Genomic DNA, 55,449 nt, shown 5'->3' with positions numbered 1-55,449 from the left:
GCTCAGCTGGATAGAGTACTCGGCTACGAACCGAGCGGTCACAGGTTCGAATCCTGTCGAGTGCACCATACAAACAAAAAGCCCGCCTAGTGCGGGCTTTTTGCCGTCTGGCGTTTGTGTCGGACTTTATCTTTTTCTCCTTCCTCATGTGTTTTCCGTTCAGGCGGTGGCGTCGCAGTTCTTATATGCAGCCAATACTCAGCTTTGGCTCGCAAGCGCTTGTTCTTTCCAGTTTTTTGACGTTAAAGACGGCCGGGCGGTGTATCATTGCGCCCGTCAGCCCCGCCGGGGCTTGTGGAATACCTCCATGGACTTACCCAGTAGTTACTCAGTACCCCGCTTTACCAATCATGAATTGACTGATTGATCCTTCCGGCGTGCCCCGCTGCTGGGAGTGGAGTTCGCCTATGACCGAAGTAGAAGTAAAGAAAACACAGGACAGCCTGCAGGATCGCCTGGCTCAAGTTATCGAGCTGCTGCAGCGCCAGCGCGTGGTCGAAGACCTTACCCATCGCCAGGAAGGTCCGAACCACGACCGCGTTGAAAACCTGGTCCACCGGCAAAACCTCGTCGAGTTGCAACGCAAACTCGATGACCTGCACTCCGCCGACGTTGCCTACATTCTCGAAGCGTTGCCGCTCGATGATCGACTGACCCTCTGGCAGTTGGTCAAGGCTGACCGCGACGGCGACATCCTGCTCGAAGTGTCCGATTCGGTTCGTGAAACCCTGATCGCCGACATGGACGATCACGAGCTCCTGGCTGCGGCCAAGGAGATGGATGCCGACGAGCTGGCGGACCTCGCGCCTGAGCTGCCCCGTGATGTTGTCCATGAGCTGATGGAGGCTCTTGATGGCCAGCAGCGTGAGCGCGTGCGCTCCGCGTTGTCCTATGACGAGGATCAGGTCGGCGCCCTGATGGACTTCGAGATGGTCACCATTCGCGAAGACGTCAGCCTGGAAGTGGTTCTGCGTTACCTGCGCCGCCTGAAAGAGCTGCCTAGCCACACAGACAAACTGTTCGTGGTCGATTACGAAGGCATTCTCAAGGGCGTGCTGCCGATCAAGCGGCTGCTGGTCAACGATCCGGAAAAAAGGGTTGCTGACCTGATGGCCAGCGATACCGTGAGTTTTCACCCGGATGAAGACGCCTACGACGCGGCTCAGGCCTTCGAGCGTTACGACTTGATCTCGGCGCCCGTGGTCGACAAGAACGGCAAGCTGATTGGCCGTCTGACCATTGACGAAATCGTCGACCTGATTCGTGAAGAGAGTGAAACCGAAGTCCTCAACATGGCGGGTCTGCGTGAAGAGGAAGATATTTTTGCGTCGGTCTGGCGTTCGCTGCATAACCGCTGGGCGTGGCTGGCCGTTAACCTGATTACGGCGTTCATCGCTTCCCGTGTGATCGGGCTATTTGAAGGCTCCATCGAAAAACTGGTGGCGTTGGCGGCGCTGATGCCGATTGTGGCGGGTATTGGCGGTAACTCCGGCAACCAGACCATCACCATGATCGTGCGCGCCATGGCGCTGGATCAGGTGAGTACTGCCAACTCTTCTCGGCTGCTGCGCAAGGAACTGGCTGTGGGCCTGATCAACGGCTTGGTGTGGGGCGGCGTGATTGGTGTGGTGGCTTACTTGCTGTATGGCAGCTGGTCGCTCGGGGTGGTGATGACCGCCGCCATGACGCTCAACCTGCTGTTGGCCGCGCTGATGGGGGTGCTAATCCCCATGACCCTGGCGCGCCTCGGTCGTGACCCGGCCATGGGCGCCAGCGTGATGATCACGGCCATGACTGACAGTGGTGGCTTCTTCATCTTCCTGGGCTTGGCGACGATTTTCCTGCTCTGACCTGTCTCCCCTGCGTTGGTGCCCCCGCTTGTCGCGGGGTGTCAATGCGTCCGCTACGCCGCCTCGAAAAGGCTCGACAGCTGCTACGTTCTAACGCTGTCGAAGCCTGTCTAAATCCCAGGCAAAAAAAAGCCAGCACATGGCTGGCTTCGGCTTTCAGTTGCAGATCAATTGGCTTCTGCGGCCGCCTCGACGTCGTGCGCGATAAGCGAGACGAGGGCATTTTGCTGGCGGTGGGAGAGCTGACGAAAACGCTGCAGCAGTTCGCGTTCGTGCAGCGACAGCTCAGGGCTGTCCAGGCGCATGCTTAGCTCGTCACCCAGCGCACCTTCCTGAATAAGGCTCTGTTCCAGGCGCGCGATGATTTCGGAGTTCATGCTGCGGTGATGATTGCGAGCCACCTCGGCAATGCGTTCCCGCATTCCGTCTGGCAGACGTACGACGAACTTGTCAGCCGTACGGCTGGAATAAATTGCCTGTTTCAATGGGCGCATATATTTAACCGGTTAGTTCAGGGGAGCGGTTTTTGGAATTGGCCGCAAGCGATGAGAGTTAAGACAAGACTCACGACCAAAGTTCAACCCGAATTGCAAAGAGGCCGCATCATGCCTCAGATTTGCCAGTTCCTTGGCGTCAATTCTGTGACAAATATTGAACTGCCTAAAGGCTTTATGCCAGCACTCATTTGTATTTTTGCGGACTGGTTGGAAATCTTTTCTGCGAGGACGACAGATACTCGATCATCCCGCAGGCCGGGCCGCAACGGGGTTTTGAGGTCGCACATGGTATAGCAAAGTGGCCTTTTGCCCTTGTGTTAAGACTAGTGGCAATTTGCCGATTTACTAGGGCGAGGCGACATAAGGTAGGGCGAAGGGGAGGGGGATCAGCGCAAAACCGGGTCGAATTTGATGCGGCGACCCATAACCAGGCTTAGCAGCAGAAGGCTTGCGCACACACCGCTGGCGATCAGTGAGGTGAGTTGAACGTCTTGGGAGTCGGCCACCAAACCATAGATTCCAGTCACGGTGGTCATGCACACAAACAGCCAGGCAAATTTTGTCATGAGCGGTTTCCTCAGAAAACCCAGTGTTCAGCGGCTGGGGCGGCCTGGGTAGCTTGGGCCAAGCGTACCGGCGGTTGTGCATTCGGCGTCATGACTGCCAGTTGCGGGCGTTGTTGCAGGTGATGTGGTACCGCTTGGCTGATCTGAGCCGGGTCGTTGCTGCCAGTCGACTGAAAGTGAAATGTCACCAGTGCCGTCAGGGCAACGGCGTTAAGGACTAACAGAAGGGCACTGTTCATGGTCATGTTCTCCGCTTAACGCCGTAGTTGAAAGGGGTGTTGCAGGAGAAGTATTGCAGGTCTCGTGCCAATCTATTAATTCAATATAATCAATGACTTGAGACTTGATTTAAGCGTCGATAGGTTGCAATTTGCAATGCCGGCATTTTGGGGGAGTGCATTTTGCACGATTAGGCGAAGTGCCCGTATTTATGGGGCGAAACGGCAACTATCCGGCCGCATCTCGTCCTACACTCAAAAAGCCCACGGACGACATGACAAAACCGACCTCGGCCGTTAACATGCACGCCGTCCGTCACAACGCCACTGGCCCGACGGCTGTCATAAGTCCCAGTAGCTCAATTGGATAGAGCATCCCCCTCCTAAGGGGAAGGTTGGCCGTTCGAACCGGCCCTGGGACACCAGATTCAAAGCCCCGCACAGCTTATTCTGTGCGGGGCTTTTTTGTGCCTGTGCGGTCTTTTCAAACATCAATCGAACCTTGCCGCCGATCAATGTTCACAGCAGGTGTTGCCGGGTATTTTTCGCCACGGTGTACCTCTCACGCCACCCCGCGTCGTCTGAGCTGTTCAAGCAAAATAATCCCCGGAATCAGCTCGTACCGCCTGTCCGGAACCGGCCACCCAGGACTATCATGCCGATAGCCCTGTCTCTCACTGCAAGGAGCCGCTCGGAACGCCGATGCGCCAGATCTGGAAATCTTTTCGAGCCCTTTATTTCGCCTCCTTGATGATGCTGATCGGCTCCGGCCTGCTCAGCACTTACCTGGCTTTACGCCTGGCGGCCGACCATGTCGACAGCCTGTGGGTCGGTGCGCTGATGGCGGCCAACTACTTCGGCCTGGTGCTGGGCGGCAAGATCGGGCACCGCCTGATTGCCCGTGTCGGGCACATCCGTGCCTATGCCACCTGCGCCGGGATCGTCGGCGCCGCGGTATTGGGGCACGGCCTGGTCGATTGGTTGCCGGCGTGGATCGTGCTGCGGATGATCGTCGGCCTGGGCATGATGTGCCAGTACATGGTCATCGAGAGCTGGCTCAATGAGCAGGCGGATGCCAAGCAGCGGGGCGTGGTGTTCAGTGGCTATATGATCGCGTCCTACCTTGGGCTGGTGCTGGGTCAACTGATCCTGGTCATGCATCCCCAGCTCGGCCTTGAACTGCTGATGTTGGTGGCGCTGTGCTTTGCCCTGTGCCTGGTGCCGGTGGCCATGACTCGGCGCATTCACCCGGCCCCCCTGCATCCGGCGCCGATGGAGCCGCGCTTCTTCATAAAGCGCGTGCCGCAGTCGCTGAGTACGGTGTTGGGCGCGGGGCTGATTGTTGGTTCGTTCTACGGCCTGGCGCCGCTTTATGCATCTCAGCAGGGGCTGACGACGGAGCAAGTCGGTCTGTTCATGGGTAGCTGCATTTTTGCCGGGCTGTTGGTGCAGTGGCCGTTGGGCTGGTTGTCGGATCGCTATGACCGTGCGCTGCTGATCCGTTGCTTTGCCCTGTGCCTGGCGGTGGCGGCATTACCGCTGGCGATCATGACCCAGGTGCCGCTGGAAGTGCTGTTCGTCGCGGGATTCCTGTGTTCCCTGGTGCAGTTCTGCCTGTACCCGCTGGCGGTGGCGTTTTCCAATGACCATGTGGAAGGCGATCGTCGGGTGTCGCTGACCGCCATGCTGCTGGTGACTTACGGCGTCGGCGCGAGTATCGGGCCGTTGCTGGCTGGTGTGATCATGAAGATGTTCGGCAGTCACATGCTGTATGCCTTCTTCAGCCTGTGCGCGTCGATCCTGGTATGGCGCATCCGGCCGAAGGCGGTGACCAACCTGCATCAGGTGGAAGACGCACCGCTGCATCACGTGGCGATGCCCGACAGCATGTCGAGTTCGCCGCTGGTGGCCGCGCTTGACCCGCGTGTCGATGAGCAAGTGGTACAGGAGCAGATGCAGACTGTCCCCGACCCCGAGCCGCAAGTTGATCCGCAGCCGCCGGTGGACGAGCCCGCCTTTGTTGGGCCCCCGGAACCCCTGGGGCCAGAGGAGCATCCTCACGACTTGAGCAGGGCGCGCCCCTGAAAGCAAAAACGGGCAGATCCCCAAAGGATCTGCCCGTTTTTTTTTGCCGCGATCTTCAAGGATTAAAAATCGTCGTCCTTGTCGAAGCGTCGCGCTTCACGTTGCAATTGGTATACAAAGCGCTCGACCTGACGCTGCACCAGGCCGCTCATGTTGTGGAAGCGCACACCGGCGAAGGTGGTGTTGATCTTGTCTTCGAAGTGCAGGTACCGCAGTTCGACCGAGGTCGTCATGCTGCCAAACGGCAGGGCGGCGACAAAGCGGTCGTAGACCTGGCCCAGTTGCAACCGCTCGGAGATGTCGCCTTCAAAGCGCAGTTTGCAGCCGGTGGCGGAGATATCCAGCAATTTGCCGTTGACCGGCGCCTTGAGTTTTTCGCCGCCGAGTTCGATGTTCACCAATTGCGCCAGCTTCAGCGCGGCGCGGAAGGCGTTGCGGCGCTGATGGTAGACCACCTCGTCCGGCAGGCTGCCGGTGTAGATACGGTGGCCATCTTTTTCGCTGATGGTCAGGGTGCCGCTGCTTTCCCAGGCGACGCGCACGCCGTCGTGGAAGCCTTCGATACGGAAGGGTTCACCGTTTTCGAGGTAGCGTTCGCCATCACGGGGGATCATTTCGTCCAGCGCCAGCGTGTTGCTGTCGCGGTTGACGTCCACCAGATAGCTCTGGAAGCGCTGGCTGCGCTCGTGGAAGGTGATGATCAGCGGGTCATGGCTGTCTTGCAGCATCCGCAAGGTGCCGGCGATTTCCAGAGGCGTGGTGAGGACCTTCGGTGGCTGCGGGGCATCTTCCGCATTAAGGGCGTTGAACACGGTTCTTCCATCTCCAGACAAAATACGACTACACGCAAGAACCGGCATTTTGCCAGCATGTGGCGCGCCTTGGATAGGGCGCACGGTAAACCGGCGTCAGGCTTGGCTGCGGGTGCTTGGCTTGACCAGGCGTGAGGTGGAACCTTGGGCGTTATACAGTGCCGGCGGCTCGCCGCCGTGGAGTATACGCAACTGGTTGGCGGTCGTGGCTTGCTGAAGCTGGATCGATTGACCGTTAAGCAGGTTGGCTTCCTGGCACTGGGCGAGCACTTGATTGAGTTCTTTGCTCTGGCTCAGTAACTGATCGCCGACCGAAGAGTGGCTGGCCAACTGCGCCAGGCCATCGTGGTCTGCCGGCAAGCCAAGGCTGATCAGGATCTGGCTGCGTTTTTTGCCATGCTGTTCCAGCAGGACAATCAACGACTGCTTGCGCGCCAGAATTTCTTCCAGCAGCGGCATATCCCGGCCGTAAAGGGCCAGTGATTCTTCTTTTAGCAGCTCCAGCAATTGTTGCGTCGGCGCTAGATCATCAATGATCAGTTGCAGCAAATGTTCGTCGTGATGCATGGCTGGCCTTGGGTTTTAAGCGTCCAAAAGCCCTGCGCAGGCCTTTGCCTAGCGCTCGGCTTCGAAATTAAGCAGCTTGCTGGCTACACGGTTGCTGTCGACTTTATAGCTGCCATCGGCGATTGCCTGTTTCAATTCGGCCACACGGGCTTTATTGACCACCGGTTGATCGCGCAGCGAGTCAGTGACCTTCTGCAACTGTTGAGCCTCATTGCTCAGGTGTACGGATTCCCCGCTCTGGCTGGCCTGTTCTGCCTTGGCGGGCAGTGGCGGGGCCTTGGCTTCTACGCTTTCCTTGGTGCCGGTGGTACGCGTAGTGCCTGACGTTGCCGGGGTGTTATTTAAACGACTGAAATCAATGACCATGATAAAAAACCTCTGGGTATTTGGACGCTTGCCATGTTTTCGGCCATACCCGGATAAACTTTAGACGCAAATGACAATAAATCTGCGTATGGGCTACCTCCTGCACAGTGTAGGAAAACCCGGCGTCCTGTACCAGTCATCTATAGAGCGACCTCGACTTGCCCTGGGGCTGTTACCCGCGCCTTGATCACGCGGTTGGAGTTGAGGTTCTTGACGCGAATCTGTTCACTCATGCCGCCGTTGGACAGCGCTTCACCGGGCATTTTCACGTTCAGCGTACCGCTGCTGGCGGAAATCACCACCTGGTCGCCCTTGCGAATTACCTCGGCCTGCTCCAGATGCACCAGCGTGATGACCTGGTCGGTGACCACTGGTCGGGTTAATTTTTGCCCGACGGCCTGGTCCACAGACGTCAAGTAGCCCTGGCTGATCAGGCTAATGTCGCGTTCGCGCAGTACAACGTCCTCAAAACCGATGATGCCGGTGCGTTTGAGCGGCCGGGCCACTACCACTACATCGCGGAACAGCTTGACCTGAGCCGGCACAAACACCGTCCAGGGCGAGGCGCCGTCGCAGCGCACCCGCACCGTTACGCGGCCGATGGGCTGGGCGGGGCTTTCCAGGGTGGCTGTCAATTCCTTGTCGCACATGGGCATGCGCAGCCGTGGGTCCAACTGGTTGACCTGGATTTCATAACGCCCCGGTGTCTGGGTGGTTGCCAGATAATCTTCTACAGTGAACTCAAGAAAGCCCTGAGTGACGCCGATAAGTAGATCAGGCAAGGTGACGTTATCTGCGCGGGCCGTGGTGTTCAGGCTCAACGCAAGCAGCGCCACCAAGGCGCAGAGCAATCTGCGGTACTGTGGGAATCGAAGGCGTCGGGAAACTGTCGTTTTAATATCCATGGCCAATAAATAGCAAAGCTCGTGCCGTTTAGTGTTGGGTGCGCGTCGCACCTTCAAGGTTTTAGCGTAGGAGTCTGGGCATGGCAGGAGTAATGGATTCAGTAAACCAGCGCACACAGCTGGTAGGGCAGAATCGCCTGGAGTTGTTGCTTTTTCGCCTGGATGGCAAGCAGCTGTATGGCATCAACGTGTTCAAGGTGCGGGAAGTGCTGCAATGTCCCAAGCTGACGATCATGCCCAAGTCCAGCCCCGTGGTGTGTGGCGTGGCCAACATCCGTGGCGCGACCATCCCGATTCTTGACCTGGCCCTGGCCACCGGTTCGGCTGGCCTGCAGGACCGCGAAAACCCGTTCGTGATCATCACCGAGTACAACACCAAGACCCAGGGTTTCCTGGTGCGCTCGGTGGAGCGCATCGTCAACATGAACTGGGAAGAGATTCATCCGCCGCCCAAGGGCACCGGCCGCGACCACTACCTCACGGCAGTGACGCGGGTCGATAACCAATTGGTGGAAATCATCGACGTGGAGAAGATCCTCGCCGAAGTGGCGCCGACCTCGGAATCGATTTCCGTGGGTGTGGTGGATGCCGAAACGGCGCACAAGGCGGTCTCGCTGCGTGTGCTGACGGTGGATGACTCCTCGGTGGCGCGCAAGCAGGTGACCCGTTGCCTGCAAACCGTCGGCGTGGAAGTGGTGGCGCTCAATGATGGCCGCCAGGCGCTGGATTACCTGCGCAAGCTGGTAGATGAAGGCAAGAAACCGGAAGAAGAATTCTTGATGATGATCTCCGACATCGAGATGCCGGAAATGGACGGCTACACCCTCACGGCTGAGATACGCAGCGATCCACGCATGCAAAAATTGCATATCATCCTGCATACTTCGTTGTCGGGCGTATTCAACCAGGCGATGGTCAAGAAGGTCGGTGCCGATGACTTCCTGGCCAAATTCCGTCCTGATGACCTGGCATCCCGGGTAGTCGCCCGGATCAAGGCAGCAGATCACAGCTAAGGGCTTTTTTCCCCTGGCGATCACACGATTTTAGAGGCGGTATCAGTGTCTACGGGTAATTTGGATTTTGAACAGTTCCGGGTCTTCCTGGAAAAAGCCTGTGGCATATTGCTCGGTGAAAACAAGCAATACCTGGTATCCAGCCGTCTTAATAAGCTGATGGAGCAGCAGGGCATCAAGTCCCTGGGCGAGTTGGTTCAACGGATCCAGGGGCAGCCGCGCAGTGGCCTCAAAGAGATGGTGGTCGATGCCATGACCACCAACGAAACCTTGTGGTTTCGTGATACCTACCCCTTTGAAGTGCTCAAGAGCAAAGTGCTGCCGGAGGCCATCAAGGCCAGCCCGGGCCAGCGCTTGCGCATCTGGTCGGCGGCCTGCTCTTCGGGGCAGGAACCGTATTCGATCTCGATGTCCATCGATGAGTTCGAGCGGACCAACATGGGCCAGTTGAAGGCCGGGGCGCAGATTGTTGCCACTGACCTGTCCGGCACCATGCTCACCAACTGCAAGACCGGCGAGTACGACAGCCTGGCCCTGGGCCGTGGTTTGTCCCAGGAGCGCCTGCAACGTTACTTCGACCCCAAAGGGGCAGGACGTTGGGCGATCAAGGCGCCGATCAAGAGCCGCGTGGAGTTCCGTTCGTTCAACCTGCTCGACAGCTACGCCAGCCTGGGCAAGTTCGACATGGTGTTCTGCCGCAACGTACTGATCTACTTCTCGGCAGAAGTGAAGAAAGACATCCTGTTGCGCATCCACGGCACCCTCAAGCGTGGCGGTTACTTGTTCCTCGGTGCTTCCGAGGCGCTGAACGGCCTGCCGGATCACTTCCAGATGGTGCAGTGCAGCCCGGGCATCATCTACCAGGCCAAATAATAATGTGGGAGGGGGGCAAACCCCCTCCCACATTTGTTTCTGCGGCAAAGTTGATGAAAGCGGCAACTCCCCATTGCCGCTTTACTGGCGCCACGCGGAAACCCGTTGCCGCTTTTCTGGCATTGCCGCCGGCAACCTCCTCGCAACCCCTTGATTCATGGGCTTTTCAGAAACTGGCATGCGCCTTGCTATAACCCAGTTAACGAACAGCAGGTCAGCCTAAAGGTTTCCGCCATGAGCATCAGCTTCGATAAAGCGCTCGGTATCCACGAACAAGCCCTGGGCTTCCGCGCCCAGCGTGCTGAAGTCCTGGCCAATAACATTGCCAACGCCGACACCCCGAACTACAAGGCTCGGGATCTGGACTTCTCCGCCGTGCTCGCCGCACAGCAGGACAAGACCAAGAACGGCACCTTCGCCTTGAACATGACCAACAACCGTCATATCGAAGCGCAAGGCCTGAGCAGTGGTGACGAGTCGTTGCTGTATCGCACGCCGATGCAGCCGTCGATCGATCAGAACACCGTCGACGCCCAGCTGGAGCAATCGGCGTATGCCGAGAACTCGGTGAACTTCCAGGCCAGCTTTACCCTGCTCAACAGCAAATTCAAAGGGCTGATGTCAGCCCTGCGTGGAGAGTAAGCCATGTCCCTGTCCAGTGTTTTCAATATTGCCGGTAGCGGCATGAGCGCCCAGACCACGCGGCTCAACACCGTCGCCAGTAACATCGCCAACGCCGAGACCGTGTCTTCGAGCATTGACCAGACGTACCGTGCCCGTCACCCGGTGTTTGCCACCATGTTTCAGGCCGGTCAGAACGGCGGCAGCGACTCGCTGTTTCAGGAGCAGGGCGCAGCCGGCAAAGGCGTGCAGGTGCTTGGCGTGGTCGAAGACCAGAGCAACCTCGAAGCCCGCTACGAGCCTAACCACCCGGCGGCGAACGAAAAAGGCTACGTGTACTACCCGAACGTCAACGTGGTCGAGGAAATGGCCGACATGATTTCCGCCAGCCGCTCGTTCCAGACCAACGCGGAAATGATGAACACCGCCAAAACCATGATGCAGAAGGTCCTGACCCTGGGTCAGTGATAAGGGGCGCCAAATAATGGCCATCGTTGATACGACTACTAATTCAGCAGTCCAGGACCTTTTCAATTCCAAGGTCAGCACTGCAACAAACAATGTCGCAAGCACGGCTTCTGCGGCCACCGGCAATCAGTCGTTGGGCAAGGACGCATTCTTGCAGCTGCTGGTCACCCAACTGAAAAACCAGGACCCGCTGTCGCCTCAGGACAACGGTGCATTCGTGGCCCAGTTGGCTCAGTTCAGCAGCCTGGAAGGCATCAACACCCTGAACGACTCGGTGAATGCAATCTCCAGCAACTTCAGCTCTTCGCAGGCGCTGCAAGCTTCATCGCTGGTAGGGCGTTCGATCATCACCCAGACCGACAAGGCCCTGGTGGATACGAGCAAGAGCATGAACGGTTCGGTGGCGGTGACTGCTGCCACCGGCAACGTCGCCATCAAGATCACCGACAAAGACGGCAACGTGGTGCGCACCATCGACATGGGCGCCCAGAGCGCCGGCACCTCGGACTTTATCTGGGATGGCAAGAACGACGCGGGTGAGGTGGCTCCAGCGGGCACCTACACCTTCGCGGCCACGACCAAGAACGACAAGGGCGATTCAGTGGCCCTGGCCACTTCGCTGCCGGCAACAGTGACCAGCGTTACATTGAGCAAGACCGGCGGCGAAATGCTGCTGAACCTTGCAGGCGGCATGGGCAGCGTCAAACTGTCGCAAATTCAGACTATCGGTACATAGAGCCGGCTAACTACGGCAGAGGGAGAGAAACATGTCTTTTAATATCGGCCTTAGCGGCCTCTATGCGGCCAACAAACAATTGGACGTGACCGGCAACAACATCGCCAACGTCGCGACCACTGGCTTCAAGTCGTCCCGTGCGGAATTCGCCGACATCTACGCCGCGTCCAAACTGGGCACCGGGCAGAACAGCATCGGCAACGGCGTGAACCTGGCGGCGGTGTCCCAGCAGTTCACCCAGGGTGACGTCAACGGCAGCGGCGGCGTGCTGGACATGGCGATCCAGGGCGGCGGCTTCTTCGTGCAGAAGGGCAGCGACGGTTCCCTGGAATACACCCGTAGCGGTGCGTTCCGCGCCGACAAAGACGGCTACATCACCAACAACACCGGCACCTCGCGCCTGCAAGGCTACGCGGCGGATGACGACGGCAAGATCATCAAGGGCGGCTTGACCGACCTGCAACTGAACTTGTCTTACCTGCCGCCGAAGGCGTCCACCAAAGTGGACTCCACCAGTAACCTGAACTCGTCGGAGCCGGTGATCAACCAGACTACCAAGCCGTTCAACCCTGCCGACACCACCACGTTTACCACTCAGTACAGCACCACCTTGTACGACTCCCAGGGCAACTCCCACGCCATGGTGCAGTACATGGTGAAAACCGACGCCAACGAGTGGAACGCCTACACGTTGATCGACGGCCGTAACCTGGATGGTTCCAAGCCGACAACGACCGGCACCACTGCCCCTGTGCCGTCGACTATTACCTTTGATGGCGCGGGTAAGCTCAAGGACGTTGTGACCGGCGGCGTGAGCAGCAAGACCTTGACGCTCACTGGCTGGGTTCCAGGGTCGGTGACCGATGGCACTTGGACGCCGAACGACGCGACTGCCGGCCCTATTGCCGTGAACATGGGCAATATCACCCAGTACAACTCGGCCAGCTACCGCAACCCGCCGACCACTGACGGTTACGCTACCGGCCAGATCACCGGCCTGAAAATCGACGGCAACGGTGTACTGTTCGCCACGTTCAGCAACCAGCAGAGCAAGGCTATCGGCCAGATCTCCCTGGCCAGCTTCAACAACGAACAGGGCCTGCAACCGGCAGGCGGCACTACCTGGAGAGAGACCTTCTCCTCGGGCCAGCCGGGTTACGACACCCCGCAAGCCGGCACCCTGGGTTCGATCGTGGCCAACTCCCTGGAGAACTCCAACGTTAACCTGACCAACGAGCTGGTGGACCTGATCAAGGCCCAGAGCAACTACCAGGCGAACGCCAAGACTATCTCCACCCAGAGCACCATCATGCAGACCATCATCCAGATGACGTGATGCGGTAACGCTCCATAAAAAAGCCCCTCGCAAGAGGGGCTTTTTTATGGACGGTGGAAATGTATCTGGCAAAAAAAGCCCCCGATACACCGTAGGCATATCGAGGGCTTTTCAGCCTTGGGAAATCAGGCCCAAGGCGGATTCAGCTTATTGGCAAGCTTCGCAATCCGGCTCGTCAATCGCGCAGGCCTTTGGCACAGGTGCCGGGCCGGCTGGAGCAGCGAGTACCGAATCATCACCATGGTTGCCGCTGGACACAGCGTTCAGCTTACCGGTGTTGATGGTCGACTTCTCGGTGCTGGTCGCGGCCAGGGCACGGAGGTAGTAAGTGGTTTTCAGGCCACGGTACCAAGCCATGCGGTAGGTCACGTCCAGCTTCTTGCCCGAAGCGCCGGCGATGTACAGGTTCAGGGACTGAGCCTGGTCGATCCACTTCTGACGACGGCTGGCGGCGTCAACGATCCACTTGGTGTCCACTTCGAAGGCAGTCGCGTAGAGCTCTTTGAGTTCTTGCGGGATGCGCTCGATCTGCTGCACGGAACCGTCGTAGTACTTCAGGTCGTTGATCATGACCGAGTCCCACAGGCCGCGGGCCTTGAGGTCGCGAACCAGGTACGGGTTGATCACGGTGAATTCGCCCGACAGGTTCGATTTCACATACAGGTTCTGGTAAGTCGGTTCGATCGACTGCGATACGCCAGTGATGTTGGCGATGGTCGCGGTCGGCGCGATGGCCATGATGTTGGAGTTACGAATGCCTTTCTGCACACGGGCACGTACCGGCGCCCAGTCCAGGGATTCTTCCAGGTCAACATCGATGTACTTCTGGCCACGTTGCTCGATCAGGATCTGTTGCGAATCCAGCGGCAGGATGCCTTTGGACCACAGCGAACCCTGGAACGTCTCGTAGGCGCCGCGCTCGTCGGCCAGGTCGCAGGAGGCCTGGATCGCGTAGTAGCTGACCGCTTCCATGGACTTGTCGGCGAACTCGACTGCTGCATCCGAACCGTAAGGAATGTGTTGCAGGTACAGCGCATCCTGGAAGCCCATGATGCCCAGGCCGACCGGACGGTGCTTGAAGTTGGAGTTCTGCGCCTGTGGCACCGAGTAGTAGTTGATGTCGATTACGTTATCGAGCATGCGTACTGCGGTGTTGACGGTGCGTTCCAGCTTGGCGGTGTCCAGCTTGCCGTTGACGATGTGGTTCGGCAGGTTGATCGAGCCCAGGTTGCAAACGGCGATCTCGTCCTTGTTGGTGTTCAAGGTGATCTCGGTGCACAGGTTCGAGCTGTGAACCACGCCCACGTGCTGCTGCGGGCTGCGCAGGTTGCATGGGTCCTTGAAGGTCAGCCAAGGGTGGCCGGTTTCGAACAGCATGGACAGCATCTTGCGCCACAGGTCTTTGGCCTGGATGGTCTTGAACAGCTTGATCTTGCCTGGGTACTGGGACAGGGCTTCGTAGTACTCGTAACGCTCTTCGAAAGCCTTGCCGGTCAGGTCGTGCAGGTCCGGCACTTCGGATGGCGAGAACAGGGTCCATGGGCCGTCATCGAAGACACGCTTCATGAACAGGTCCGGGATCCAGTTGGCGGTGTTCATGTCGTGGGTGCGACGGCGGTCATCACCGGTGTTCTTGCGCAGCTCGATGAACTCTTCGATGTCCATGTGCCAGGTTTCCAGGTACGCACACACAGCGCCTTTGCGCTTGCCGCCCTGGTTGACCGCTACGGCGGTGTCGTTCACGACTTTCAGGAACGGCACGACGCCTTGCGACTTGCCGTTGGTGCCCTTGATGTACGAACCCAAGGCACGTACCGGAGTCCAGTCGTTGCCCAGGCCGCCAGCGAATTTGGACAGCATGGCGTTGTCGTGGATCGCGTGGTAGATGCCCGACAGGTCATCCGGCACGGTGGTCAGGTAGCAGCTCGACAGCTGTGGACGCAGGGTACCGGCGTTGAACAGGGTCGGCGTCGACGACATGTAGTCGAAGGACGACAGCAGGTTGTAGAACTCGATCGCACGGTCTTCTTTGTGCTTCTCTTCGATCGCCAGGCCCATGGCCACGCGCATGAAGAACACTTGCGGCAGTTCGAAGCGGATCCCGTCCTTGTGGATGAAGTAACGGTCGTACAGGGTTTGCAGGCCCAGGTACGTGAACTGCTGGTCACGCTCGTGGTTGATCGCCTTGCCCAGTTTTTCCAGGTCGAAGGTGGCCAGGATCGGGTTCAGCAATTCGAATTCGATACCCTTGGCGATGTAGGCAGGCAGGGCCTTGGCGTACAGGTCAGCCATCTCGTGGTGGGTGGCGCTGTCGGCCACGCCCAGGAAGCCCAGGCCTTCGGCACGCAGGGTGTCCATCAGCAGGCGCGCGGTCACGAACGAGTAGTTCGGCTCACGTTCAACCAGAGTACGGGCGGTCATCACCAGGGCGGTGTTGACGTCGGTCAGGGCCACGCCGTCGTACAGGTTCTTCAGGGTTTCGCGCTGGATCAGGTCACCATCGACTTCTTCCAGGCCTTCGCAGGCCTCGGTGATGATGGTGTTCAGGCGGCCCAGGTCCAGCGGTGCAAACGAACCGTCGGCCAGGGTGATGCGGATTGACGGGTGCGCTTGCACGGCGGCTTCTTCGGCCGGGGTGCGCACGGCACGTTCCTTGGAGCGGGCGTCGCGGTAGATCACGTAGTCGCGTGCGACTTTCTGCTCGCCGGCACGCATCAGGGCCAGTTCGACCTGGTCCTGGATTTCTTCGATGTGGATCGTGCCGCCCGATGGCATGCGACGCTTGAAGGTCGCGGTGACTTGTTCGGTCAGGCGGGCAACGGTGTCGTGGATGCGCGACGAAGCGGCAGCGGTGCCGCCTTCAACTGCAAGAAACGCTTTGGTGATGGCGACGGTGATTTTGTCATCGGTGTAAGGAACGACAGTGCCGTTACGCTTGATCACGCGCAGTTGGCCAGGTGCAGTGGCGGACAGATCCATATTCGAATCTGCTGCCTGCGGCACGGAGCCCTGCGGGTTCTCGCGAGTTGTGTCGGTTTGCATGGGGGGTTGTCTCCACATTCTGTATTTATTTGGGCACCATCACGGTGCCCACCGTTCCGTCCTGAAGCATTTACAACAGGCCTGGGCCTGGCATAACAACTTCGGGACAGGAGGAAGGGGGCTGTTCGCGCCGCTTCCATGCCGAAGTCTTCGGTTCGGGGCTTGAATGCCCTTGGCCGTATTCCTGATGGGTGACAGTTGCCAGCTTCCAGCACTGCAACACCCGTACCGTTTTCCGCTGTTGGAGCTTGAAAACGGCTGCCATCCGCTTGAGCGGTTTGGGCTTTCAAAAAATGCTTGGGTTCGACCAAACAGGAGCAAGAAAGGGCTTGAGTTTCTTGTCTGATTTGTGTTGGGTCTTTTCGCTCAAAACCCTACATGTAGGGTTTTTTTAGCGCCGAGGTACAAGATAATGCGTTTTGGGGGGCTTAGCAACGCACTGCCTGTGGATAACGCTGTGGGTAAAATGTGTATGAAACGTAGAACACCCGTGTAGGCCGCAGTGCTGCTGGATTCGGCCGTTTGTCACTGAATATTCCAAGTTAAAAACAGCCGGTTGGATTTTTGAGGGCGCGAACCCTATCACAAAAAAACGCGATCACCGAATGGATTTACCGGCTTGTGTTTGAGGGTTGGGGCATGGCTACAATCGACCTTCAATAGAGGCAGTAGTGTGCTTCCCGTACATGACAATAATTAGAATCGAGGTAGCGCATGGATCAAGAAGCCTGGCAAATCCTGATCGTCGAGGATGACGAGCGATTGGCTGAACTGACCCGTGAGTATCTGGAAAGCAACGGCCTGCGCGTGGCGGTCGAAGGCGACGGAGCCCTGGCCGCCGCGCGGATCATCGCCGAGCAACCCGACCTGGTGATCCTCGACCTGATGTTGCCCGGCGAAGATGGCCTGAGCATCTGCCGCAAGGTACGCGAGCGCTACGATGGGGTGATCCTGATGCTCACCGCCCGCACCGACGACATGGACCAAGTGCTGGGCCTGGACATGGGCGCCGATGACTACGTGTGCAAGCCCGTGCGCCCGCGCCTGTTGCTGGCGCGCATCCAGGCGCTGTTGCGGCGCAGCGAGCCGGCCGAACCCGCCACTGTGGAAAACCAGCGGCGCCTGCAATTCGGCCCATTGGTAGTAGACAACGCCCTGCGCGAAGCCTGGCTGCACGACGGCAGTATCGAACTGACCAGCGCCGAATTCGACCTGCTGTGGCTGCTGGTGGCGAATGCCGGACGCATCTTGTCCCGCGAAGAAATCTTTATCGCCCTGCGCGGCATCGGCTATGACGGCCAAGACCGCTCCATTGATGTGCGCATCTCACGCATCCGCCCGAAAATCGGCGACGATCCGATCCATCCGCGCCTGATCAAGACCATTCGCAGCAAAGGCTACCTGTTCGTCCCCGAAGCCTGCGCCGACGTGCCGCTGTGAACTCGATCTTCCTGCGCATCTATGGCGGCATGTGCGCGGCGCTGATCCTGGTGGCGCTGCTGGGCGTGCTGGCCCTGCACCTGCTTAACGAGGTGCGCAGCGGTCAGTACCGCGAGCGCCTGGCCCACGGCACCTTCGCCCTGATGGGCGACAACCTGCAGCCCATGAGCGCCATCGAACGCCAACGCGCCCTGGCAGTGTGGGAGCGTTTGCTGGGCATCCCCCTGGAGCTGCGCAGCCTCACCGACGCACAGTTGGACCTCAGCCAGCGCAACCGCCTGCAACGCGGCCAGGTACTGGTCGAGCAGACTGGGCCCCATGCCGCCCGGGTGCTGCGCCTGGTCAGCGATAAAGAGCAATGGGTGCTGACGGGTGAGGTGCAGCAGATCAGCGAACAACTGGCCCGTGCGACTATTTACCTGCTGGCCGACGAATTGGTGCGCTTCCCCGTGGCCGAGCAGCCGCAACGGTTGGCGGATATAAAGCAAGCCAAGGGCTTTGGCTTTGAAATGCACCTGATGACCCTCGATCAGGCCGACATGGACGACGACCAGCGCCGTCGTGTGTCGGAGGGTGACACGGTGATGGCCCTGGGCAAGGGCGGCGACTCGATCCGCGTGTTCTCCGGCATCGTTGGCACGCCCTGGGTACTGGAACTTGGACCGCTGTATCAAATGAACCCGTATCCGGTGCAATGGCTGGTCCTTATCGCCTTGATCGGCCTGACCCTGATCGGCCTCATCGTCTATTTATTGGTACGCCAGCTTGAGCGCCGGCTCCGTGGCCTGGAAGCCGCGGCGACACGCATCGCCAAGGGCAATCTGGAAGTGCGCGTGCCCGCTCGGGGCGCGGACTCGGTGGGCCGCCTCGCCGCCGCCTTCAATGGCATGGCCGAGCACTTGCAGCAATTGCTGGCGATCCAGCGCGAGCTCGTGCGTGCGGTGTCCCACGAACTGCGCACACCGGTGGCGCGCCTGCGCTTCGGCCTGGAGATGATCGGCGATGCTGCCACCCCCGAGGCCCGGCGCAAGTACCTGGAAGGCATGGACGGCGATATCCAGGACCTCGATGGACTGGTGGATGAAATGCTCACCTACGCACGGCTCGAACAGGGCGCGCCGCAGCTGACTTTTCAGCGGGTCGACCTGAGTGCGTTGCTGGATCAGGTGATTGGCGAATTATCGCCACTGCGTGCGCAGGTGGCGGTGGCGCGGGGAATCTGCTTGTCATCGGCCCATTGGGACGACGCCTGGGTCGACGCCGAGCCCCGCTATTTGCACCGCGCCCTGCAAAACCTGGTGAGCAACGCAATGCGCCATGCCAAGGGCCAGGTGCTGATCAGTTATCAGGTGGGGCAGGTGCGCTGTCGCATCGATGTGGAGGACGACGGCCCTGGTGTGCCGGAAAGCGCATGGGAGCGTATCTTTACGCCGTTCCTGCGACTGGACGACAGCCGCACCCGCGCTTCCGGCGGCCATGGCCTGGGCTTGTCGATTGTGCGGCGGATCATCTATTGGCACGGCGGGCGGGCGCTGATCAGCAAGAGCAACAATCTGGGCGGGGCGTGCTTCAGCCTGAGTTGGCCGAGGGATCAGGACAAAACCTGACATCCTCATCGGGGGCTTGCCCCCGATAGCGATCAATCAGGCACCAACGGCCACCAGGCTCAACAACTGCCCGTCATCCACCGCAAACTGCCCAGTCAGCTCCTTGCCGTGGCACCACTCGCTGGACAGGTCAGTCAGCAGCCGCAAGCGCACATGGCCGGCCTCGGTCCATTCAACCACCTCGGCATGCTCAAAATAGAAGCGCTTCTGCACAATCGGGTAGAGCGCCTTGAACAGGCTTTCCTTGACCGAAAACGTCAGCGTCACCAGCAACGCAATCTGCTCTCGCGGCACGTTGGCCATCCGTTGCAGCTCATCAGTCGTCAGAATTTCCCCGGCCAGCCGCTCCGCCCGTTCCAGCGTCAGTACATTTTCCAGGTCCATTCCCAGCCCGCGCCATTGCGCCTTGTACCCGACAACCGCCGCAGCATGCCCGGTGCTGTGGGTGATGGAGCCACTGATGTGCCCAGGCCAGACCGGTGCACGGTCTTCGCCGATGGCCGGGACGCATTCAAGTTGGTCAAGCTGTTGCAAGGCTGCGCGGGCGCACAGGCGACCGGCCAGGAACTCGGCTTGGCGCTTGGCCACCGAGCGCTGGATGCTCGCCGGTGGCGGCACGGCGCAGTGCTGGAAATCACCCGCCGCCAACAACGCCGGGTCGAAGCGGGTGCCGATAAACACCGTGCCCGGTAAAGGTTCGGGCAGCGGCCAGTGGTCGTTGAGTGGGGTGCAGCAAGCAGGTAGAAGGTTCATGGGCGGTAGTTTGCCGAGTTGACGCGCCAGAGGATAGCCCGCAGCGGTGTGCCGCCTGTTCAGGGGGAGTTCAGGGGCGTTTGCGTAGGCTGGTTCCAACAGCCAAACGCGTATGAGGTAACACCATGACTGCGATCAAAAAGCTGATGTTGGCGTTGACCATGCTCAGTGCCACCGCCGGGGTCCAGGCCTCTGATGGTGACTTTGCCGCATTCGGTCGCGAGAAAACCAAGAAAACCAGCACCTTGATTCAACGCGTCAGCTTTGATGACGCGAGCAGTCAGCCTGCGCCTTGGGGCCAGTCACTGGGCGTTACTGCACCACAGCCGGCGTACCGCACCGGTTATGCGCACCTGAGCGGCCGGTTCAATGGCATTAAACTGCGCCCGCAAGACCTGCAGGGCCGCTATGATGTCCCCCTGTCGGACAGTTGATTTGCTTTGGAGAGCCTTATGAAATTGCTGGTGGTGGAAGATGAGGCGCTGCTGCGTCATCACCTGTTTACCCGCCTGACCGACAGCGGCCACGTGGTCGAGGCTGTGGCCAATGCCGAAGAGGCGCTGTACCAGACCGGTCAATTCAACCATGACCTGGCGATCATCGACCTCGGCTTGCCCGGCATGGGCGGCCTGGACCTGATCCGCCAACTGCGCAGCCAGGCCAAGACGTTTCCGATCCTGATCCTCACCGCGCGCGGCAACTGGCAGGACAAGGTCGAAGGCCTGGCCGCCGGCGCCGACGACTACGTGGTCAAACCGTTTCAGTTCGAAGAGCTGGAGGCGCGCATGAACGCCTTGCTGCGTCGCTCCAGCGGGTTCACCCAGTCGACCATCGTTGCCGGGCCCTTGCTGCTGGACCTCAACCGCAAGCAAGCGTCCCTCGACGAACAGCCGCTGGCGCTGACTGCCTACGAATACCGCATCCTTGAATACTTGATGCGCCATCACCAGCAAGTCGTCGCCAAAGATCGCTTGATGGAACAGCTCTACCCGGATGACGACGAGCGCGATCCAAACGTCATTGAAGTCTTGGTCGGTCGCCTGCGCCGCAAGCTGGAAGGCCCGGCCGGGTTCAAGCCGATCGACACCGTGCGTGGCCTGGGCTACCTGTTCAATGAGCGCTGCCGTTGATCCGCTCGTTACGCGTGCGCTTGATGCTGGCGGCCGCGACTTTGGCCGTGTTGTTTATGCTCGGCCTGCTACCGGCCATGCAGGGCGCATTCAGCCTGGCGTTGCAGGATTCCATCGAGCAGCGCCTGGCGTCGGACGTGACGACGCTGATCTCCGCCGCGCGGGTCGAAAATAATCGTCTGATGATGCCGGCGCAGTTGCCGGACGAACGTTTCAACCTCACCGACAGCCGCTTGCTCGGCTATATCTACGACCGCGAAGGCCACCTGGTGTGGCGCTCGCGGGCGACTCGGGAAGAAAACATCAATTACAAGCCGCGCTATGACGGACGCGGCAATGAGTTTGCGCGGATTCGCGAGGCGGACGGCCAGGAGTTCTTCGTCTACGACGTGGAAGTCAAACTGCTCGGCGGCAAGAGCGCGGCGTTCAGTATCGTTGCCCTGCAACCGGTGCGTGAATATCAGTTGACCCTCGAAGGCCTGCGCGAAAACCTCTACCTGGGCTTCGGTGCCGCCTTGCTGGTGCTGCTCACATTGTTGTGGCTGGGCCTGACCTGGGGTTTGCAAGCCCTGCGGCGCTTGAGCCAAGAGCTTGACCAGATCGAAGGCGGCACCCGCGAAAGCCTGTCCGAACAACACCCGCGCGAACTGCTGCGCCTCACCGGTTCCCTTAACCGCTTGCTGCACAGCGAGCGTGAACAACGGGCGCGGTACCGCGATTCCCTTGATGACCTGGCCCACAGCTTGAAAACGCCGCTCGCGGTGTTGCAAGGCGTGAGCGAAGACATGGCCAAGCGCCCCGAAGACCGCGACCAGGCTTGGGTGCTGCAATCTCAGATCGAGCGTATGAGCCAGCAGATCAGCTACCAGTTGCAGCGCGCCAGCCTGCGCAAAAGCGGCCTGGTACGCCATCAGGTGCGCCTGGAACCGGTGCTGCAAAGCCTGTGCGATACGCTGGGCAAGGTCTATCGCGACAAGGACGTCAGGGTGTCCTTTGAGTTGCCGCACGCCTGCGACGTGCCGATCGAGAAGGGCGCCCTGCTCGAATTGCTCGGCAACCTGCTGGAAAACGCCTATCGACTGTGCCTGAGCGAAGTGCGCGTCAGCCTGACGGAGAATCTCGAAGGCATCGAGTTGTGCATCGAAGATGATGGGCCAGGCGTGCCGCCCGACCAGCGCGCGCGGATTCTGCAACGGGGCGAGCGGCTGGACCGCCAGCATCCGGGGCAGGGGATTGGGTTGGCGGTGGTCAAGGACATCATCGAAAGCTACGGCGCGCGGCTGACCTTGGGGGATTCGCCGTTGGGTGGGGCGGCGTTCAAGATTCATTTTCCGGCGGTGTAATCTGCAGTGTCTGGGCTGGCTCTATCGGGGGCAAGTCGAATCGTCGCACCGCCCCTCCCACCTTTGACTGTGTTCACAAAGTTTGATGTGTGAATAAATTCAAAATGTGGGAGGGGGCTTGCCCCCATGAGGCCCTCACACACAACACACCCCTAACTCTCCTGCGCGCGATAGGCCCCCGGCGTCAGCCCCGTCCACTTCTTGAACGCCCGATGAAACGCCGACGGCTCGGAAAACCCCAACTGCTCGGCAATCTCCTGCAACGACAAATCCGCCCGTCCCAGATGGTAGATGGCGATGTCCCGTCGCAACTCATCCTTGAGCGCCTGAAAGCTGGTGCCTTCTTCACGCAAATGCCGACGCAGGGTTTGCGGGCTGATGTGCAGGTGCTGCGCAACGGCTTCCAGGTCTGGCCAGGGCGTGCGGTCGCGGCTCAGCAAGCGACGCAACTGGCTGCTCAAGCTGTCGCCTTCGTCCGGGCGTGACAGCAGGTCGGCGGGGGAGCGCTCCAGAAAGTGCTTGAGGGTGCGCTCGTCCTGTAACAGCGGCAGGCTCAGGTAGCGGGCGGGAAATACCAGGCTGCTGCTCGGTGCGCCAAACACTTGGGTGCAGGGAAACAGCAGGTCATATTCCCCGGCGTGGGCAGGCATCGGGTAACTGAACGTGGCCTGGTGCAAGCGAATACGCTGGCCGATCAGCCAACTGCCCAGGCGATGCCAGATCACCAGCAGGCATTCGCTGAGGAAGTGATCCGGGTCCCAGAGTTGTGAGTCATCCAGGCTCAGTCGGGCCATTTCGCCTTCCCGCGTCAGCTGCCAGCGCGGGCCTTGCGGGAATAGGCTATAAAATAATAAGCCGCGTTCCAGAGCCTTCTCCAGGGTGCGGCAGTGGATCAACGCATGGCACATCATGGCGAAGGTGCCACGTTTGCTTGGGCCGTCGGCAAAACCCAGGTACTCGTCGTCCAATGCCAACCAGAGCATTTGCAACAGCCGGGTAAATTGCTCCGGCGCCATTCGGGCGCGAGGTTCAGTCAGCAGCTCTGGGGTGATGCCCAGTTGTTGCAGCAGGGCCGAATAATCGTAACCGGCCCGACGCGCACCGCCGAGGGCGGCCCGGGCGTAGTGACTGGCGATGGTGCGTTCACGCATGCGGGGCCCTCGTCCATGGAATGGCGGATGGTAGTCAGCACCCGGCAGGGCGACAAGGCGGATATCCGCCAAATTGTAGGACGCGATTGGGCACAGTGGCGGAAACTCGCCAACAGATCTGGCGCTTGGGAGGGCGCCTGAAAACCCTCAGCCCTTATGCCTGAAGGCGTTTGGCGTTTTTCGGCAAAGTGGCACGACGTTTGCGATAAGGATTACAGCGCAGGCCTGAACCTACAGGCTTCGCAAACAACAAATCCCTCCAGTGCAGGAGGGTTCGCAATTCAAGTGTCGTGGGCAATGGCGGATATTTGCCACACGGGACGATTGAGGAATTTTGCAATGACGACTCGTCAGCCAATCTACAAATCCCTGTATTTCCAGGTGATCGTTGCAATCGTTATCGGTATTTTGCTCGGTCACTTCTACCCGCAGACCGGTGTGGCCCTCAAGCCGCTGGGTGACGGGTTTATCAAACTGATCAAAATGGTCATCGCCCCGATCATCTTCTGCACCGTTGTCAGCGGCATCGCTGGCATGCAAAGCATGAAATCGGTCGGCAAAACCGGCGGCTACGCGCTGCTGTACTTCGAAATTGTTTCCACCGTTGCCCTGCTGATCGGCCTGATCGTGGTGAACGTTGTGCAACCGGGCGCCGGCATGCACATCGACGTCGCGACCCTGGACGCTTCCAAAGTCGCGGCCTACGTGACCGCCGGTAAAGACCAGAGCATCGTCGGCTTTATCCTCAACGTCATTCCGAACACCATCGTCGGCGCCTTCGCCAACGGCGATATCCTGCAAGTGCTGATGTTCTCGGTGATCTTCGGTTTCGCCCTGCATCGCCTGGGTGCCTACGGCAAGCCGGTGCTGGACTTCATCGATCGCTTCGCCCACGTGATGTTCAACATCATCAACATGATCATGAAGCTCGCGCCAATCGGTGCCCTGGGCGCCATGGCGTTCACCATCGGTGCCTACGGCGTAGGTTCCCTGGTGCAGTTGGGCCAACTGATGATCTGCTTCTACATCACGTGCCTGCTGTTCGTGCTGGTGGTGCTGGGTGGTATCTGCCGCGCTCACGGTTTCAGCGTGATCAAGTTGATCCGCTACATCCGTGAAGAGCTGCTGATCGTGCTGGGTACTTCCTCCTCGGAATCCGCGCTGCCACGCATGCTGATCAAGATGGAGCGTCTGGGTGCGAAGAAATCCGTAGTGGGCCTGGTCATCCCGACTGGCTACTCCTTCAACCTCGACGGTACTTCGATCTACCTGACCATGGCTGCCGTGTTCATCGCCCAGGCGACTGACACCCACATGGACATCACCCACCAGATCACCCTGCTGCTGGTGCTGCTGCTGTCCTCCAAAGGCGCAGCTGGCGTGACCGGTTCGGGCTTCATCGTACTGGCTGCAACCCTGTCGGCCGTAGGCCACCTCCCGGTTGCCGGCCTGGCGCTGATCCTGGGTATCGACCGCTTCATGTCCGAAGCCCGCGCACTGACCAACCTGGTCGGTAACGCTGTTGCCACTATCGTTGTGGCCAAGTGGGTCAAGGAACTGGACACCGACAAGCTGCAAAGCGAGCTGGCGTCCGGCGGTACCGGTATCTCGGAAACCCGCGAAATCGATGACCTGGGCGTGGCCGAAGGCCCGGCACCTGTCGTCAAGTAAGCCGCTGATGGCGTGAATCCACGCCAACAGCTATCCGCAAACGCCCCGACTGGTTCGGGGCGTTTGCGTTTCTGCCCGGCCACTTTTGAATCGGTTTGCTTTACAGTAAATGAATACTTCATCAACAACGCTGGCGGGAGACTGAATGGACAGTGTGGATTTGAATGTCCTGCGCAGCGTGCTCGAGTGGCGCCGCGCCGGGCAGCGAGTGGTGTTGTACAGCGTGGTCCAGACCTGGGGCAGTGCACCGCGTCCACCGGGGGCGATGCTGGCCCTGAGGGGAGATGGGGTGGTGATTGGCTCGGTCTCCGGCGGTTGCATCGAGGATGATTTGATCGCCCGGCTGCAGGACGGCCGCTTGCCCGATGACGGCCCGCCGGTGCAGTTGGTGACCTACGGTGTCACCCGCGATGAGGCGGCGCGTTTTGGCTTGCCCTGTGGCGGTACGCTGCGCCTGACCGAAGAACGGGTGGACGACTGGGGCTGGGTCGCGCAGTTGCTGGCGCGCTGCGAGGATCATCAGATTGTTGCGCGGGAGCTTGATCTGGCAACTGGCGAAGTGACACTCAGCGGCGCGAGCAAGACCGATGTGGTCACGTTCGACGGCGAACGCCTGCGCGCCATCTACGGCCCACGCTGGCGCCTGCTGCTGATTGGCGCCGGGCAGCTGTCGCGCTATGTGGCAGAAATGGCGCGCCTGCTGGATTTCGAAGTGCTGATCTGCGACCCACGCGAAGAGTTCGTGTACGGCTGGGAAGAGCAACATGGCCGCTTTGTGCCGGGCATGCCCGATGAAGCGGTGCTGAATATCCAGACCGACGAACGCACGGCCATTGTCTGCCTCACCCACGACCCGCGCCTGGACGATATGGCGTTGCTGACGGCGTTGAATTCCAGTGCCTTCTATATCGGCGCGCTAGGTTCACGGGTCAATACCCAGAAGCGCCGCGAAAACCTCGCCGCGCTGCGTCTGTCGGCAGAGGCGATTGCCCGTTTGCATGGGCCGATTGGCTTGCATATCGGCAGTCACACGCCGGCGGAAATTGCGCTGTCGCTGCTGGCGGAAATTGTCGCGATCAAGAACGGCGTGGCGCCGATGCAGAAAAAACCGTTGCCGGCGGTGGCTGAGTGACCGTGACGGCGATTGTGCTGGCGGCGGGGCAGGGCAGCCGGTTCCGTGCCGAGACGGGTCAGGACAAACTCTTGGCACAATGTATCGGCCTGGACGGCGTGACGCGGCCAATGATCGAGCAGGTGCTGATGAATTTGCCGGCGCGTGTAGTGGATCGCTGGGTGGTGACCTCGCCGGGGCGTGTGGAGGTTATCCGCTTGGCCGAGGCTTATGGCTGTCAGGTCTTGCTGTTGCAATCGGCGGGGATGGGCGACAGCATCGCGGCTGCGGTTGCGGCCAGTGCATCAGCCGAGAGTTGGCTGGTGGTCTTGGGCGATATGCCGTTTATCCAGCCAGCGAGTATTGAGCAGGTGATTGGCGCGGTGTCGGCAGAGCGTATTAGTGTGCCGGTGCAGGTGGGGCAGTATGGGCATCCCGTCGCGTTTGGCCGGGCGTTCGGGCCGCACCTGATGGCGCTGACCGGTGATCGCGGCGCCAAGCTGTTGTTTGACCAGGCAGCGTTGCAGGAGGTGCAGGTGGAGGATCCAGGCGTGTTGTGGGATGTGGACCTGCCCGCGAAGTTGCAATACCGATAAATCGGCAGATAAAAAAAGCCCCGCCTGATCACTCAGGCGGGGCTTTTTAGTAGCTACTGGAATCAGACGAGGGATTAGTCTCGTGCTTCTGTTTCCTGAGCTGCCGCAGCGGCGGCCTCAGCTTCCTTGCGACGGCGACGCACTTCACGTGGGTCGTTCGGCGCACGGCCGTTTTCGGTCAGGGCGCTGGCCGGTGCGGCTTCAACCACCGGGGCGGCGACTTCGGCAACCACTGGCGCTTCAACCACTGGCGCGGCCTCAACCACTGGCGCGGCCTCAACGACTGGGGCTGGCTCGACAACCACGGCTTCGACAACCGGCGCTGGCGCTTCTTCTACAACAGGTGCTGGAGCAGGTGCTTCAACCGGGGCGGCAGGTTCGGCAGTCCACTGGAAGGCGGTCTGTTCTTCGCGAACTTCACGCACCGCCGGGGCAGCTTCTTCGGCAGCCGGGGCTTGAACCGGAGCTTCTGCTACGGCTTCAACCACTGGTTGAGGCTCAGCAGCCGGTGCAGGTTCAACGGCAACCACTTCGGTTTCTGGCTGTGCGTCGCGAACCGGTGCTACTTCCACTTCCACTTCCGGAACCACTGGGGCTTCGATCGGGGTGGTGGCTTCGACAGCAGGGGCTTCAACAACTGGAGCTTCAACCACTGGGGCCTCGGCAACGGGTGCTTCTTCTACAGCAGGCGTTTCAACTGCGGCAGTAGCGCGTTCAGCTTGCTCGTGAGCCTGGGCTTCAGCAGGTGCGCTGATGACCGAGCTGGCAACGGCAGCGGTAACGGCCAAGCCGGCAGCCAGTTCGGCACCTGTTGGTTCGTTGGCTTCGTGGGTCGCGCCTTCAGCGTTCTCGCCGGTCTCTTCCGAGCCTTCGATTACATTGCCGTTGGCATCACGCTGACGCTCACGACGGTTGCTGCGACGACGCTGGCCACGGGAGCGGCGGCGTGGACGATCGCCTTCGGCGTTGTCCTGGCCGTCTTCCTGCAGTTGCTCTTCGCCGGTCAGTACTTCTTCTTCGTCACTGGCAGCAGCAGCTTGCTCGGCGCGTGGTTGACGCTCCTCACGCGGTGGGCGCGGCTGGCGCTCTTCACGGGGGGCGCGCTCTTCACGCGGCTGGCGGGCCGGACGCTCTTCGGTGGTTGCAGCGGCGGCGGCAACGGCAGGTGCAGCGTCCAGTGGCTCACGCAGTTCACGCACGCGTTCTTCACGCTCGCCACGCGGTTTGCGATCTTCACGCGGAGCACGTGGGGTACGTGGTGCGCGCTCTTCACGCGGTGCACGTTCTTCACGGGCTACGGCCGGGGTTTCTTCACGGGCTTCGCGAGGTGCGCGCTCTTCACGTGGCGCGCGTTCTTCACGCGGTGCACGTTCTTCGCGAGGCTTGCGCTCTTCGTCACGGCGACCGTTGCGGTTACGGCTTTGCTGACGGCCGTTGCGACGCTCTTCGTTACGTGCAGGGCGCTCGGAAGCTGGTTTTTCAACCACAACCGGAGCCGCAGGCTCTTCCTTGGTGGCGAACAGGCTGACCAGCGACTTCACCAGGCCTTTGAACAGGCTTGGCTCAGGCAGGGCGGCTGGCGCGGCAACCGGGGCGGCAGCTTCAACCGGGACCGGTGCGTTGGCACGGGCTGGCGCGGTTTTCACGGCAGCTTCCTGGCGAACCAGGGTGCGGGTCGCGGCGGCCGGCTGGACTTCTTCCACTTCGGCGGCGGCAGCGGCGATTTCATAGCTGGACTGGCCGCTGTGGGCTTCCGGGCTGTCGTCACGCAGGCGCTGTACTTCGAAGTGCGGCGTTTCGAGATGATCGTTCGGCAGGATCACGATACGAGCACGGGTGCGCAGTTCGATCTTGGTGATCGAGTTGCGTTTTTCGTTGAGCAGGAAGGCGGCAACCGGAATCGGCACTTGGGCGCGGACTTCGGCGGTGCGGTCTTTCAGGGCTTCTTCTTCGATCAGGCGCAGGATCGCCAGGGACAGCGATTCAACGTCACGGATGATGCCGGTGCCGTTGCAACGCGGGCAGACGATGCCGCTGCTTTCGCCCAGGGATGGGCGCAGGCGCTGACGGGACATCTCCAGCAGGCCGAAGCGCGAGATGCGGCCGACCTGTACGCGGGCACGGTCAGCTTCCAGGCATTCGCGGACTTTCTCTTCCACGGCGCGCTGGTTCTTGGCAGGGGTCATGTCGATGAAGTCGATCACGATCAGGCCGCCGATGTCACGCAGGCGCAGTTGGCGGGCGATTTCTTCAGCCGCTTCCAGGTTGGTCTGCAGGGCGGTTTCTTCGATGTCGCTGCCTTTGGTCGCACGCGCCGAGTTGATGTCGATGGACACCAGGGCTTCGGTCGGGTCGATCACGATGGAGCCGCCGGAAGGCAGTTCGACCACGCGCTGGAAGGCGGTCTCGATCTGGCTTTCGATCTGGAAACGGTTGAACAGCGGAACGCTGTCTTCGTACAGCTTGATCTTGCTGGCGTACTGCGGCATCACCTGGCGGATGAAGGTCAGGGCTTCGTCCTGAGCTTCAACGCTGTCGATCAGCACTTCGCCGATGTCCTGGCGCAGGTAATCGCGGATGGCGCGGATGATCACGTTGCTTTCCTGGTAGATCAGGAACGGCGCGGAACGATCCAGGGACGCTTCTTTGATGGCGGTCCACAGTTGCAGCAGGTAGTCGAGGTCCCACTGCATTTCTTCGCTGCTGCGGCCCAGGCCGGCAGTACGAACGATCAGACCCATGTCGGCTGGCGCGATCAGGCCGTTCAGCGCTTCACGCAGTTCGTTGCGCTCTTCGCCTTCGATGCGACGGGAGATACCGCCGGCACGTGGGTTGTTCGGCATCAGCACCAGGTAACGGCCGGCCAGGGAGATGAAGGTGGTCAGGGCTGCGCCCTTGTTGCCACGTTCTTCTTTTTCGACCTGGACGATGACTTCCTGGCCTTCGCTCAGGACGTCCTTGATGTTCACGCGGCCTTCAGGAGCTTTCTTGAAGTATTCGCGGGAGATTTCTTTGAGGGGCAGGAAGCCGTGGCGCTCGGAGCCGAAATCGACAAAGGCAGCCTCAAGGCTTGGTTCGATGCGAGTAATACGGCCTTTATAGATGTTGGCCTTCTTCTGCTCGCGTGCACCGGATTCGATGTCCAGGTCGTAGAGGCGCTGGCCATCTACCAGTGCAACACGCAACTCTTCGGGTTGAGTTGCGTTAATCAGCATTCTTTTCATGTTGTACCGTCGGTTTCCGGGCTGCCGGAAACGGCGTTCGGCACACACGACTTCTCACGGTCGGTGTCAGGTGCGTCAAGAGTGGTTGGCCACTCCAGTGTCCAGCAAAATCGGCCAATGTGGGCCGGTATCGCGACGGACGCGTCCTGCTTGTTAGCGGTGGTGACAAAGGCACCACTTCAACAAAAGCTAAGGTCAGGAGGAGGAATCAACCGGCGACTGTGGACGAGATGAAGCGTCTAAATATAAGCCTAGTGCTACACGGTCCGACGGTTGTGCATCTCCACCCTACACGTATCCCTGATAATTCGGGTGCTGCCGCGCGCAGAATCCGCAGCGGGTTGGCATTTACCGTGTTCTCCAATGGGGAGTTCACGCTCATGGCTAAACAAGACTGAATGTGGGCGACTGCGCTCACACTCAGCTCTTAACAGGCGTTGTTTCCGAAGCATTCGCCGTGGTCTGGCACAAGACTGACTGCACTTTGTGAACTGGCCGTAAATATCGGCGCAGAACGCGAGTATTCACTCTGCTTTCTGCACTCGCTTCAGGCCTCATGTCACCTGCGCTTGTTACAATCTCGAACCTTCCAGGGTGACGAAAGCCCCGTAGGACGGCCTCGCGTCCTGATGAATTGCGATGGTCAGGGCCGGCAGTTTGCCGCAAGTCCTCTGTCCAGGCCGCTTTTGGCGGCGTTCGCGACTATAGCAGCAATGATTAAGTGCTTCAATTCCATAAAAAATTGTTATCATCGCCGCCATGACGACTACCGCCCCCCAGACCCCCAGCGTCCAGCTGCTTGAGGTCTCGCCGGAATATGCCGGCCAACGCATCGACAACTTTCTCCTGGCCAGGCTCAAAGGCGTGCCCAAGACCTTGATTTACCGCATTTTGCGTAAAGGCGAAGTGCGCGTGAACAAGGGTCGGATCAAGCCCGAGTACAAGCTGCAGGCGGGCGATATCGTCCGTGTGCCGCCGGTACGCGTGCCCGAGCGGGACGAACCTGTGCCCCTGGCCCAGGGCCTGCTGCAACGCCTTGAGGCGTCGATTGTCTTCGAAGACAACAAGCTCATCGTGATCAACAAGCCCTGCGGCATTGCGGTCCATGGTGGCAGCGGCCTGACGTTCGGGGTGATCGAAGCCTTTCGTCAGTTGCGCCCTGACGCCAAGGAGTTGGAGTTGGTCCACCGATTGGACCGCGACACCTCCGGGCTGTTGATGATCGCCAAAAAACGCAGCATGTTGCGCCACCTGCACACCGCCCTGCGTGGTGATGGCGTGGACAAGCGCTACATGGCGCTGGTGCGTGGCAACTGGGCCAGCTCCATCAAAAGCGTTCGTGCACCGTTGCAGAAGAGCAACCTGCGTTCCGGCGAGCGTATGGTTGAAGTGGACGAGGAGGGCAAAGAAGCCCTGACCCTGTTCAAGGTGCTGCGCCGCTTCGGTGACTTCGCCACTATGGTCGAGGCCAAGCCGGTGACTGGCCGTACCCACCAGATTCGTGTGCACACCTTGCATGCGGGCCACTGCATCGCTGGCGATACCAAATACGGCGACGAAGACTTTTCCAAGGAAATTCGGGACTTGGGCGGTAAGCGCCTGTTTCTCCATGCCTACATGCTGACTGTACCGCTGCCGGATGGTGGCGAACTGAAATTGCAGGCGCCGGTGGACGAGATGTGGGCCAAGACCGTGGAGCGTTTGAGTGTCGCACCTTGACTACAAGCTGCTGATTTTTGATTGGGACGGGACGCTGGCCAACTCCATTGGTCGCATTGTCGAGTCGATGCACATGGCGTCCACCCGCTCAGGCTTTGCGCTGTGCAGCGACTCGGCGGTCAAGGGCATTATTGGTCTGGGCCTGCCTGAAGCGATCCGTACCCTGTACCCCGAAATCAGTGACGCTGAACTGATCGCCTTTCGCGAACATTACGCTGATCACTACATTGCGCTGGAAGCTGAGCCTTCGCCGCTGTTTGAGGGCGTTGTGCAATCGCTGGAGGTGTTTCGCGCCGAGGGTTATCACTTGGCTGTCGCCACCGGCAAGGCCCGGCGCGGGCTGGATCGGGTGCTCAAGGCTCATGGCTGGGAAGATTACTTCGACATCACCCGCGCAGCGGATGAAACCGCCAGCAAACCTCACCCTCTGATGCTGGAGCAGATCCTGGCTCATTGCGGCGTGTCGCCGCGTCAGGCGCTGATGGTGGGCGATGCCTCCTTCGACCTGATGATGGCGCGCAACGCTGGCATGGACAGCGTGGCGGTCAGCTATGGCGCCCAGGCTGCCGAGGCCTTGCAGCAATACGAGCCCCGGCTGACGATTGATCATTTTTCCGAATTGCAGGCCTGGCTGAGTCGGGCCCAATAAGTCTTTGCTGGGGTTGATGGTATGAGTGACGAGTGGAAAGCGCCTGAAAAGGCTGGAAGTAGTGACGATAAAAGCTGGAAGCTGCTGGAGAAAACCCTCCTGGCTGGCGTCCAGGAGCAGCGTCGCGCACGGCGCTGGGGGATCTTCTTCAAGCTGCTGACCTTCACGTATCTGTTGCTCATGCTGGCGCTGTTCAGTCCGCTGATGGATATGGAGAAAAGCGCAACCCGTGGCGCCAACTACACCGCGTTGATCGAAGTGCGCGGCGTGATTGCCGACAAGGAGCCAGCCAGCGCCGATAACATCGTCGGCAGCCTGCGCGCTGCCTTCGAAGATCCCAAGGTCAAAGGCGTGATCCTGCGCATCAACAGCCCTGGCGGCAGTCCGGTGCAGTCGGGTTATGTGTATGACGAGATTCGTCGTCTGCGCGGCCTGCATCCGGATATCAAGCTGTACGCGGTGATTTCCGACCTGGGTGCTTCGGGTGCCTATTACATTGCCAGTGCTGCTGACCAGATTTATGCCGACAAGGCCAGTCTGGTGGGTTCCATTGGTGTGACGGCGGCCGGTTACGGCTTTGTCGGTGCCATGGAGAAGCTTGGCGTTGAGCGTCGCACCTACACGTCGGGCGAGCATAAGTCGTTCCTGGATCCGTTCCAGCCGCAAAAGGCCGATGAAACCCAATTCTGGCAAGGCGTGCTCGATACTACTCATCGCCAGTTCATTGCCAGCGTGAAGCAGGGGCGTGGTGATCGTTTGAAGGATAAAGACCATCCGGAGCTGTTCTCCGGGTTGGTGTGGTCCGGCGAGCAGGCGTTGCCGCTGGGCTTGATCGATGGTCTGGGCAGTGCCAGTTCGGTGGCGCGGGACGTGATTGGCGAGAAGGAATTGGTGGATTTCACGGTTGAGGAATCGCCGTTTGATCGCTTCTCCAAGAAGCTCGGTGCCAGCGTGGCGGAGAAGCTGGCCTTCTATATGGGCTTCCAAGGCCCGACCTTGCGCTGAGCCGCAGGTACATGCAGATCAAAATGTGGGAGGGGGCAAGTCCCTTCCCACATTTGGTTTTGTGGCGTTCTCAGGGGGTCTGTACGCCTTCGGCCAGCAGCATGTCTACCAGTCGGATCAGTGGCAGGCCTACCAGGCTCGTCGCATCCGGTCCTTCGGTGCTTTGAAACAGGCTCACGCCCAACCCTTCAGCCTTGAAGCTGCCTGCACAGTCATAGGGCTGCTCTATGCGCAGGTAACGCTCGATGCGTTCAGCGTCCAACTCGCGCATGTGCACCGTAAAAGGTACGCAGTCGACCTGGCAGCGGCCTGTCTCGGCATTGAGCAGCGCCAGGCCAGTCAGGAAGCTCACGCGCTTGCCGCTGGCGGCCAGTAACTGCTCGCGGGCGTTTTCGAACGTGTGCGGCTTGCCGATGATGCGGCCGTCCAGCGCAGCGACTTGATCCGAGCCGATAATCAAGTGGCCAGGGTGACTGGCGGCGAGGGCGCGCGCTTTCTCTTCTGCCAGGCGCTTGACCAGCTCCACGGCGGATTCATTTGCGCCGTGGCTTTCGTCGATATCCGGCGAACTGCAGGTGAACGGCAGCTGCAGTCGGCTGAGCAATTCCCGGCGGTAAACCGAGCTGGAAGCGAGCAATAAAGGCAACATATACGACTCCTCAAGGCAGCCGCCGATTCTAGCGGGGCGACCGGCTGACGCACAGGGCTGAATTTCCTTTGACATGGCTGGGTGCATCCCTATAATGCTGCGCCTATGTTGAATGACCCGATTCCACCTCACGTTGACCCGCGCAAATTGGCTGATCGTGGCACTTCCCTTCAAGGTGAATTGCTGCTGGCCGATTTGGAGAGACTCTGCGACCCGCTTTCCGACACTGTCGGTACGGTGCAGGCCAAATTCGTTTTTGAACGAGATGAACGTAAATCTGTGGTAATACACAGCTTTATCGACACCGAGGTCAAAATGGTTTGCCAGCGTTGTCTTGAGCTGGTCACCCTGCCGATTCACAGCGAATGCAGTTACGCTGTGGTGAAGGAGGGTGCGAATACCCAGTCGTTGCCGAAAGGTTATGACGTGCTGGAACTGGGCGAAGATCCATTGGATCTGCATGCACTGATCGAGGAGGAGCTTCTGCTCGCCTTGCCCATTGTGCCTGCTCATCATCCGGAAGAATGCCAGCAGCCGGAGGGTCTCGATGACGAGGCCGAACCGAGCGAGGACGAGGTAACGCGGTCCAACCCGTTCAGTGTATTGGCGCAGTTAAAGCGTGACCCAAACGTTTAGGAGTTAATCAATTATGGCTGTTCAGCAGAACAAAAAATCCCGTTCCGCCCGTGACATGCGTCGTTCGCACGATGCCCTGACGGCGAGCACTCTGTCTGTAGAAAAAACCACTGGTGAAATTCACCTGCGTCACCACGTATCGCCAGAAGGCGTATACCGTGGCCGTAAAGTGATCGACAAGGGCGCTGACGAGTAATCACTTGTCTGCTCAAGTCATCGCGATTGACGCAATGGGCGGGGACTTCGGTCCCCGCAGCATTGTTCAGGCCTGCATTGCCAGCCTGATTGCTACGCCCTCGCTGCACCTGACCCTTGTCGGTCAACCCTCACTCCTTGAAGAATTGATTGCCAGCCATCCGGTTGTGGATCGCGCGCGCCTGACAATTACGCCGGCCAGCGAAACCATCAGCATGGATGACAAGCCGGCGACGGCCCTGCGCGGCAAGCCTGACTCTTCAATGCGCGTGGCCTTGGAATTATTGCGTGATGGCAAGGTGCAGGCCTGTGTCAGTGCCGGTAATACCGGAGCGTTGATGGCATTGTCGCGGCATGTGCTCAAGACGCTGCCCGGCATTGATCGGCCGGCGATGGTTGCGGCGATTCCAACGCAGAAAGGCTATTGCCAGTTGTTGGACTTGGGCGCGAACGTGGATTGCAGTGCCGAGCACTTGTTCCAGTTTGCCGTGATGGGCTCGGTGGCCGCTGAGGCGCTGGGTGTGGCCCGACCGCGCGTGGCCTTGCTGAACATCGGCACCGAAGACATCAAGGGCAATCAGCAGGTCAAGCTTGCCGCCACGCTATTGCAGGGCGCTCGGGGCTTGAATTACATCGGTTTTGTCGAGGGTGACGGCTTGTACCGTGGCGAGGCGGATGTGGTGGTGTGCGACGGTTTTGTCGGTAATATCCTGCTTAAATCCAGCGAAGGCCTGGCAACCATGATCGCCACGCGCATCGAGACGTTGTTCAAGCGCAACCTGGCATCGCGCCTCGTAGGGGCCTTGGCGCTGCCGTTGATGCGGCGTCTGCAGGCTGACCTGGCTCCGGCGCGGCACAATGGTGCGAGTTTTCTCGGGTTGCAGGGCATCGTGGTGAAAAGCCACGGTTCGGCCGGCGTGGAAGGTTTTCAAAGTGCGATTGCGCGGGCCTTGATCGAAATCCAGGAGAACCTGCCGCAACGCTTGCACGGACGTCTTGAGGATCTGTTGCCTTAGGCGAATTGGCCCCGGAGTGCTTAAATGTGACCGGCCAGTTCAATTGACCATCCAATCTGTCAGTTTCGTGCGCTCCCACAGTCGGTGCGCGCATTTTTGACGACCAGATCATTAGGGGCTTGTTACATGTCTACATCCCTCGCATTCGTCTTTCCAGGGCAGGGTTCGCAGTCCCTCGGCATGTTGGCCGAGCTGGGCGCGCAATACCCGCTGATCCTGGATACTTTCAAGGAAGCTTCCGAGGCCCTGGGTTACGACCTGTGGGCGCTGACCCAGCAGGGGCCGGAAGAACAGCTCAATCAAACCGATAAAACCCAGCCAGCCATCCTGACCGCTTCGATCGCCCTGTGGCGCTTGTGGTTGGCCGAAGGCGGCGCGCGCCCGGCATTCGTCGCCGGTCACAGCCTGGGCGAATACAGCGCCCTCGTTGCGGCGGGCAGCCTGACTCTCGCGGAAGCGGGCAAGCTGGTCGAGCGCCGTGGTCAACTGATGCAGGAAGCCGTTCCGGCCGGGCAGGGCGGCATGGCCGCTATCCTGGGGCTGGACGACGCGGTGGTGATCGAAGCCTGTGCCGAAGCGGCTCAGGGCGAAGTCGTCAGCGCGGTGAATTTCAACTCTCCTGGCCAGGTGGTGATTGCCGGTGCCAAGGCGGCGGTCGAGCGTGCCATCGAAGGCTGCAAAGCCCGTGGCGCCAAGCGCGCGCTGCCGTTGCCGGTGAGCGTGCCGTCCCACTGCGAATTGATGCGCCCGGCGGCCGAGCGGTTTGCTGAGTCCATTGCAGCCATCAACTGGCAGGCACCGCAGATCCCGCTGGTGCAGAACGTCAGCGCGGCCGTCGCCGCCGACCTCGACACCCTCAAGCGCGACCTGCTGGAGCAGCTCTACAAGCCGGTACGCTGGGTTGAGTCGGTCCAGACGTTGGCCGCCAACGGCGCGACCGAGCTGGTCGAGTGTGGTCCGGGCAAAGTCCTGGCCGGCCTGAACAAGCGTTGCGCTGACGGCGTGTCGACCGCCAACCTGAATACCCCGGATGCCTTCGCTGCCGCTCGTGCGGCACTGGCCTGAACTCAGAACCCTGAAGAATTAGGAGAAGCCTGCATGAGTCTGCAAGGTAAAGTTGCACTGGTTACCGGCGCGAGCCGTGGCATTGGCCAGGCGATCGCCCTGGAGCTGGGCCGTCAGGGCGCCGTTGTGATCGGTACCGCCACTTCTGCTTCGGGCGCCGAGCGTATCGCCGCAACCCTGAAGGAAAACGGCGTGCAAGGCACTGGTCTTGAATTGAACGTAACCAGCGATGAATCCGTGGCGGCTGTATTGGCCGAGATCACTGCACAGTTCGGTGCGCCGGCTATTCTGGTGAACAATGCCGGTATCACCCGCGATAACCTGATGATGCGCATGAAAGACGACGAGTGGTACGACGTGGTCGATACCAACTTGAACAGTCTGTTTCGCCTGTCCAAGGGTGTTTTGCGCGGCATGACCAAGGCGCGTTGGGGCCGAATTATCAATATTGGCTCCGTAGTGGGTGCCATGGGCAACGCAGGCCAAGTAAACTACGCAGCCGCCAAGGCTGGTCTGGAAGGTTTCAGCCGTGCGTTGGCGCGTGAGGTCGGTTCGCGGTCGATTACGGTCAACTCGGTAGCCCCAGGGTTCATCGACACCGATATGACCCGCGAACTGCCGGAAGCACAGCGTGAAGGCTTGCTGACGCAGATTCCGCTGGGCCGTCTGGGCCAGGCTCAAGAGATCGCGAATGTGGTCACTTTCCTGGCATCCGACGGTGCGGCATACGTGACTGGGGCTACAATCCCGGTGAACGGCGGGATGTACATGAGTTAAATTGTGACGGATCGCTTCAAAAAAATGTCATACGAGCTGTCTAAAATCCGTTATAAAGCTGCAACTTAATTTATAGGCAGGTGGCCGACCGGGTACAGCGTGAAGCTTTCAGTTGAAAAGCTGAAATGGCTTTCTATACACTTACCCACTGGCCAGCTGCCTGAATTTGTCCATTAGGAGTTAAACAAGGTATGAGCACCATCGAAGAGCGCGTCAAGAAAATCGTTGCCGAGCAACTGGGCGTTAAAGAAGAAGAAGTGGTCAACACTGCTTCCTTCGTCGAAGACCTGGGTGCCGATTCCCTTGACACCGTTGAGCTGGTGATGGCTCTGGAAGAGGAATTCGAGACCGAGATCCCGGACGAAGAAGCTGAAAAAATCACTACTGTTCAAGCTGCTATCGACTACGTTACTAGCCACCAGGCGTAATAGTTTGTAGTCGTCGCTTGCTGTTAGGGAAAACCGCACTGCTGTAACGGCGTGCGGTTTTTTCTTTAAGCGGTGATGAAAAGTAAGCCCTGAAGCAAAGTGTCGTCATTAGAAAAAGGAGAGTGCTGTGTCGCGTAGACGCGTCGTAGTCACCGGTATGGGTATGTTGTCGCCACTGGGTACGGATGTGCCGAGCAGTTGGCAGGGCATTCTGGCTGGCCGCAGTGGTATTGGTCTGATCGAACACACGGACCTTTCTGCCTATTCCACCCGTTTTGGCGGCTCGGTAAAGGGTTTCAATGTCGAGGAATATCTCTCGGTCAAGGAATCCCGCAAGCTCGACCTGTTCATTCAATACGGCCTGGCAGCCGGTTTTCAGGCGGTGCGTAACGCCGGCCTGGAAGTCACCGACGCCAACCGTGAACGCATCGGCGTGGCCATGGGTTCGGGTATTGGCGGTCTGACCAATATCGAAGAAACCAGCCGCACGCTGCATGATTCCGGCCCTCGTCGAATTTCACCGTTCTTCGTGCCTGGCTCGATCATCAATATGATTTCCGGCTTCCTGTCCATCCATTTGGGCGCACAGGGGCCTAACTACGCGATTGCCACAGCGTGCACCACGGGTACTCACTGCATCGGCATGGCGGCGCGCAATATCGCCTATGACGAAGCTGACGTGATGATCGCCGGTGGCGCAGAAATGGCTGCCTGCGGCCTTGGCATGGGCGGCTTCGGCGCGTCCCGTGCATTGTCGACCCGCAATGACGAGCCGACCCGTGCCAGCCGTCCGTGGGACAAGGGCCGTGACGGTTTCGTACTGTCCGATGGCGCCGGTGCCCTGGTGCTGGAAGAGTTGGAGCACGCCAAGGCGCGTGGTGCCACCATCTACGCCGAGTTGATCGGCTTTGGCATGAGCGGCGACGCCTACCACATGACCTCGCCGCCGTCTGACGGTGCCGGCGCTGCGCGTTGCATCGCCAACGCCCTGCGGGATGCCAAGGTCAATGTCGACCAGGTGCAGTACATCAACGCCCATGGCACTTCCACGCCAACCGGTGACCTGGCGGAAGCCGAGGCCATCAAGTCGGTGTTCGGCGAGCACGCCTATAAGCTGGCGGTCAGCTCCACCAAGTCCATGACCGGCCATCTGCTGGGTGCGGCGGGCGCGGTCGAGGCGATCTTCAGTGTGATGGCCATCAAGGACCAGGTCGCTCCGCCGACCATCAACCTGGATGAGCCGGACGAAGGCTGCGACCTGAACTTCGTGCCGCACGAGCCGCAACAGATGCCGATCGACGTCGCGATCTCCAACTCCTTCGGCTTTGGTGGCACCAACGGTTCCCTGGTGTTCCGCCGGTACGCCGAGTGATGCACAGCTGGGTCGACGGTCAGCCAGCGGACAGCGTGCCCCTGAAAGATCGCGGCCTGGCGTATGGCGATGGCCTGTTCGAGACCATCGCCGTCAAGGTCGGGCAGCCCATGTTGCTCGACCGCCACCTGCAGCGCCTCGATGAGGGCTGCAGGCGTTTCGCGTTCGAGGTGGATCACAGTGTGATCCGCAACGAAGTACTTTCCTATGCCGCCGCCCTCGGCGACGGTGTCCTCAAATTGATCCTGACCCGTGGCGATAGCCTGCGCGGTTATGGCGTCAATCCCGGCGCACCGGTGCGCCGTATCCTGCAGGGCAATCCGCCCGCGAGCTATCCCCACGTTCATGGAACCGAAGGCATCCGTCTGTTTGCGTGTACGACGCGCTTGGCCGAGCAGCCGCTGCTGGCCGGTCTCAAGCACCTCAACCGCCTGGAGCAGGTGATTGCCCGCGCCGAGTGGCAAGATGTCGAGCACGCCGAAGGCCTGATGCTGGATATGTCCGGGCGTGTGATCGAGGGCGTATTCAGCAACCTTTTCCTTGTACGCAACGGCTTGTTACTAACCGCTGATCTGACTCGTTGCGGGGTTGCGGGCGTCATGCGCGCCGAGATCCTGGACCAGGCACAAGCGCTGGGTATCCCGCTGGCCGTGGCTGACATCACGGTCGAGCAGTTGCAGCAGGCCGACGAAGTCTTCGTCTGCAACAGCGTATATGGCATTTGGCCGGTGCGCGGCTGTGCGGCGATGAGCTGGCCGGTTGGGCCGCTCACCCGTAAACTGCAGGGCATTGTTCGCGCACTATTGGATATTTGAGTTGATACGAAAACTGGTTGTACTGCTGCTGATTGCTCTGTTCTCGGCGGCTTTGCTGTTGGGGTTTTCCGCCTGGAAATACGACGCTGCCTTGAAGCAGCCGTTGAACCTGACCCAGGAGCAGTTGCTCGATGTGCCGGCAGGGGCAACCCCGACCGGCACCTTTAATCGCCTGGAAGCAGACGGCGTGCTCGACGGTGCGTTCTGGCTGCGCCTGTACTGGCGCTTCAACCTTGACGGCCAACCGCTGCACAGCGGCGAGTACCGCATGACGCCTGGCATGACCGCCGAGGGCCTGATCGGCCTGTGGCGGCGTGGCGAAGTGGTGCAATACAGCCTGACCCTGGTGGAAGGCTGGAACTTTCGCCAGGTGCGCTCGGCCCTGGCCAAGCATGAAAAGATCGTGCAGAGCCTCTCCGGCCTGAGTGACAGCGAAGTGATGGAGAAGCTCGGCCACCCTGGCGTGTTTCCTGAAGGGCGGTTCTTCCCGGATACTTACCGCTTCGTGCGCGGCATGACCGATGTCGAATTCCTGAAAAAAGCCTACAACCGCCTGGACGATGTACTCGCTCAGGAGTGGAGCAAGCGCGCCGCTGATGCGCCATACACCGACCCTTACCAAGCGCTGATCATGGCCTCCCTGGTGGAAAAGGAGACCGGTGTGCCGCAAGAGCGTGGCCAGATTGCCGGCGTATTCGTGCGCCGCCTGAAGATCGGCATGCTGCTGCAGACCGATCCTACGGTGATCTACGGCTTGGGTGAGCGTTACAACGGCAAGTTGACCCGTGCTCATCTCAAGGAAGCCAACCCTTACAACACCTATATGATTGCCGGGCTGCCGCCGACGCCCATCGCCATGGTCGGTCGCGAGGCGATCCATGCCGCGTTGAACCCGGTGCCGGGCAGCAGCCTGTATTTCGTCGCCCGTGGCGATGGCAGTCATATTTTCTCCGATGACCTGGGTGCGCATAATGCCGCCGTGCGTGAGTTCCAGCTCAAGCGCCGCGCCGATTACCGCTCCAGCCCGGCACCGGTGGTCACACCGCCGGAAGATGTAGCGCCGCCAACGGATGCTCCCGCCGAGCCCGCGCCGGACACCACCGCGCCGCAAAGCCCGCAATGACTCTGACTAAGGACTGCCTGTGACTGGCTTGTTTATTACCCTGGAAGGCCCCGAAGGCGCCGGCAAGAGCACCAACCGCGATTACCTGGCCGAGCGTTTGCGCGCGCAAGGGATCGAGGTGGTGTTGACCCGTGAGCCCGGCGGTACGCCGCTGGCCGAGCGCATCCGCGAAGTGTTGCTGGCCCCAGGCGAAGAACAAATGAACCCGGACACCGAGCTGCTGCTGGTGTTCGCCGCCCGTGCGCAACACCTGGCCGAAGTGATACGCCCGGCCTTGGCACGCGGTGCCGTGGTGATTTGTGACCGGTTTACCGATTCCACCTACGCCTACCAGGGCGGCGGCCGCGGCTTATCCCTGGAGCGCATCGCTACCTTGGAAACCTTTGTGCAGGGCGATCTGCGCCCTGACCTGACCCTGTTGTTCGACCTGCCGGTGGAAGTGGGCATGGCCCGCGCCACTGCCCGTGGTCGTCTCGATCGCTTCGAGCTGGAAGGCCAGGCGTTTTTCGACGCGGTGCGCAGCGCGTTCCTCAAACGTGCCCGCGCAGAACCTGCGCGGTATCACCTGTTGGACGCGGCCCAGCCGTTGACCCAGGTGCAGCAGGCCATCGACGGCCTGATGCCAACGCTGTTGGAGCGCGCCCGTGGCTGAAGCCTACCCGTGGCAGGACAGTCTCTGGCAACAATTGGCCGGCCGTGCCCAGCACGCCCACGCTTATTTGCTGCACGGCCCGATCGGTATTGGTAAGCGGGCCCTTGCCGAGCGCCTGATGGCCAGCCTGCTGTGCCAGCGCCCGGTCAACCTGGAGGCGTGCGGCGAGTGCAAATCCTGCCTGTTGCTCAAAGCCGGCAGCCATCCCGACAATTACCTGCTGGAGCCTGAGGAAGCCGACAAGGCGATCAAGGTCGACCAGGTGCGTGACCTCGTCAGCTTCGTGGTGCAAACCGCGCAGATGGGCGGGCGCAAGGTGGTGCTGATAGAGCCGGTGGAGGCGATGAACATCAACGCCGCCAACGCCCTGCTCAAAAGCCTTGAAGAACCCTCCGGCGACACTGTGCTATTGCTGGTGAGTCATCAGTCCAGCCGCCTGTTGCCGACCATCCGCAGCCGCTGCGTGCAGCAGGCTTGTCCGTTACCAAGCGAGGCGATGAGCCTGCAATGGCTGGCGCAGGCACTGCCGGACTGCTCCGCAGACGAGCGCGTCGAACTGCTGACCCTCGCTGCCGGTTCGCCCCTGGCCGCCGTGAAGCTGCAAGCCCAAGGTGTCCGTGAGCAACGTGCGCTGGTGGTGGATGGCGTTAAAAAACTGCTCAAGCAGGAAATGTCCGCGACTCAACTGGCTGAAGGTGCCTGGAAAGACATTCCCCTGTTGTTGCTGTTCGACTGGTTCTGTGACTGGTCGAGCCTGATCCTGCGCTACCAACTGACTCAGGATGAAAATGGCCTGGGCCTGCCGGACATGCGCAAGGTGGTGCAGTACCTTGCGCAGAAAAGTGCCCAGGACAAGGTGCTGGCTATCCAGGACTGGATCCTCGCCCAGCGCCAGAAGGTCCTCGGCAAGGCCAACCTCAACCGTGTGCTGTTGCTTGAAGCGCTGCTGGTGCAGTGGGTGGGCTTGCTCGGCCGCCGTTAATTTCCGTGGCCGACGGGTGTATCGTCGGCCAGACCCTCTCCGTGACTCAAGTTGTAACTTCCTATGCTCGTAGATTCCCATTGCCACCTTGATCGCCTTGACCTCGCCCAGCACGGCGGCTCCCTCGACGCCGCCCTGGACGCTGCTCGCCAGCGTGGGGTAGGGCACTTCCTGTGCATCGGCGTCAGCGCGGACAACGCCGCCGACGTCAAAGCCCTGGCTGATCGTTATACCGACGTGGATTGCTCCGTGGGTATCCACCCGCTGGACCTCAAGCCCGGCGAAGCGCCGGCCCTCGACTGGTTGCTCGGTGAACTCAACCACCCGCGCGTGGTGGCCATCGGCGAGACCGGCCTGGACTACCACTACGAACCCGAAGCCGCCGAGTTGCAGCAGGCGTCCTTCCGTTTGCATCTGCAAGCCGCCCAGCAGACGGGCAAGCCGGTGATCGTCCACACCCGTGGCGCCCGTGCCGACACGCTCACGTTGCTACGCGAAGCCGCGTTGCCACAGGCCGGCGTATTGCACTGCTTCACTGAAGACTGGGGCATGGCCAAGGCGGCGTTGGACCTGGGTTTCTATATTTCCCTGTCGGGCATCGTCACTTTCCGCAATGCCGACGCGCTGCGCGATGTGGCGCGCCAAGTCCCGGCCGATCGCCTGTTGGTGGAAACCGATTCGCCGTACCTGGCGCCCATCCCTCATCGTGGCAAGCCGAACCTGCCGGAGTATGTGCGTGATGTGGCGGAGTTTCTGGCGATGCTGCGGGGTGAGTCCTACGAGCGTTTTGCCGAGCAGACTACCGAGAACTTCAAGCGTCTGTTTCCATTGGCTCACGTTGCTGCGTAGGCCCGCGCTCAAATCGCAGGCAAAAAAAACCCGGGTTCTGGGGGGTGAATCCGGGTTAAGACCATTAGGAGTAAAACAAGGGCACACAGTCCGTCGGTACCCAGGTCGGCGCTTCACTTGGGGGAGATGTCACGCCAACAGTTCAAGTATTGATCAGTATCTGATTCAGTCCAGTCGCGACTGATCGTTTTTTAAACAGATTTGGAATACAGGGGCTTCGCTTGAGTTCTCATTGGGCCGGTGCACGGGTGCAGTTATTGCGTATTATTTCTGACTGATAGCCATGAATTCGTTGGCACTCTGAAAGTAAAGTGCGTAGCGGGTTCACATAGACGTTGCCCAACGACCGTTCAGTCGGGATAATCCCTCGCACTGGGTAAATCGTATCGCCATGTATTCGTGGCCCTGCGCGACCCTCCCTATTCCGACCTTTGCAGACCTCTTCCTCATGCACAAAGAACCCCGTAAGGTCCGTGAGTTTCGCCGCCGTGAGCAGGAAATTCTCGACACCGCACTCAAATTGTTCCTCGAACAGGGCGAAGACAGCGTCACCGTCGAGATGATCGCGGATGCCGTGGGTATCGGCAAAGGCACCATTTATAAGCACTTCAAGTCCAAGGCCGAGATCTACCTGCGCCTGATGCTCGACTACGAGCGCGATTTGAACGAGCTGCTGCACTCTGCCGATGTCGACAAGGACAAGGAAGCGCTGTCCCGCGCCTACTTCGAGTTCCGCATGCGCGACCCGCAGCGCTACCGCCTGTTCGACCGCCTGGAAGAGAAAGTCGTCAAGGGCCATCAGGTGCCGGAGATGGTCGAGGAACTGCACAAGATCCGCGCCTCGAACTTCGAACGCCTGACCCTGTTGATCAAGGGTCGCATCAGCGAAGGCAAGCTTGAAGACGTGCCGCCGTACTTCCATTACTGCGCCGCCTGGGCCTTGGTGCACGGCGCCGTGGCGCTGTACCACTCGCCGTTCTGGAGCAATGTGCTGGAAGACCAGGAAGGGTTCTTCCAGTTCCTGATGGACATCGGCGTGCGCATGGGCAACAAGCGCAAGCACAGCACCGAGCCAGCAGCTGTCGACTCTGCGCGTGTTGAGACGCCGGCGTCGTAATCTTTACTGCCAGGCGTAGTACCCCAGGAATATACTCAGGCAAGGATCTTGCTAAAAGCTGATTTATCAGTCAGCTTTTAGCGCGCCCGAATCATCCTCTGCCGGAGTGATCCATGATCGTTGATCGTCAAGGCAGGCGTTTTCGCAATTTGCGGATCAGCCTGACCTCAGCCTGCAACTACGCGTGTACCTACTGCGTGCCCAACGGCAAGCGGCTGGTGGCTGCCCAGGACGAACTCTCGGCCGAGGCCATGGCCCGTGGCGTGGCTTACCTGATCGAAGCGGCGGGCATCGACCGCCTGCGCATCACGGGCGGCGAGCCGTTGGTCAGCCCCAAGCTGGAAGCTTTTATGGGCGCAGTCGGCGGCATGGGGCTCAGCGATATCAGCCTGACCACCAACGGCCAGTTGCTGGCGCGCAAACTGCCACTGCTGGTGGATGCCGGCATTCGACGTATCAACGTCTCCCTCGACACCTTGGATGCCGATGCCTTCCGCGGCATCGCCCGTGGCGGCGACCTGGCCACCGTGCTCGATGGCATGGACCAGGCTCGCGCCGCTGGAATCAAGATCAAGGTCAATATGGTGCCGTTGCGCGGCCAGAACCTCGACCAGGTCATGCCGCTGCTCGACTACTGCCTGGAGCGTGGTTATGAACTGCGCTTTATCGAGTTGATGCGCATGGGCCACCTGGCCAAGGATTCCAATGCGTTCCTGCAACAATTCGTCAGCCTGCAGCAACTGCTCAGCCTGATCGGCGAACATCACGAATACCTGCAAGCCAACGCCCCTGTGGATGCAACCGCCGTTCGCTACGAGGTGCCGGGCAAGGGCTACTTTGGCGTGATCGCCAATGAAAGCGTGCCGTTCTGCCGTACCTGCTCGCGATTGCGCCTGTCGTCCACCGGCTGGTTGCATGGTTGCCTGTCGTCGAGCAACCGTCACTACGTCGGCGACCTGCTCGACAAGCCGCGCCACCAGGCGCTGCCGGCGCTGCAAGGATTGCTGATGAAGGCTCTGGGCGACAAACAGGAAGTGGCGTTCTCGGGCGGGGCCACGATCATGAAGATCATCGGCGGCTGACGCCGAGCGTGTAGCTTCAAGCTGCTCCCCTGGCCCAGAACCTGCATCTCACGCCCATTCGCCGGTTTTCCGTCACCGGCTTCTGGAGGATTAGGATGCGTAGTCTGGTTTTGTTGCTGGCGTCGTTGACGCTGAGTGGTTGCATGACCGTCAGCGATATGGCCGAAGGCACCCGCTATCAGATGAGTGATGCCGGGTTGCTCGACCACAGCGATACCCGCCGTACGGCGTCGGTTCGCATACAGCCGGACTCCTTTGTCTTTATCGCCCAGGGCGCCTTCGTGCCGCCGGGCAGCGCCTATCCGCGTCCGAACGTGGTAGCCGAGGAAGCCTTCAACGGCTTCGTCGAATACTTCCCTATGGTGCGCCGCGCCCGTCAGCCCGAAGGTCTGGAGCAGGCGATGGCCGAAGCCCGTGCGGCCGGTGCCCACTACCTGCTGTACTGCCGATTCGCCAAGGCGGATGACCGTATCGGCAACGCCGATGAGTGGGCCGATCAAGAGGCCCTGGACCGGGTTGGGCTGGACAGCGGCGTGATCCAGATCATGTTGATCGAGACCAGCACCCAGTATTTGATTGATACTGCACGCATTCGCAGTCGTGGCGGTTTACTGACGTTCCACGACAATCGGCCACAAGACCTGATTGCCCGCCCGCTCGCGCAGTACGCCCGAGGTCTGCTGGGCATGGGTGATCAGTAGGGCCAGATCAAAAAAAGGGAGAACCTCATGACCGATTCCGCCAAGGCCAACGACTTGTTGGCCCAGTTGCCCAAAGGCAAGGGACCGGCGCCGGTGCACCTGTGGAACCCGGATTTCTGCGGCAATATCGACATGCGCATCGCCCGCGATGGCACCTGGTTCTACCAAGGCACGCCCATCGGGCGCAAGCCGATGGTCAAGTTGTTCTCCAACATCATCCGCCGCGACGGCGATGATTACTTCCTGATTACTCCGGTGGAAAAAGTCGGCATCACCGTCGACGACGCGCCCTTTGTCGCGCTGACCCTGGAGGTCGAAGGGCAGGGCGAAAGCCAGTTGCTGCGCTTCACCACCAACGTCGATGAACAGATCGAAGCCGATATCGAACACCCGCTGCGGGTGGTCATCGACCCCGTCACCCAGGAACCTGCGCCCTATCTACGGGTACGCACCAACCTCGAAGCCCTGGTGCATCGCAACGTGTTCTACCAATTGGTGGAGCTTGCTGTAAGCCGCCCGATCAACGGTCAGAACTGGTTGGGCGTCTGGAGCGGCGGCGAGTTTTTCCCGATTGGCCTGGAACCCTGAGGCCGCTTTTTTCATCTTCCTGAAATAATTCGCTTGCTGCATAAGGACCGTTTCGGTTATCAATTTGTACATGATTAGACATGTCCGATTTGACAAGAAAAAACGTGTCGTCGACGAGCTCATCCGCCGTATCGAGGGTGGAGTGATGGCCGACGGTTTCCTGCTGCCGGGCGAGCACCAGCTCGCCGAGGAGTTTGCGGTCAGCCGCGGCACCTTGCGCGAAGCCCTGGCCGAACTCAAGCGGCGCAATTACATCGCGACCCAGAGTGGCGTCGGCTCCATCGTCACGTTTGACGGCATGGTGCTCGATCAAAACAGCGGGTGGGCACAGGCTCTGGCGGACACCGGTGCATTGGTGACCACCGATATCCTGCGCCTGGAAGCGGTGACGCGCCCCGATCTGTTCAGCCGGTTCGGCACCGAGCGCTTTATCGCCCTCGACCGTCGCCGGCGCACCAGCGATGGCACTGCGGTGTCCCTGGAGCGTTCGCTGATGCCCGAGTCCGGTGGCCTGGAAAGCCTGCCCCGTGTCGGCCTGATCGACAATTCCCTGACCATCACCCTGGCGGCCTACGGCTATATCGGCGCTGAAGGGGACCAGTGGATAGGCGCCGAACCCCTCAGCGATGAAGACGCCCAGTTGCTCGGCCGCCCCGCGGGCAGCGTGTTCCTCAAGGCCTCGCGCACCACCTACGACCGGCGCGAGCGCTTTATGGAATACGTCGAAAGCTTGCTCGACCCTCTGCACTTTCGCCTGCACCTGCAATTTGGATCTTCGAAATGACCACGGATACTCGCGCCCTCGGCGCTTTCTACGGCCTCGCGCTGGGCGATGCCCTGGGCATGCCCACTCAGTCCCTGAGCCGCGAGCAGGTGCGACAGCGCTTCGGTGCGATCACCGCCCTGGAGGATGCCGGTGCCGATCAACCCATCGCGCCGAATATGCCCGCTGGTTCCATCACTGATGATACCGAACAGGCCATTCTCGTCGGCGAGTTGCTGGTCGAAGGCCAAGGCACGATCGAGCCCATCGTGCTCGCCCAGCGCCTGATCGACTGGGAAGCGGTGATGCGTGCCAAGGGTTCCCAGGACCTGCTCGGCCCGTCGACCAAACGCGCTATCGACATGATCCTGGCCGGGCATACCCCTGAGGAATCCGGCCGCTACGGCACCACCAATGGTGCTGCCATGCGCATCACGCCCGTGGGTATCGCCGCCGATGTCAGCGACCCGGCAGCGTTTATCCAGGCGGTGATCCAGGCGTGCCAGGTCACTCATAACACCACGCTGGGTATCTCCAGTGCGGCGGCGGTGGCGGCAGTGGTGTCCGCTGGCATCAACGGTGTGGACCTCGGCGAAGCGCTGAACATCGGCACCCAGATCGCCCAGCAGGCGGAAGGCCAGGGTCATTGGATTGCCGGCGGACGCATATCCACCCGCATCAGTTGGGCGCGCACCTTGAGTGTCGGCAGCGGTGACACAGCGCTGTTTGCCGACCTGCTCTACGAATTGATCGGCACCTCCGTTGCCTCCCAGGAATCGGTGGTGGTGTCGTTTGCCCTGGCCCAGCAAGTGGCGGTGGGGGGTATGAACGCCTTCGAGGCCCTGTGCCTGGCCGCCAGCCTTGGCGGTGACACCGACACCATCGCAGCGATTCTGGGGGCGATGCTCGGCGCTTGTCTGGGCATGCAGTGCTGGCCTGTGGCAATGATCGAACAGGTCAAGGCCGTGAACGGCTTGGACTTGCAGCCGTTGGTTGAAGCGCTGTTGAAACTGCGCTGAGCCAGGACGACCGGAATACCGATTCACCTTGCATACCTGCCACAACCACAATAATACAGGCACCAGGAGCGCCCCTCATGAGCAGCACATCTTCCGGCCAAAACGCCGGGCAATTGGAAACACGCGGCATCGAGCCCGTCCCCGAAGGCGAGTGCAATGGCCATCCGCTGCAACTGTTCTGGGTGTGGTTCGCCGCCAACATCAGCATCCTCGGCTTGCCGCTGGGCGCGACGCTGGTGGCGTTCCGGGGGCTGGCGATCTGGCAGGCAATCATCGTGGCGATCCTTGGCGCTGCTGGCTCCTTTGCGGTGGTGGGCATCATCTCCATCGCCGGTCGTCGTGGCCGTGCGCCGAGCCTGACCCTGTCCCGCGCCATCTTCGGCGTGCGCGGCAATATCGGCCCGACGCTGGTGTCACTGATGTCGCGCCTGGGCTGGGAAACCGTCAACACCACCACCGCCGCCTTTGTGCTGCTGTCGTTGTGTTCGATTCTGTTCGGCTCGCCAGTCGAGGCCAAAAGCGCGCCGGTGCTGACCTTGATCTTTATCGCCATCTTCGTGCTGCTGACCCTGTCCGTTTCCGGCCTGGGCCACGCCACCTTGCTGGTGATCCAGAAGTGGGCCACCTATGTGTTCGGCGCCTTGAACATCCTGGTCGGCGGTTTCCTGTGCGCCACCATCGACTGGAGCGCCGTGTTCAACGCCACGCCGGCACCGCTGAGCGCAATGATCATCGGCGTCGGCACCATGGCCGCCGGCACCGGTATCGGTTGGGCCAACGCCGGTGCCGACATGTCGCGCTACCAGCACCGCAGCGTCAAGGCCGTGCGCCTGGTGGCATCCGCCGCGTTTGGTGCGGGGATTCCACTGGTGCTGCTGATCACCCTCGGTGGCCTGCTGTCGGTGGGCAACAATGACCTCGCTTCGGCCACCGACCCGATCATTGCGATCCGCGACATGCTGCCCACCTGGATGGCTGTGCCGTACCTGATCACCGCGTTCGGTGGGTTACTGCTGTCGAATAACCTGTCGGTGTACTCGGCCGGTCTCACCACCTTGACCCTCGGTTTGAAGGTCAAGCGCGTACACGCGGTGATCGTCGACATCGTGGCGATTTTCGCAGGCTCGATCTACTTCATGCTGATCGCCGACAGTTTCTACGGCCCGTTCATCACCTTCATTTCGTTGCTGGCGGTGCCGATCACCGCATGGGTCGGGATCTTTGTGGTCGACCTGATCCACCGTCACTACTACAGCCCCAAGGATCTGCTCGACGTCAGCCCAAGCAGCGCCTACTGGTACCGCGGTGGTGTGGAATGGCGTGCGTTTGGCGCCTGGGCCGTGGCGATTGTTCTGGGTTTCAGCTTCACCACCATTGGCACCACCGCCGAGAACATCTGGTTCGCCGGGCCGTTGTCCGACTCCTGGCTGGGCCACAACGGCCTGGGCTGGATCGTCACCTTCCTGGTGGCCGGCGGGATTTATGCCGTACTGGGCGGCGCGGCTGATCGTCGCCCGGCGTTAGTCGAGAGCCCCAATGTCTAGATTGCTGCACACCGGCCAGGTCATCGTCGATCTGGTCATGGCCCTCGATACCTTGCCCGCCAGCGGCGGCGACGTGCTGGCGCGATCGGCCAGTTTCGAAGCCGGCGGCGGCTTTAATGTGATGGCGGCGGCGCGACGCAACGGGTTGCCGGTGGTTTACCTGGGCCGCCACGGCGATGGCCGTTTTGGCGATCTGGCCCGCGCGGCGATGCAGGCCGAAGGCGTGGAAATGGCTCAGGCGGCGAGTGAGGGAAAGGACACCGGGTTGTGTGTCTCGCTGACCGAAGCCACTACCGAGCGCACCTTTATCTCCCATATCGGCGTTGAGGGCGACTTGAGTGCTGAGGATTTGGCTCGCGTTGTGCCGCAAGCCGACGACTATGTTTACGTCAGCGGGTACAGCCTGTTGCTGGAGGGCAAGGCCCAGGCATTGCTCGACTGGTTGCTGGGTTTGCCGCGTGAGATCACCGTGGTATTCGACCCGGGCCCGTTGGTCAAGGCGCCGGATTCAGCGCTGATGGCCGCCTTGTTGCCACGCATCGATATCTGGACCAGCAATGGCCCGGAAGCCTTGGCATTTACCGGTGCGAAAACACTGGCGGACGCACTGCTCGACCTCAATCGGCATCTGCCTAAGGAGGCGCTGCTGGTAGTGCGTGATGGGCCGAACGGGTGTTGGGTCAGCCGCGCCGGGCGCGCCGAGCATGTGCCGGGTTTCAAGGTGAAGGCGGTGGACAGCAATGGGGCGGGTGACGCACACGCAGGGGTGTTTATTGCCGGGTTGGCTGCGGGTATGAAACCTGCTGAGGCGGCGCGCAGGGCGAATGCGGCAGCGGCGCTGGCAGTGACACAGTGGGGCCCTGCAACCTCGCCGGGCACCGAAGAGGTTGACGCCTTGCTCACCCAATAAACGCAGATTGAAAATGTGGGAGGGAGCTTTCCCCCTCCTACATTGGGTTTGCGTGAAGGCTATTGAAGGGCGTCCAACTTACGCGCTTCATCTACCCCGGACGCCGTCAGCTTGATCGGCAGATTCAGTGAATATTCACCGGCATCGTCTGTGGTCACATGCCCATCCTTGATCAGCCCGCGGCCCTGCAGAAATGCCAACACACTGGCCACCTCTTTTTCGCCGCGGTAATTATCCAGCACCTCCTTGCCCAAACCTTGCGGGTGGGCGTGCAGCAGGCGGGTGAGGACTTCTTTTTCAAGGTTTCTATCGACGTTCATGCGTACCTCTTCACGGGGAAATGATCGGGTGTTCGTCTAACGGTCGAGGGCTTAGGGCGCAGGTTGTTTTGGCGCGCCCGGCAGGTTCGAGTCATCGCCTTTGTTGATCTTCGGCTCATTGACCGACGGGCCCATTTTGCCGTTGCCGACTGCGGCGGGAGCCTGGCGCTCGGTGTCATGCCCCTTGGTGTGCGGGTCGGCGCCGTTGGTGTTATCGATGATGGCGCCGCCATTGGTATCCAGGCCGGTGCCCATGGATTTCTGCGACTCGGTGGTGGCGTCCGGCGTCGGATCGGTCGGGCCGGTGGTCGAGCTGGCAGCGATGGCGCTCAGCGAGGCAGCGGACAGCAGGCCGGTGAGGGCGAAGGCAGCAAACTTTGAAGGCTTCATGAGGATATCTCCGTAGAATTAATGTCCTTACCCTCTATTGGTCAGCCGCCATTTGTTGAAGGTGCCTGGATGGCGACGAACGGTATCAGCCTACCTGTAAGATTTTGTGTGACGTTGCCCGACGCCAAATCAGACGCGCCACGCTGATCAACCAATTGCCCAAGGCCACGGCCAGCACGCTGAGCATCAGCGCCGGCAGACCGAAATCGACGATGATCCAGCCCGCCAGCCAGGGAAACCCGAAGACCCCGACAAAATACGCCAGGCTGAACAACAGCAGCGCCTGGGACGTGGTGCCGGTTGGCGCCTCATTGGCCACCAAGCCGTTGATGACCGAATACGTCAGGCCGTACCCGACACCCAGCGTCACGGCAGCCAACAGGTAACTCGCGTTGCCGCTGACGCCAAAGGCAAACAGCAGAATCGACCCCAGCATCACCCCGGACAGCACGCAGGCGGCCACATAGGCATCACGCTTGACCACATAGCCGGCGATCAACAGGCGGCTGCTGATCGCCGCACTGACAAAACCGGCAAAGAACAGCGAATAATCCAAGCCGTGGGCCGCCGCGTAGCTGGTCTGGAAGGAAGACAACCCACCAAACACGCAACCCCCGAGCCCGACCATGACGATGGCAAACACTGCCCGTGAAGACAGCACGCGACGGCAGGCGCCCCAGGAAATTTTCGACACCGGCGCCGTGGCATGACGCTTGAGTGCCGAGCCCAGCAACCAGAACATCCCCACCCCGACCAGGCTGGCCAATGCGGCAATGTAGAAGGCGCTTGTCAGAGGCAGCCCCAGTGCATTCGCGGCCCGGCCCAGCAGAGGGCCAGAACCGATGCCGCTCATCATGCTGCCCGACAACAGTGCGAAATATTTGGCGCGCTGCCGGGGCTCCACCAACATGGTCACGATGATTGGCCCTAACGTGTAGAACACCCCCCAACCCAAGCCCAGGGACAATCCGAACAGCATCAATCCTTCACCAAACCCCGGCATCAACGCAAAGCCCAGGCACGCCACCACCAGCAACACGCCCATCCCGGCAATGGCCCGCGCCGCGCCCAAGGCATCCGCCAAGTGCCCGGAAAGCAGCACTGCGACGAAGGTGCTGAGCATCGCCGTGGAAATCACACTGCCGGCATCGTGTTCATTGCCACCGCGTGTATGAATCAGCAACGACAACAAAAACGTCGAGCCGTAAGACAGCGACAACAGGAAACTGGCGAGGCAAAACAGGGCGAACAGTTGGGTGCTCACCGGGGACGTGGACTGCATTGGGGCCGCCTGGAGGTGGTTGGAGTAGTGGCCACTGTTTATCACGCACCTTGAGCGGGTTTGTTCTGTAGTTGCTGGTGCTTGCATCAGTGCCGGCCGGAGTAACGGCGCGGCGCATGAAAATGCGCTGCAATCCGTCATCAAAGCGCCTTAGTATGTCGGCTTTGAAATTGCCCAAGGCTTGCCCATGACCATCGAGATTCGCCCCGCCGTGCCCAGCGATGCTGCGCAGATCCTGACGTTCATCACCGAACTCGCCGAGTACGAGAAAGCCCGGCATGAAGTGATCGCCAGCGTGGTGGATATCGAGCGTAGCCTGTTCAGCGAGGGCGCCACCGCCCATGGCCTGATTTGCCTGCGCGATGGCCTGCCGATTGGTTTTGCGGTGTTCTTCTTCAGCTATTCCACTTGGCTGGGCAGCAACTGCCTGTACCTGGAAGACCTTTACATCAACCCCGAGCAACGCGGTGGCGGGGCGGGCAAGAAGCTGCTGCGCCACTTGGCCAAGATCGCGTTTGATAACGGCTGCGGGCGCTTTGAGTGGAGCGTGCTGGACTGGAACGAGCCGGCGATTGCTTTCTACAAATCCATCGGCGCCCAGCCACAGGAAGAGTGGGTGCGCTATCGCATGGAAGGTGACGCATTGCGCGATTTTGCCCTCGGATGAGGGTCATCCCGTCTTTAAAAAACCGGCTAATTCAAGGCCGGTTTTTTTATGGGTTAGCTCACAATATGGGATGCAAATTTATATATTGAGATGTTTCAAGATCTGGGTTTATAGTCGGCGGCATCAGCACTCACTACCAAAAATAAAACAGGTGAAGCGATGCAGGCACAACCATTGTCACTCCCCGCCGTGCCCGAGCCCACTTACGGCGAGCGGCTCAAAGGCAAGGTGGTGATCATCACCGGCGCCGCCCAAGGCATTGGCGAGGCAATCGTCGCGTGCTTTCAGGCCCAGCAGGCGCGCTTGGTCATCGCCGATATCCAGGGCGAAAAAGTCGAGAAGGTGGCCGCCCATTGGCGCGAACGCGGCGCTGAAATTGTCGCGCAAGCCGTCGACATCACTTCAAAAGAGCAATGGCAGGCGCTGGTCAATGTGGCCATCGAGCGCTTCGGCCGCGTGGATGTGTTGGTCAACTGCGCGGGCGTCAATGTGTTCCGTGACCCCCTGGAAATGACCGACGAAGACTGGCGCCGCTGCTTCGCCATCGACCTCGACGGCGCCTGGTTTGGCTGTCGCACGGTGCTGCCGCACATGATCGAGCAGGGCATCGGCAATATCATCAACATCGCCTCCACCCATTCCAGCCACATTATTCCCGGTTGTTTCCCGTACCCGGTGGCCAAACATGGCCTGCTGGGCCTTACCCGCGCCCTCGGCATCGAATACGCGCCCAAAGGCATTCGCGTCAATGCTATCGCGCCGGGCTACATCGAAACCCAACTCAACGTCGACTACTGGAACGGTTTCCCCGACCCTCATGCCGAGCGCCAGCGTGCCTTTGACCTGCACCCGCCCAAACGCATCGGCCAGCCGGTCGAGGTGGCGATGACGGCGTTGTTCCTGGCCACCGACGAGGCGCCCTTTATCAATGCCACCTGCCTGATGATCGATGGCGGGCGGTCTGTGATGTATCACGACTAGAACTTGTAACGCTCAATAACAACAAGAGGTGGTTCATGTTCAAGAAAGCAGTTGGCACTCTGGCACTCGCCCTGGCGTTCAGCGGCGCGGTATCGGCCGAAGAAGTAAAGATCGGCTTCCTGGTCAAACAAGCCGAAGAACCCTGGTTCCAGACCGAATGGGCCTTCGCCGA

General features: G+C 60.3%; 57 protein-coding genes, 2 tRNA genes and 1 pseudogene (1 of these 60 only partly in view). 45 read left to right on the top strand and 15 right to left on the bottom strand.

The annotated features are described in order from the left end of the window. Together AOA60_RS28665 and mgtE are read left to right on the top strand one after the other, a co-directional pair. Positions 1-68 (top strand) — tRNA-Arg (locus tag AOA60_RS28665); it begins 9 nt to the left of the window's first position. Positions 69-407: 339 nt separating this feature from the next. After that, positions 408-1,850: a magnesium transporter gene (mgtE, locus tag AOA60_RS28660; protein WP_099587199.1), complete on the top strand. Its 1,443-nt coding sequence runs from the start codon at positions 408-410 to the stop codon at positions 1,848-1,850. Positions 1,851-2,017: 167 nt separating this feature from the next. Here mgtE and AOA60_RS28655 read toward each other — a convergent pair whose 3' ends face one another. After that, on the bottom strand, positions 2,018-2,344 hold the full coding sequence (locus AOA60_RS28655; RefSeq protein WP_003175643.1) for an Arc family DNA-binding protein: 327 nt from the start codon (positions 2,342-2,344) through the stop codon (positions 2,018-2,020). 111 nt (positions 2,345-2,455) lie between these two features. On the opposite strand from AOA60_RS28655, the gene AOA60_RS34065 reads away from it, so the two are divergent. Continuing rightward, positions 2,456-2,641 carry a hypothetical protein gene (locus tag AOA60_RS34065; protein WP_099587198.1) on the top strand — a complete coding sequence of 62 codons (186 nt, stop codon included), beginning with the start codon at positions 2,456-2,458 and terminating at the stop codon, positions 2,639-2,641. A gap of 92 nt (positions 2,642-2,733) precedes the next feature. Here AOA60_RS34065 and AOA60_RS28645 read toward each other — a convergent pair whose 3' ends face one another. Together AOA60_RS28645 and AOA60_RS28640 are read right to left on the bottom strand one after the other, a co-directional pair. Next, positions 2,734-2,913, bottom strand: a complete 180-nt coding sequence (locus tag AOA60_RS28645; protein WP_099587197.1) for a PA3371 family protein — start codon at positions 2,911-2,913, stop codon at positions 2,734-2,736. Between the two features lie 11 nt (positions 2,914-2,924). After that, a complete protein-coding gene (locus AOA60_RS28640) occupies positions 2,925-3,152 on the bottom strand; it encodes a hypothetical protein (RefSeq protein ID WP_099587217.1) in 228 nt (75 codons plus the stop codon). Between the two features lie 327 nt (positions 3,153-3,479). Between AOA60_RS28640 and AOA60_RS28635 the strand changes: the two genes are divergently transcribed. Beyond that, a tRNA-Arg gene (locus tag AOA60_RS28635) sits at positions 3,480-3,556 on the top strand. Between the two features lie 277 nt (positions 3,557-3,833). Next, the gene (locus AOA60_RS28630) at positions 3,834-5,216 is read left to right on the top strand and encodes an MFS transporter (RefSeq protein ID WP_099587196.1); all 1,383 of its coding nucleotides are present in this window, start codon (positions 3,834-3,836) and stop codon (positions 5,214-5,216) included. Between the two features lie 62 nt (positions 5,217-5,278). On the opposite strand, the gene AOA60_RS28625 is transcribed toward AOA60_RS28630, so the two are convergent. The 4 genes from AOA60_RS28625 to flgA all read right to left on the bottom strand — a co-directional run bounded on the left by AOA60_RS28625 (position 5,279) and on the right by flgA (position 7,866). Beyond that, positions 5,279-6,028 (bottom strand): flagellar brake protein, encoded by a 750-nt coding sequence (locus AOA60_RS28625; protein ID WP_099587195.1) that lies wholly within the window; start codon positions 6,026-6,028, stop codon positions 5,279-5,281. Positions 6,029-6,124: 96 nt separating this feature from the next. Continuing rightward, positions 6,125-6,595, bottom strand: a complete 471-nt coding sequence (locus AOA60_RS28620; RefSeq protein WP_099587194.1) for a flagella synthesis protein FlgN — start codon at positions 6,593-6,595, stop codon at positions 6,125-6,127. A gap of 48 nt (positions 6,596-6,643) precedes the next feature. Continuing rightward, positions 6,644-6,961, bottom strand: coding sequence for a flagellar biosynthesis anti-sigma factor FlgM (flgM, locus tag AOA60_RS28615; RefSeq protein WP_099587193.1), 318 nt, complete (start codon positions 6,959-6,961; stop codon positions 6,644-6,646). 140 nt (positions 6,962-7,101) lie between these two features. After that, the gene (gene flgA / locus AOA60_RS28610) at positions 7,102-7,866 is read right to left on the bottom strand and encodes a flagellar basal body P-ring formation chaperone FlgA (RefSeq protein WP_099587192.1); all 765 of its coding nucleotides are present in this window, start codon (positions 7,864-7,866) and stop codon (positions 7,102-7,104) included. Positions 7,867-7,946: 80 nt separating this feature from the next. Here flgA and AOA60_RS28605 point away from each other — a divergent pair, with 80 nt between their 5' ends. From AOA60_RS28605 to flgE, 6 genes are all read left to right on the top strand, one after another. Continuing rightward, on the top strand, positions 7,947-8,879 hold the full coding sequence (locus tag AOA60_RS28605) for a chemotaxis protein CheV (protein ID WP_099587191.1): 933 nt from the start codon (positions 7,947-7,949) through the stop codon (positions 8,877-8,879). Positions 8,880-8,924: 45 nt separating this feature from the next. Further along, positions 8,925-9,752, top strand: a complete 828-nt coding sequence (cheR, locus tag AOA60_RS28600; protein WP_032886774.1) for a protein-glutamate O-methyltransferase CheR — start codon at positions 8,925-8,927, stop codon at positions 9,750-9,752. A 234-nt stretch (positions 9,753-9,986) separates the two neighbouring features. Next, entirely contained in the window at positions 9,987-10,394 is a 408-nt protein-coding gene (flgB, locus tag AOA60_RS28595) for a flagellar basal body rod protein FlgB (RefSeq protein ID WP_017529461.1), read from the top strand. A gap of 3 nt (positions 10,395-10,397) precedes the next feature. Further along, complete coding sequence (flgC, locus tag AOA60_RS28590) at positions 10,398-10,841, top strand: flagellar basal body rod protein FlgC (protein ID WP_099587190.1); 444 nt, start codon at positions 10,398-10,400, stop codon at positions 10,839-10,841. A 16-nt stretch (positions 10,842-10,857) separates the two neighbouring features. Continuing rightward, on the top strand, positions 10,858-11,577 hold the full coding sequence (gene flgD, locus AOA60_RS28585; RefSeq protein ID WP_099587189.1) for a flagellar hook assembly protein FlgD: 720 nt from the start codon (positions 10,858-10,860) through the stop codon (positions 11,575-11,577). Positions 11,578-11,608: 31 nt separating this feature from the next. Further along, the gene (gene flgE / locus AOA60_RS28580) at positions 11,609-12,913 is read left to right on the top strand and encodes a flagellar hook protein FlgE (protein ID WP_099587188.1); all 1,305 of its coding nucleotides are present in this window, start codon (positions 11,609-11,611) and stop codon (positions 12,911-12,913) included. Between the two features lie 147 nt (positions 12,914-13,060). On the opposite strand, the gene AOA60_RS28575 is transcribed toward flgE, so the two are convergent. Continuing rightward, on the bottom strand, positions 13,061-15,955 hold the full coding sequence (locus AOA60_RS28575) for a ribonucleoside-diphosphate reductase subunit alpha (protein ID WP_099587187.1): 2,895 nt from the start codon (positions 15,953-15,955) through the stop codon (positions 13,061-13,063). Positions 15,956-16,669: 714 nt separating this feature from the next. Between AOA60_RS28575 and AOA60_RS28570 the strand changes: the two genes are divergently transcribed. Together AOA60_RS28570 and AOA60_RS28565 are read left to right on the top strand one after the other, a co-directional pair. Next, on the top strand, positions 16,670-17,395 hold the full coding sequence (locus AOA60_RS28570) for a response regulator (protein WP_099587186.1): 726 nt from the start codon (positions 16,670-16,672) through the stop codon (positions 17,393-17,395). Next, entirely contained in the window at positions 17,392-19,002 is a 1,611-nt protein-coding gene (locus AOA60_RS28565; protein WP_099587185.1) for an ATP-binding protein, read from the top strand. The genes AOA60_RS28570 and AOA60_RS28565 overlap by 4 nt, the downstream gene beginning before the upstream one ends. Before the next feature lie 36 nt (positions 19,003-19,038). Here AOA60_RS28565 and AOA60_RS28560 read toward each other — a convergent pair whose 3' ends face one another. Continuing rightward, positions 19,039-19,755, bottom strand: coding sequence for a 4'-phosphopantetheinyl transferase (locus tag AOA60_RS28560; RefSeq protein ID WP_099587184.1), 717 nt, complete (start codon positions 19,753-19,755; stop codon positions 19,039-19,041). A gap of 125 nt (positions 19,756-19,880) precedes the next feature. On the opposite strand from AOA60_RS28560, the gene AOA60_RS28555 reads away from it, so the two are divergent. The 3 genes from AOA60_RS28555 to AOA60_RS28545 are packed head-to-tail and all read left to right on the top strand — an operon-like array spanning position 19,881 to position 22,228. Further along, complete coding sequence (locus AOA60_RS28555) at positions 19,881-20,189, top strand: hypothetical protein (protein WP_099587183.1); 309 nt, start codon at positions 19,881-19,883, stop codon at positions 20,187-20,189. An 18-nt stretch (positions 20,190-20,207) separates the two neighbouring features. Continuing rightward, entirely contained in the window at positions 20,208-20,885 is a 678-nt protein-coding gene (locus AOA60_RS28550; RefSeq protein ID WP_017138377.1) for a response regulator, read from the top strand. Then, positions 20,882-22,228: an ATP-binding protein gene (locus AOA60_RS28545; RefSeq protein ID WP_099587182.1), complete on the top strand. Its 1,347-nt coding sequence runs from the start codon at positions 20,882-20,884 to the stop codon at positions 22,226-22,228. Before AOA60_RS28550 ends, AOA60_RS28545 begins: the two co-directional genes overlap by 4 nt. 152 nt (positions 22,229-22,380) lie before the next feature. Here AOA60_RS28545 and AOA60_RS28540 read toward each other — a convergent pair whose 3' ends face one another. Further along, a complete protein-coding gene (locus AOA60_RS28540) occupies positions 22,381-23,379 on the bottom strand; it encodes an AraC family transcriptional regulator (RefSeq protein ID WP_099587181.1) in 999 nt (332 codons plus the stop codon). A gap of 339 nt (positions 23,380-23,718) precedes the next feature. On the opposite strand from AOA60_RS28540, the gene AOA60_RS28535 reads away from it, so the two are divergent. The 3 genes from AOA60_RS28535 (at position 23,719) to AOA60_RS28525 (ending at position 26,757) form a co-directional block, all read left to right on the top strand. Further along, entirely contained in the window at positions 23,719-25,050 is a 1,332-nt protein-coding gene (locus AOA60_RS28535; protein WP_099587180.1) for a dicarboxylate/amino acid:cation symporter, read from the top strand. Between the two features lie 145 nt (positions 25,051-25,195). Further along, the gene (locus AOA60_RS28530; protein ID WP_099587179.1) at positions 25,196-26,182 is read left to right on the top strand and encodes an XdhC family protein; all 987 of its coding nucleotides are present in this window, start codon (positions 25,196-25,198) and stop codon (positions 26,180-26,182) included. Beyond that, positions 26,179-26,757 carry an NTP transferase domain-containing protein gene (locus tag AOA60_RS28525; protein WP_099587178.1) on the top strand — a complete coding sequence of 193 codons (579 nt, stop codon included), beginning with the start codon at positions 26,179-26,181 and terminating at the stop codon, positions 26,755-26,757. Before AOA60_RS28530 ends, AOA60_RS28525 begins: the two co-directional genes overlap by 4 nt. Before the next feature lie 74 nt (positions 26,758-26,831). Here AOA60_RS28525 and rne read toward each other — a convergent pair whose 3' ends face one another. Then, positions 26,832-29,981: a ribonuclease E gene (gene rne / locus AOA60_RS28520; RefSeq protein ID WP_178075427.1), complete on the bottom strand. Its 3,150-nt coding sequence runs from the start codon at positions 29,979-29,981 to the stop codon at positions 26,832-26,834. Between the two features lie 759 nt (positions 29,982-30,740). Between rne and rluC the strand changes: the two genes are divergently transcribed. From rluC to AOA60_RS28505, 3 genes are read left to right on the top strand one after another with little or no spacing between them, the layout of a single operon-like run. Continuing rightward, on the top strand, positions 30,741-31,700 hold the full coding sequence (gene rluC, locus AOA60_RS28515) for a 23S rRNA pseudouridine(955/2504/2580) synthase RluC (protein ID WP_071483181.1): 960 nt from the start codon (positions 30,741-30,743) through the stop codon (positions 31,698-31,700). After that, positions 31,687-32,349 (top strand): HAD-IA family hydrolase, encoded by a 663-nt coding sequence (locus AOA60_RS28510; RefSeq protein WP_099587176.1) that lies wholly within the window; start codon positions 31,687-31,689, stop codon positions 32,347-32,349. The genes rluC and AOA60_RS28510 overlap by 14 nt, the downstream gene beginning before the upstream one ends. 21 nt (positions 32,350-32,370) lie before the next feature. Then, complete coding sequence (locus AOA60_RS28505) at positions 32,371-33,354, top strand: S49 family peptidase (protein WP_099587175.1); 984 nt, start codon at positions 32,371-32,373, stop codon at positions 33,352-33,354. A 70-nt stretch (positions 33,355-33,424) separates the two neighbouring features. Here the strand turns inward: AOA60_RS28505 and AOA60_RS28500 are convergent, their stop codons facing one another. Continuing rightward, a complete protein-coding gene (locus tag AOA60_RS28500) occupies positions 33,425-34,003 on the bottom strand; it encodes a nucleoside triphosphate pyrophosphatase (RefSeq protein ID WP_099587174.1) in 579 nt (192 codons plus the stop codon). Positions 34,004-34,108: 105 nt separating this feature from the next. Here AOA60_RS28500 and AOA60_RS28495 point away from each other — a divergent pair, with 105 nt between their 5' ends. The 20 genes from AOA60_RS28495 (at position 34,109) to AOA60_RS28400 (ending at position 51,637) form a co-directional block, all read left to right on the top strand. Then, complete coding sequence (locus tag AOA60_RS28495) at positions 34,109-34,639, top strand: YceD family protein (protein WP_032886799.1); 531 nt, start codon at positions 34,109-34,111, stop codon at positions 34,637-34,639. 13 nt (positions 34,640-34,652) lie between these two features. Further along, positions 34,653-34,835, top strand: coding sequence for a 50S ribosomal protein L32 (gene rpmF / locus AOA60_RS28490; RefSeq protein WP_008152339.1), 183 nt, complete (start codon positions 34,653-34,655; stop codon positions 34,833-34,835). Positions 34,836-34,839: 4 nt separating this feature from the next. Continuing rightward, positions 34,840-35,850 carry a phosphate acyltransferase PlsX gene (plsX, locus tag AOA60_RS28485; protein ID WP_099587173.1) on the top strand — a complete coding sequence of 337 codons (1,011 nt, stop codon included), beginning with the start codon at positions 34,840-34,842 and terminating at the stop codon, positions 35,848-35,850. Positions 35,851-35,976: 126 nt separating this feature from the next. Further along, positions 35,977-36,915 carry an ACP S-malonyltransferase gene (gene fabD / locus AOA60_RS28480; RefSeq protein ID WP_099587172.1) on the top strand — a complete coding sequence of 313 codons (939 nt, stop codon included), beginning with the start codon at positions 35,977-35,979 and terminating at the stop codon, positions 36,913-36,915. A 33-nt stretch (positions 36,916-36,948) separates the two neighbouring features. Next, complete coding sequence (gene fabG / locus AOA60_RS28475; protein ID WP_032886802.1) at positions 36,949-37,692, top strand: 3-oxoacyl-ACP reductase FabG; 744 nt, start codon at positions 36,949-36,951, stop codon at positions 37,690-37,692. Positions 37,693-37,883: 191 nt separating this feature from the next. Next, the gene (acpP, locus tag AOA60_RS28470; RefSeq protein WP_003175607.1) at positions 37,884-38,120 is read left to right on the top strand and encodes an acyl carrier protein; all 237 of its coding nucleotides are present in this window, start codon (positions 37,884-37,886) and stop codon (positions 38,118-38,120) included. A 127-nt stretch (positions 38,121-38,247) separates the two neighbouring features. Next, positions 38,248-39,492, top strand: coding sequence for a beta-ketoacyl-ACP synthase II (fabF, locus tag AOA60_RS28465; RefSeq protein ID WP_099587171.1), 1,245 nt, complete (start codon positions 38,248-38,250; stop codon positions 39,490-39,492). Next, positions 39,492-40,307 (top strand): aminodeoxychorismate lyase, encoded by an 816-nt coding sequence (gene pabC, locus AOA60_RS28460; RefSeq protein ID WP_099587170.1) that lies wholly within the window; start codon positions 39,492-39,494, stop codon positions 40,305-40,307. Before fabF ends, pabC begins: the two co-directional genes overlap by 1 nt. Position 40,308: 1 nt before the next feature. Next, positions 40,309-41,430: an endolytic transglycosylase MltG gene (gene mltG, locus AOA60_RS28455; RefSeq protein ID WP_099587169.1), complete on the top strand. Its 1,122-nt coding sequence runs from the start codon at positions 40,309-40,311 to the stop codon at positions 41,428-41,430. A 19-nt stretch (positions 41,431-41,449) separates the two neighbouring features. Beyond that, positions 41,450-42,082 carry a dTMP kinase gene (gene tmk, locus AOA60_RS28450; protein WP_099587168.1) on the top strand — a complete coding sequence of 211 codons (633 nt, stop codon included), beginning with the start codon at positions 41,450-41,452 and terminating at the stop codon, positions 42,080-42,082. Then, entirely contained in the window at positions 42,075-43,064 is a 990-nt protein-coding gene (locus AOA60_RS28445) for a DNA polymerase III subunit delta' (RefSeq protein WP_099587167.1), read from the top strand. The genes tmk and AOA60_RS28445 overlap by 8 nt, the downstream gene beginning before the upstream one ends. 63 nt (positions 43,065-43,127) lie before the next feature. After that, entirely contained in the window at positions 43,128-43,913 is a 786-nt protein-coding gene (locus tag AOA60_RS28440) for a TatD family hydrolase (protein ID WP_099587166.1), read from the top strand. Positions 43,914-44,361: 448 nt separating this feature from the next. Continuing rightward, positions 44,362-45,030 carry a TetR/AcrR family transcriptional regulator gene (locus AOA60_RS28435; RefSeq protein WP_099587216.1) on the top strand — a complete coding sequence of 223 codons (669 nt, stop codon included), beginning with the start codon at positions 44,362-44,364 and terminating at the stop codon, positions 45,028-45,030. A 113-nt stretch (positions 45,031-45,143) separates the two neighbouring features. Next, a complete protein-coding gene (locus AOA60_RS28430) occupies positions 45,144-46,112 on the top strand; it encodes a GTP 3',8-cyclase MoaA (protein WP_099587165.1) in 969 nt (322 codons plus the stop codon). A gap of 95 nt (positions 46,113-46,207) precedes the next feature. Then, positions 46,208-46,813 carry a DUF4823 domain-containing protein gene (locus AOA60_RS28425; RefSeq protein ID WP_099587164.1) on the top strand — a complete coding sequence of 202 codons (606 nt, stop codon included), beginning with the start codon at positions 46,208-46,210 and terminating at the stop codon, positions 46,811-46,813. 27 nt (positions 46,814-46,840) lie between these two features. Continuing rightward, entirely contained in the window at positions 46,841-47,401 is a 561-nt protein-coding gene (locus AOA60_RS28420; protein WP_099587163.1) for a DUF1285 domain-containing protein, read from the top strand. Between the two features lie 70 nt (positions 47,402-47,471). Beyond that, the gene (locus tag AOA60_RS28415) at positions 47,472-48,185 is read left to right on the top strand and encodes a GntR family transcriptional regulator (RefSeq protein ID WP_099587162.1); all 714 of its coding nucleotides are present in this window, start codon (positions 47,472-47,474) and stop codon (positions 48,183-48,185) included. After that, the gene (locus tag AOA60_RS28410; RefSeq protein WP_099587161.1) at positions 48,182-49,183 is read left to right on the top strand and encodes an ADP-ribosylglycohydrolase family protein; all 1,002 of its coding nucleotides are present in this window, start codon (positions 48,182-48,184) and stop codon (positions 49,181-49,183) included. The genes AOA60_RS28415 and AOA60_RS28410 overlap by 4 nt, the downstream gene beginning before the upstream one ends. Positions 49,184-49,260: 77 nt before the next feature. Further along, positions 49,261-50,727 (top strand): cytosine permease, encoded by a 1,467-nt coding sequence (locus AOA60_RS28405; protein ID WP_099587160.1) that lies wholly within the window; start codon positions 49,261-49,263, stop codon positions 50,725-50,727. After that, positions 50,720-51,637, top strand: coding sequence for a PfkB family carbohydrate kinase (locus AOA60_RS28400; RefSeq protein ID WP_099587159.1), 918 nt, complete (start codon positions 50,720-50,722; stop codon positions 51,635-51,637). The genes AOA60_RS28405 and AOA60_RS28400 overlap by 8 nt, the downstream gene beginning before the upstream one ends. Positions 51,638-51,696: 59 nt before the next feature. On the opposite strand, the gene AOA60_RS28395 is transcribed toward AOA60_RS28400, so the two are convergent. The 3 genes from AOA60_RS28395 to AOA60_RS28385 form a co-directional block, all read right to left on the bottom strand. Beyond that, positions 51,697-51,957 (bottom strand): hypothetical protein, encoded by a 261-nt coding sequence (locus tag AOA60_RS28395; RefSeq protein WP_099587158.1) that lies wholly within the window; start codon positions 51,955-51,957, stop codon positions 51,697-51,699. Positions 51,958-52,008: 51 nt separating this feature from the next. Then, positions 52,009-52,347 carry a hypothetical protein gene (locus tag AOA60_RS28390; protein WP_099587157.1) on the bottom strand — a complete coding sequence of 113 codons (339 nt, stop codon included), beginning with the start codon at positions 52,345-52,347 and terminating at the stop codon, positions 52,009-52,011. An 85-nt stretch (positions 52,348-52,432) separates the two neighbouring features. Continuing rightward, positions 52,433-53,629: an MFS transporter gene (locus tag AOA60_RS28385; protein WP_099587156.1), complete on the bottom strand. Its 1,197-nt coding sequence runs from the start codon at positions 53,627-53,629 to the stop codon at positions 52,433-52,435. Positions 53,630-53,816: 187 nt separating this feature from the next. Here AOA60_RS28385 and AOA60_RS28380 point away from each other — a divergent pair, with 187 nt between their 5' ends. The 3 genes and pseudogenes from AOA60_RS28380 to AOA60_RS28370 form a co-directional block, all read left to right on the top strand. Further along, the gene (locus tag AOA60_RS28380) at positions 53,817-54,296 is read left to right on the top strand and encodes a GNAT family N-acetyltransferase (RefSeq protein WP_010208407.1); all 480 of its coding nucleotides are present in this window, start codon (positions 53,817-53,819) and stop codon (positions 54,294-54,296) included. A 159-nt stretch (positions 54,297-54,455) separates the two neighbouring features. Continuing rightward, entirely contained in the window at positions 54,456-55,277 is an 822-nt protein-coding gene (locus tag AOA60_RS28375; protein WP_099587155.1) for an SDR family oxidoreductase, read from the top strand. A gap of 35 nt (positions 55,278-55,312) precedes the next feature. Further along, positions 55,313-55,449, top strand: a pseudogene (locus AOA60_RS28370) (arabinose ABC transporter substrate-binding protein); the annotation flags it as partial.

This window comes from Pseudomonas sp. 2822-17, from assembly GCF_002742485.1.
In the GTDB taxonomy this organism is placed as follows: domain Bacteria; phylum Pseudomonadota; class Gammaproteobacteria; order Pseudomonadales; family Pseudomonadaceae; genus Aquipseudomonas; species Aquipseudomonas cyclaminis.
The sequence above is the reverse complement of the archived record's forward strand: the minus strand, read 5'-3'. Positions and strand labels throughout refer to the sequence as shown.

What these genes read in the sequence shown, in the direction of transcription:
- mgtE (WP_099587199.1), top strand. Translation starts at nt 408, where the DNA reads ATGACCGAAGTAGAAGTAAAGAAAACACAGGACAGCCTGCAGGATCGC.
- AOA60_RS28655 (WP_003175643.1), bottom strand. Translation starts at nt 2,344, where the DNA reads ATGCGCCCATTGAAACAGGCAATTTATTCCAGCCGTACGGCTGACAAG.
- AOA60_RS34065 (WP_099587198.1), top strand. Translation starts at nt 2,456, where the DNA reads ATGCCTCAGATTTGCCAGTTCCTTGGCGTCAATTCTGTGACAAATATT.
- AOA60_RS28645 (WP_099587197.1), bottom strand. Translation starts at nt 2,913, where the DNA reads ATGACAAAATTTGCCTGGCTGTTTGTGTGCATGACCACCGTGACTGGA.
- AOA60_RS28640 (WP_099587217.1), bottom strand. Translation starts at nt 3,152, where the DNA reads ATGAACAGTGCCCTTCTGTTAGTCCTTAACGCCGTTGCCCTGACGGCA.
- AOA60_RS28630 (WP_099587196.1), top strand. Translation starts at nt 3,834, where the DNA reads ATGCGCCAGATCTGGAAATCTTTTCGAGCCCTTTATTTCGCCTCCTTG.
- AOA60_RS28620 (WP_099587194.1), bottom strand. Translation starts at nt 6,595, where the DNA reads ATGCATCACGACGAACATTTGCTGCAACTGATCATTGATGATCTAGCG.
- flgM (WP_099587193.1), bottom strand. Translation starts at nt 6,961, where the DNA reads ATGGTCATTGATTTCAGTCGTTTAAATAACACCCCGGCAACGTCAGGC.
- flgA (WP_099587192.1), bottom strand. Translation starts at nt 7,866, where the DNA reads ATGGATATTAAAACGACAGTTTCCCGACGCCTTCGATTCCCACAGTAC.
- AOA60_RS28605 (WP_099587191.1), top strand. Translation starts at nt 7,947, where the DNA reads ATGGCAGGAGTAATGGATTCAGTAAACCAGCGCACACAGCTGGTAGGG.
- flgB (WP_017529461.1), top strand. Translation starts at nt 9,987, where the DNA reads ATGAGCATCAGCTTCGATAAAGCGCTCGGTATCCACGAACAAGCCCTG.
- flgC (WP_099587190.1), top strand. Translation starts at nt 10,398, where the DNA reads ATGTCCCTGTCCAGTGTTTTCAATATTGCCGGTAGCGGCATGAGCGCC.
- flgD (WP_099587189.1), top strand. Translation starts at nt 10,858, where the DNA reads ATGGCCATCGTTGATACGACTACTAATTCAGCAGTCCAGGACCTTTTC.
- flgE (WP_099587188.1), top strand. Translation starts at nt 11,609, where the DNA reads ATGTCTTTTAATATCGGCCTTAGCGGCCTCTATGCGGCCAACAAACAA.
- AOA60_RS28575 (WP_099587187.1), bottom strand. Translation starts at nt 15,955, where the DNA reads ATGCAAACCGACACAACTCGCGAGAACCCGCAGGGCTCCGTGCCGCAG.
- AOA60_RS28570 (WP_099587186.1), top strand. Translation starts at nt 16,670, where the DNA reads ATGGATCAAGAAGCCTGGCAAATCCTGATCGTCGAGGATGACGAGCGA.
- AOA60_RS28560 (WP_099587184.1), bottom strand. Translation starts at nt 19,755, where the DNA reads ATGAACCTTCTACCTGCTTGCTGCACCCCACTCAACGACCACTGGCCG.
- AOA60_RS28555 (WP_099587183.1), top strand. Translation starts at nt 19,881, where the DNA reads ATGACTGCGATCAAAAAGCTGATGTTGGCGTTGACCATGCTCAGTGCC.
- AOA60_RS28550 (WP_017138377.1), top strand. Translation starts at nt 20,208, where the DNA reads ATGAAATTGCTGGTGGTGGAAGATGAGGCGCTGCTGCGTCATCACCTG.
- AOA60_RS28540 (WP_099587181.1), bottom strand. Translation starts at nt 23,379, where the DNA reads ATGCGTGAACGCACCATCGCCAGTCACTACGCCCGGGCCGCCCTCGGC.
- AOA60_RS28535 (WP_099587180.1), top strand. Translation starts at nt 23,719, where the DNA reads ATGACGACTCGTCAGCCAATCTACAAATCCCTGTATTTCCAGGTGATC.
- AOA60_RS28530 (WP_099587179.1), top strand. Translation starts at nt 25,196, where the DNA reads ATGGACAGTGTGGATTTGAATGTCCTGCGCAGCGTGCTCGAGTGGCGC.
- rne (WP_178075427.1), bottom strand. Translation starts at nt 29,981, where the DNA reads ATGAAAAGAATGCTGATTAACGCAACTCAACCCGAAGAGTTGCGTGTT.
- rluC (WP_071483181.1), top strand. Translation starts at nt 30,741, where the DNA reads ATGACGACTACCGCCCCCCAGACCCCCAGCGTCCAGCTGCTTGAGGTC.
- AOA60_RS28505 (WP_099587175.1), top strand. Translation starts at nt 32,371, where the DNA reads ATGAGTGACGAGTGGAAAGCGCCTGAAAAGGCTGGAAGTAGTGACGAT.
- AOA60_RS28500 (WP_099587174.1), bottom strand. Translation starts at nt 34,003, where the DNA reads ATGTTGCCTTTATTGCTCGCTTCCAGCTCGGTTTACCGCCGGGAATTG.
- AOA60_RS28495 (WP_032886799.1), top strand. Translation starts at nt 34,109, where the DNA reads ATGTTGAATGACCCGATTCCACCTCACGTTGACCCGCGCAAATTGGCT.
- rpmF (WP_008152339.1), top strand. Translation starts at nt 34,653, where the DNA reads ATGGCTGTTCAGCAGAACAAAAAATCCCGTTCCGCCCGTGACATGCGT.
- fabD (WP_099587172.1), top strand. Translation starts at nt 35,977, where the DNA reads ATGTCTACATCCCTCGCATTCGTCTTTCCAGGGCAGGGTTCGCAGTCC.
- fabG (WP_032886802.1), top strand. Translation starts at nt 36,949, where the DNA reads ATGAGTCTGCAAGGTAAAGTTGCACTGGTTACCGGCGCGAGCCGTGGC.
- acpP (WP_003175607.1), top strand. Translation starts at nt 37,884, where the DNA reads ATGAGCACCATCGAAGAGCGCGTCAAGAAAATCGTTGCCGAGCAACTG.
- pabC (WP_099587170.1), top strand. Translation starts at nt 39,492, where the DNA reads ATGCACAGCTGGGTCGACGGTCAGCCAGCGGACAGCGTGCCCCTGAAA.
- AOA60_RS28440 (WP_099587166.1), top strand. Translation starts at nt 43,128, where the DNA reads ATGCTCGTAGATTCCCATTGCCACCTTGATCGCCTTGACCTCGCCCAG.
- AOA60_RS28435 (WP_099587216.1), top strand. Translation starts at nt 44,362, where the DNA reads ATGCACAAAGAACCCCGTAAGGTCCGTGAGTTTCGCCGCCGTGAGCAG.
- AOA60_RS28430 (WP_099587165.1), top strand. Translation starts at nt 45,144, where the DNA reads ATGATCGTTGATCGTCAAGGCAGGCGTTTTCGCAATTTGCGGATCAGC.
- AOA60_RS28425 (WP_099587164.1), top strand. Translation starts at nt 46,208, where the DNA reads ATGCGTAGTCTGGTTTTGTTGCTGGCGTCGTTGACGCTGAGTGGTTGC.
- AOA60_RS28420 (WP_099587163.1), top strand. Translation starts at nt 46,841, where the DNA reads ATGACCGATTCCGCCAAGGCCAACGACTTGTTGGCCCAGTTGCCCAAA.
- AOA60_RS28415 (WP_099587162.1), top strand. Translation starts at nt 47,472, where the DNA reads ATGATTAGACATGTCCGATTTGACAAGAAAAAACGTGTCGTCGACGAG.
- AOA60_RS28410 (WP_099587161.1), top strand. Translation starts at nt 48,182, where the DNA reads ATGACCACGGATACTCGCGCCCTCGGCGCTTTCTACGGCCTCGCGCTG.
- AOA60_RS28405 (WP_099587160.1), top strand. Translation starts at nt 49,261, where the DNA reads ATGAGCAGCACATCTTCCGGCCAAAACGCCGGGCAATTGGAAACACGC.
- AOA60_RS28400 (WP_099587159.1), top strand. Translation starts at nt 50,720, where the DNA reads ATGTCTAGATTGCTGCACACCGGCCAGGTCATCGTCGATCTGGTCATG.
- AOA60_RS28395 (WP_099587158.1), bottom strand. Translation starts at nt 51,957, where the DNA reads ATGAACGTCGATAGAAACCTTGAAAAAGAAGTCCTCACCCGCCTGCTG.
- AOA60_RS28390 (WP_099587157.1), bottom strand. Translation starts at nt 52,347, where the DNA reads ATGAAGCCTTCAAAGTTTGCTGCCTTCGCCCTCACCGGCCTGCTGTCC.
- AOA60_RS28385 (WP_099587156.1), bottom strand. Translation starts at nt 53,629, where the DNA reads ATGCAGTCCACGTCCCCGGTGAGCACCCAACTGTTCGCCCTGTTTTGC.
- AOA60_RS28380 (WP_010208407.1), top strand. Translation starts at nt 53,817, where the DNA reads ATGACCATCGAGATTCGCCCCGCCGTGCCCAGCGATGCTGCGCAGATC.
- AOA60_RS28375 (WP_099587155.1), top strand. Translation starts at nt 54,456, where the DNA reads ATGCAGGCACAACCATTGTCACTCCCCGCCGTGCCCGAGCCCACTTAC.